This window comes from Bradyrhizobium sp. UFLA05-109 (assembly GCF_054185165.1).
This window is the reverse complement of sequence record NZ_JBBIAR010000040.1, coordinates 1-57671: the sequence shown is the minus strand read 5'-3', so window position 1 is coordinate 57671 and position 57671 is coordinate 1. Positions and strand designations below refer to the sequence as shown.

At 61.9% G+C, this 57671-nt stretch carries 46 protein-coding genes and 2 pseudogenes (1 of these 48 running past the window's edge); 20 read left to right on the top strand and 28 right to left on the bottom strand.

The window, feature by feature from the left end; translation table 11 throughout:
* Window positions 1-411, top strand: partial view of a caspase family protein gene (locus tag Q3C01_RS26990; protein ID WP_458148328.1) — the 3' portion only. Its footprint begins 1368 nt before the window's first position; 411 of the gene's 1779 nt are visible here — the last part of the coding sequence; its start codon lies off the left edge, out of view; the stop codon is at window positions 409-411.
* Window positions 412-426: 15 nt separating this feature from the next.
* Here Q3C01_RS26990 and Q3C01_RS26985 read toward each other — a convergent pair whose 3' ends face one another.
* Both Q3C01_RS26985 and Q3C01_RS26980 read right to left on the bottom strand, forming a co-directional pair.
* Window positions 427-1107 (bottom strand): DUF1345 domain-containing protein, encoded by a 681-nt coding sequence (locus Q3C01_RS26985; RefSeq protein ID WP_458148327.1) that lies wholly within the window; start codon window positions 1105-1107, stop codon window positions 427-429.
* Window positions 1108-1236: 129 nt separating this feature from the next.
* Window positions 1237-2160: a polyprenyl synthetase family protein gene (locus tag Q3C01_RS26980; protein WP_458148326.1), complete on the bottom strand. Its 924-nt coding sequence runs from the start codon at window positions 2158-2160 to the stop codon at window positions 1237-1239.
* A 161-nt stretch (window positions 2161-2321) separates the two neighbouring features.
* Here Q3C01_RS26980 and mtgA point away from each other — a divergent pair, with 161 nt between their 5' ends.
* From mtgA to Q3C01_RS26965, 3 genes are all read left to right on the top strand, one after another.
* Window positions 2322-2999, top strand: coding sequence for a monofunctional biosynthetic peptidoglycan transglycosylase (gene mtgA / locus Q3C01_RS26975; protein WP_458148352.1), 678 nt, complete (start codon window positions 2322-2324; stop codon window positions 2997-2999).
* 164 nt (window positions 3000-3163) lie between these two features.
* Window positions 3164-3346: a 50S ribosomal protein L32 gene (gene rpmF, locus Q3C01_RS26970; protein ID WP_024509484.1), complete on the top strand. Its 183-nt coding sequence runs from the start codon at window positions 3164-3166 to the stop codon at window positions 3344-3346.
* Window positions 3347-3489: 143 nt separating this feature from the next.
* Complete coding sequence (locus tag Q3C01_RS26965) at window positions 3490-4137, top strand: hypothetical protein (protein WP_458148351.1); 648 nt, start codon at window positions 3490-3492, stop codon at window positions 4135-4137.
* 81 nt (window positions 4138-4218) lie between these two features.
* Here the strand turns inward: Q3C01_RS26965 and Q3C01_RS26960 are convergent, their stop codons facing one another.
* Window positions 4219-4479 (bottom strand): hypothetical protein, encoded by a 261-nt coding sequence (locus Q3C01_RS26960; protein WP_458148325.1) that lies wholly within the window; start codon window positions 4477-4479, stop codon window positions 4219-4221.
* A gap of 234 nt (window positions 4480-4713) precedes the next feature.
* Here Q3C01_RS26960 and Q3C01_RS26955 point away from each other — a divergent pair, with 234 nt between their 5' ends.
* Window positions 4714-6408, top strand: coding sequence for a putative bifunctional diguanylate cyclase/phosphodiesterase (locus Q3C01_RS26955; RefSeq protein WP_458148324.1), 1695 nt, complete (start codon window positions 4714-4716; stop codon window positions 6406-6408).
* Window positions 6409-6541: 133 nt separating this feature from the next.
* Here the strand turns inward: Q3C01_RS26955 and Q3C01_RS26950 are convergent, their stop codons facing one another.
* Window positions 6542-9409 carry a PAS-domain containing protein gene (locus tag Q3C01_RS26950; protein ID WP_458148323.1) on the bottom strand — a complete coding sequence of 956 codons (2868 nt, stop codon included), beginning with the start codon at window positions 9407-9409 and terminating at the stop codon, window positions 6542-6544.
* A gap of 543 nt (window positions 9410-9952) precedes the next feature.
* Complete coding sequence (gene phaR, locus Q3C01_RS26945; RefSeq protein WP_458148322.1) at window positions 9953-10543, bottom strand: polyhydroxyalkanoate synthesis repressor PhaR; 591 nt, start codon at window positions 10541-10543, stop codon at window positions 9953-9955.
* A gap of 316 nt (window positions 10544-10859) precedes the next feature.
* Here phaR and Q3C01_RS26940 point away from each other — a divergent pair, with 316 nt between their 5' ends.
* From Q3C01_RS26940 to yddG, 3 genes are all read left to right on the top strand, one after another.
* Complete coding sequence (locus Q3C01_RS26940) at window positions 10860-12038, top strand: acetyl-CoA C-acetyltransferase (protein WP_458148321.1); 1179 nt, start codon at window positions 10860-10862, stop codon at window positions 12036-12038.
* A 212-nt stretch (window positions 12039-12250) separates the two neighbouring features.
* On the top strand, window positions 12251-12976 hold the full coding sequence (gene phbB / locus Q3C01_RS26935) for an acetoacetyl-CoA reductase (protein WP_458148320.1): 726 nt from the start codon (window positions 12251-12253) through the stop codon (window positions 12974-12976).
* A gap of 176 nt (window positions 12977-13152) precedes the next feature.
* Window positions 13153-14034, top strand: a complete 882-nt coding sequence (yddG, locus tag Q3C01_RS26930) for an aromatic amino acid exporter YddG (RefSeq protein ID WP_458148319.1) — start codon at window positions 13153-13155, stop codon at window positions 14032-14034.
* On the opposite strand, the pseudogene Q3C01_RS26925 reads toward yddG, so the two are convergent.
* The 3 genes and pseudogenes from Q3C01_RS26925 to gloB form a co-directional block, all read right to left on the bottom strand.
* Window positions 14021-14706 (bottom strand): annotated as a pseudogene (locus tag Q3C01_RS26925) (flavin reductase family protein). The gene yddG and the pseudogene Q3C01_RS26925 sit on opposite strands and share 14 nt — an antisense overlap.
* Before the next feature lie 178 nt (window positions 14707-14884).
* Window positions 14885-15307, bottom strand: a complete 423-nt coding sequence (locus Q3C01_RS26920) for a cupin domain-containing protein (RefSeq protein ID WP_458148318.1) — start codon at window positions 15305-15307, stop codon at window positions 14885-14887.
* A 9-nt stretch (window positions 15308-15316) separates the two neighbouring features.
* On the bottom strand, window positions 15317-16084 hold the full coding sequence (gloB, locus tag Q3C01_RS26915) for a hydroxyacylglutathione hydrolase (RefSeq protein ID WP_458148317.1): 768 nt from the start codon (window positions 16082-16084) through the stop codon (window positions 15317-15319).
* Window positions 16085-16192: 108 nt separating this feature from the next.
* Between gloB and Q3C01_RS26910 the strand changes: the two genes are divergently transcribed.
* A complete protein-coding gene (locus Q3C01_RS26910; RefSeq protein ID WP_458148316.1) occupies window positions 16193-16936 on the top strand; it encodes a methyltransferase domain-containing protein in 744 nt (247 codons plus the stop codon).
* 67 nt (window positions 16937-17003) lie between these two features.
* Here Q3C01_RS26910 and Q3C01_RS26905 read toward each other — a convergent pair whose 3' ends face one another.
* Both Q3C01_RS26905 and prmC read right to left on the bottom strand, forming a co-directional pair.
* Window positions 17004-17759 (bottom strand): DUF4167 domain-containing protein, encoded by a 756-nt coding sequence (locus tag Q3C01_RS26905; RefSeq protein ID WP_458148315.1) that lies wholly within the window; start codon window positions 17757-17759, stop codon window positions 17004-17006.
* A gap of 484 nt (window positions 17760-18243) precedes the next feature.
* Window positions 18244-19128: a peptide chain release factor N(5)-glutamine methyltransferase gene (prmC, locus tag Q3C01_RS26900; protein ID WP_458148314.1), complete on the bottom strand. Its 885-nt coding sequence runs from the start codon at window positions 19126-19128 to the stop codon at window positions 18244-18246.
* 99 nt (window positions 19129-19227) lie between these two features.
* On the opposite strand from prmC, the gene Q3C01_RS26895 reads away from it, so the two are divergent.
* On the top strand, window positions 19228-19653 hold the full coding sequence (locus tag Q3C01_RS26895) for an HIT domain-containing protein (RefSeq protein ID WP_458148313.1): 426 nt from the start codon (window positions 19228-19230) through the stop codon (window positions 19651-19653).
* Window positions 19654-19667: 14 nt separating this feature from the next.
* Here Q3C01_RS26895 and Q3C01_RS26890 read toward each other — a convergent pair whose 3' ends face one another.
* The 4 genes from Q3C01_RS26890 to Q3C01_RS26875 form a co-directional block, all read right to left on the bottom strand.
* On the bottom strand, window positions 19668-20366 hold the full coding sequence (locus Q3C01_RS26890) for an ABC transporter ATP-binding protein (protein ID WP_458148312.1): 699 nt from the start codon (window positions 20364-20366) through the stop codon (window positions 19668-19670).
* Window positions 20363-22225: a branched-chain amino acid ABC transporter ATP-binding protein/permease gene (locus Q3C01_RS26885; RefSeq protein ID WP_458148311.1), complete on the bottom strand. Its 1863-nt coding sequence runs from the start codon at window positions 22223-22225 to the stop codon at window positions 20363-20365. The genes Q3C01_RS26890 and Q3C01_RS26885 overlap by 4 nt, the downstream gene beginning before the upstream one ends.
* A gap of 11 nt (window positions 22226-22236) precedes the next feature.
* A complete protein-coding gene (locus Q3C01_RS26880; protein WP_458148310.1) occupies window positions 22237-23112 on the bottom strand; it encodes a branched-chain amino acid ABC transporter permease in 876 nt (291 codons plus the stop codon).
* 106 nt (window positions 23113-23218) lie between these two features.
* Window positions 23219-24565, bottom strand: coding sequence for a substrate-binding protein (locus Q3C01_RS26875; RefSeq protein ID WP_458148309.1), 1347 nt, complete (start codon window positions 24563-24565; stop codon window positions 23219-23221).
* Between the two features lie 242 nt (window positions 24566-24807).
* Between Q3C01_RS26875 and Q3C01_RS26870 the strand changes: the two genes are divergently transcribed.
* Both Q3C01_RS26870 and Q3C01_RS26865 read left to right on the top strand, forming a co-directional pair.
* A complete protein-coding gene (locus tag Q3C01_RS26870) occupies window positions 24808-25413 on the top strand; it encodes a hypothetical protein (protein WP_458148308.1) in 606 nt (201 codons plus the stop codon).
* A 215-nt stretch (window positions 25414-25628) separates the two neighbouring features.
* Complete coding sequence (locus Q3C01_RS26865) at window positions 25629-26081, top strand: MarR family winged helix-turn-helix transcriptional regulator (RefSeq protein WP_458148307.1); 453 nt, start codon at window positions 25629-25631, stop codon at window positions 26079-26081.
* Window positions 26082-26179: 98 nt separating this feature from the next.
* On the opposite strand, the gene prfA is transcribed toward Q3C01_RS26865, so the two are convergent.
* The 3 genes from prfA to Q3C01_RS26850 all read right to left on the bottom strand — a co-directional run bounded on the left by prfA (window position 26180) and on the right by Q3C01_RS26850 (window position 31133).
* On the bottom strand, window positions 26180-27265 hold the full coding sequence (gene prfA / locus Q3C01_RS26860) for a peptide chain release factor 1 (RefSeq protein WP_458148306.1): 1086 nt from the start codon (window positions 27263-27265) through the stop codon (window positions 26180-26182).
* A gap of 57 nt (window positions 27266-27322) precedes the next feature.
* On the bottom strand, window positions 27323-29590 hold the full coding sequence (gene ptsP / locus Q3C01_RS26855; RefSeq protein WP_458148305.1) for a phosphoenolpyruvate--protein phosphotransferase: 2268 nt from the start codon (window positions 29588-29590) through the stop codon (window positions 27323-27325).
* 286 nt (window positions 29591-29876) lie between these two features.
* The gene (locus tag Q3C01_RS26850) at window positions 29877-31133 is read right to left on the bottom strand and encodes an aspartate kinase (protein ID WP_458148304.1); all 1257 of its coding nucleotides are present in this window, start codon (window positions 31131-31133) and stop codon (window positions 29877-29879) included.
* Window positions 31134-31281: 148 nt separating this feature from the next.
* On the opposite strand from Q3C01_RS26850, the gene Q3C01_RS26845 reads away from it, so the two are divergent.
* The 4 genes from Q3C01_RS26845 to Q3C01_RS26830 all read left to right on the top strand — a co-directional run bounded on the left by Q3C01_RS26845 (window position 31282) and on the right by Q3C01_RS26830 (window position 34096).
* Window positions 31282-31749: a PH domain-containing protein gene (locus tag Q3C01_RS26845; RefSeq protein ID WP_458148303.1), complete on the top strand. Its 468-nt coding sequence runs from the start codon at window positions 31282-31284 to the stop codon at window positions 31747-31749.
* Between the two features lie 14 nt (window positions 31750-31763).
* The gene (gene ubiG / locus Q3C01_RS26840) at window positions 31764-32537 is read left to right on the top strand and encodes a bifunctional 2-polyprenyl-6-hydroxyphenol methylase/3-demethylubiquinol 3-O-methyltransferase UbiG (RefSeq protein WP_458148302.1); all 774 of its coding nucleotides are present in this window, start codon (window positions 31764-31766) and stop codon (window positions 32535-32537) included.
* Between the two features lie 112 nt (window positions 32538-32649).
* A complete protein-coding gene (locus Q3C01_RS26835) occupies window positions 32650-32931 on the top strand; it encodes a GIY-YIG nuclease family protein (protein WP_458148301.1) in 282 nt (93 codons plus the stop codon).
* A 265-nt stretch (window positions 32932-33196) separates the two neighbouring features.
* Entirely contained in the window at window positions 33197-34096 is a 900-nt protein-coding gene (locus Q3C01_RS26830) for an EamA family transporter (protein ID WP_458148300.1), read from the top strand.
* A gap of 108 nt (window positions 34097-34204) precedes the next feature.
* On the opposite strand, the gene Q3C01_RS26825 is transcribed toward Q3C01_RS26830, so the two are convergent.
* The 4 genes from Q3C01_RS26825 to Q3C01_RS26810 are packed head-to-tail and all read right to left on the bottom strand — an operon-like array spanning window position 34205 to window position 36688.
* Window positions 34205-34684 carry a DUF1178 family protein gene (locus tag Q3C01_RS26825; RefSeq protein ID WP_458148299.1) on the bottom strand — a complete coding sequence of 160 codons (480 nt, stop codon included), beginning with the start codon at window positions 34682-34684 and terminating at the stop codon, window positions 34205-34207.
* Window positions 34681-35577 carry a carbon-nitrogen hydrolase family protein gene (locus Q3C01_RS26820; protein ID WP_458148298.1) on the bottom strand — a complete coding sequence of 299 codons (897 nt, stop codon included), beginning with the start codon at window positions 35575-35577 and terminating at the stop codon, window positions 34681-34683. The genes Q3C01_RS26825 and Q3C01_RS26820 overlap by 4 nt, the downstream gene beginning before the upstream one ends.
* Entirely contained in the window at window positions 35574-35849 is a 276-nt protein-coding gene (grxC, locus tag Q3C01_RS26815) for a glutaredoxin 3 (protein WP_458148297.1), read from the bottom strand. The genes Q3C01_RS26820 and grxC overlap by 4 nt, the downstream gene beginning before the upstream one ends.
* A 35-nt stretch (window positions 35850-35884) precedes the next feature.
* Complete coding sequence (locus Q3C01_RS26810) at window positions 35885-36688, bottom strand: ComF family protein (protein WP_458148296.1); 804 nt, start codon at window positions 36686-36688, stop codon at window positions 35885-35887.
* 64 nt (window positions 36689-36752) lie between these two features.
* Here Q3C01_RS26810 and Q3C01_RS26805 point away from each other — a divergent pair, with 64 nt between their 5' ends.
* Window positions 36753-37601, top strand: a complete 849-nt coding sequence (locus Q3C01_RS26805; protein ID WP_458148295.1) for a methyltransferase domain-containing protein — start codon at window positions 36753-36755, stop codon at window positions 37599-37601.
* 117 nt (window positions 37602-37718) lie between these two features.
* On the opposite strand, the gene mutT is transcribed toward Q3C01_RS26805, so the two are convergent.
* From mutT to Q3C01_RS26790, 3 genes are all read right to left on the bottom strand, one after another.
* Window positions 37719-38129, bottom strand: coding sequence for an 8-oxo-dGTP diphosphatase MutT (gene mutT / locus Q3C01_RS26800; RefSeq protein WP_458148294.1), 411 nt, complete (start codon window positions 38127-38129; stop codon window positions 37719-37721).
* A 5-nt stretch (window positions 38130-38134) separates the two neighbouring features.
* A complete protein-coding gene (argJ, locus tag Q3C01_RS26795) occupies window positions 38135-39376 on the bottom strand; it encodes a bifunctional glutamate N-acetyltransferase/amino-acid acetyltransferase ArgJ (protein ID WP_458148293.1) in 1242 nt (413 codons plus the stop codon).
* 107 nt (window positions 39377-39483) lie between these two features.
* A complete protein-coding gene (locus Q3C01_RS26790; RefSeq protein ID WP_458148292.1) occupies window positions 39484-40410 on the bottom strand; it encodes a peptidylprolyl isomerase in 927 nt (308 codons plus the stop codon).
* Between the two features lie 342 nt (window positions 40411-40752).
* Between Q3C01_RS26790 and secA the strand changes: the two genes are divergently transcribed.
* On the top strand, window positions 40753-43593 hold the full coding sequence (gene secA / locus Q3C01_RS26785) for a preprotein translocase subunit SecA (RefSeq protein ID WP_458148291.1): 2841 nt from the start codon (window positions 40753-40755) through the stop codon (window positions 43591-43593).
* Window positions 43594-43709: 116 nt separating this feature from the next.
* Window positions 43710-44876 carry a tyrosine-type recombinase/integrase gene (locus tag Q3C01_RS26780; protein WP_458148290.1) on the top strand — a complete coding sequence of 389 codons (1167 nt, stop codon included), beginning with the start codon at window positions 43710-43712 and terminating at the stop codon, window positions 44874-44876.
* Here Q3C01_RS26780 and Q3C01_RS26775 read toward each other — a convergent pair.
* Both Q3C01_RS26775 and Q3C01_RS26770 read right to left on the bottom strand, forming a co-directional pair.
* A complete protein-coding gene (locus Q3C01_RS26775; RefSeq protein ID WP_458148289.1) occupies window positions 44873-49900 on the bottom strand; it encodes an HYR domain-containing protein in 5028 nt (1675 codons plus the stop codon). The two genes, Q3C01_RS26780 and Q3C01_RS26775, sit on opposite strands and share 4 nt — an antisense overlap.
* 1353 nt (window positions 49901-51253) lie before the next feature.
* Window positions 51254-54070 carry an Ig-like domain-containing protein gene (locus tag Q3C01_RS26770; RefSeq protein WP_458148288.1) on the bottom strand — a complete coding sequence of 939 codons (2817 nt, stop codon included), beginning with the start codon at window positions 54068-54070 and terminating at the stop codon, window positions 51254-51256.
* 527 nt (window positions 54071-54597) lie between these two features.
* Between Q3C01_RS26770 and Q3C01_RS26765 the strand changes: the two genes are divergently transcribed.
* The gene (locus tag Q3C01_RS26765) at window positions 54598-54909 is read left to right on the top strand and encodes a hypothetical protein (RefSeq protein ID WP_458148287.1); all 312 of its coding nucleotides are present in this window, start codon (window positions 54598-54600) and stop codon (window positions 54907-54909) included.
* Between the two features lie 20 nt (window positions 54910-54929).
* On the opposite strand, the pseudogene Q3C01_RS26760 reads toward Q3C01_RS26765, so the two are convergent.
* Together Q3C01_RS26760 and Q3C01_RS26755 are read right to left on the bottom strand one after the other, a co-directional pair.
* Window positions 54930-56111: pseudogene (locus Q3C01_RS26760) on the bottom strand (IS3 family transposase).
* A gap of 190 nt (window positions 56112-56301) precedes the next feature.
* Window positions 56302-57671, bottom strand: a 1370-nt coding sequence (locus Q3C01_RS26755) for a hypothetical protein (RefSeq protein WP_458148286.1), incomplete at its 5' end; no start/stop codon positions are given.

Genomic DNA, 57671 nt, shown 5'->3' with positions numbered 1-57671 from the left:
CTCGACGTGAAGGTGGCAAGCGCCGATGCGCTCGACGCGGTCAGGGCGAAGCCGTCGCGGGTCTGCCCGCTGATCTGCGACCACGGCTTCAAGGCTGACGGTGACAAGTGCACGAAAATCGTCTGCGGCGACGGCTTTGTGCTGAACGACGACAATGAATGCGAGAAGAAGCGCGGCAAGCAGCCCGCGAGCACCGCCAGGCGCGATGACGGCCAGCAGCAGGATCGCCCCGCAAAACAGCGTCCGCCGGCCGGTGCCGCCGCGGCGGCGGCCGGCCGACGCGCTTCGGGAGGCAGCGGTCAGATCTATTGCAATGACCTCATCTGCCGCCCGGTCAAGCGCGGCTGTCATCTCGGATATCGCGGTGGCGGCGGCTATGGCGCCGACCCCAATCCTGAGATTTGCGACTGATCCAGTCCTCGCGGATTAGGGCGCGATCGCGCTCGCCGCGATGTTCACCGTCAGCGCCAAGAGCGCCGTGTTGTAGATGAACGAGACGATGCCGTGCGCGGTCGCGGTGCGGCGGATGGTCTTGTCGGTGATGCCGACGTCCGAGACCTGTGCAGTCATGCCGATCACGAAGGAAAAATAGACGAAGTCCCAGTAGTCGGCGTGGTCGTGCTCGTCACCGCTCGGAAATTGCAGGCCACCCGGCTTGGCGTGGCGGTAATAGTCATGGGCGTAATGCAGCGCGAAGGTCGTGTGCACCGCGGCCCATGAGAGTCCGATCGTGGCAATCGCGAGCGAAAGCTCGGCGACGCCGCGATGGGTGCCGAGTTCGGCAACGATGACCGCGATGCTCGCGAAGGCGCCCACCGCTATCACCAGCAGCAGCACGAAGCGGCCGTCGTCTTGCATGATCGCGGCCCGGCGGATGTGGCTATGGTCCTGATTCAGCATCATGCTGTAGACCAGCACGAGATAGACCGTGATCAGCGCATCCCAGCCGATCAGAAGCCGCGTCACCAGCCGGAACGAGCCGGGCAGCAGCAGGCCGACCAGAATGCCGGCAGCGAGCGCGATGAAGGTCCGCGGCCGCGCATACACCACGCGCAGGGGCCGCGACATCTTGCGGAAGCGGATGAGGACGGGATCGTCTTTGTCCATCGCAGCTATCGCTCCCGAGACGGAAGGTTACCGTCGCAGCGGCGGCGGTGCGCTCCCTCGCCCCGCAAGCGGAACGAGGTGACGTGTTCGCCGCTGACGGACTGTCCCAATCAACTCGTGTCCTGCGGACTAGTTCTTCCGCTCGGCCACGAACCGCGCGGCAGCCTGCAGCACCGCGGCGCGATCACCGAAGATCGAGACGTCGGCGTCTGCGCGCGCGAGCAGGTCGCGCACGCGCTGCTTGGCACCCTCGATGCCGAGCTGGGTGACGAAAGTGGTCTTGCCGAGCGCCGCGTCCTGGCCGGACGGCTTGCCGAGAGCTACCGCATCGCCCTCGACGTCGAGCAGGTCGTCGGCGATCTGGAAGGCTTCGCCGAGCGCGCGGCCGTAATCGTCGAGCGCCTGGTACTCCTTCGCGGAGGCTTGTCCCAGGATCGCGCCGGCGATGCAGCCATAGCGCAGCAGCGCGCCGGTCTTCATCTGCTGGAGCCGCGCGACGTCGACCGGCTCGCGATCGCCGAAGCGTCCTTCGCCGGCGAGATCGAGCATCTGCCCGCCAACCATGCCGCCGATGCCGGCGCAGCGCGCCAGCGCCCGCGTGAGCAAGAGCCGGACCTTGGCGTCGCGATGGATCTCGTCGCGGGTGACGATGTCGAAGGCGAGTGTCAACAGCCCGTCGCCGGCGAGGATCGCGGTGGCGTCATCGGTCTGCTTGTGCAGCGTCGGGCGACCGCGACGCAGGTCGGAATTGTCCATCGACGGCAGATCGTCATGGATCAGCGAGTAGCAATGGATGCATTCGAGCGCGGCACCCACGAGCAGGGCAGCCTCGCGCGGCACGCCGAACACCGCGGCGCTCTCGACCACCAGGAACGGCCGCAGGCGTTTGCCCCCGCCGAGGCTCGAATAGCGCATCGCGTCCATCAGCCGCTTGGGGCGCGCGATCTCGTCTGGCAGGATGTCGTCCGACAACAGCCTGGCCAGCAGGGCCTCGGTATCGTCAGCGGTCTTGTCCAGGCGTTTGGCGAAATCGGACGGGGGCGTGCCGGTCATCAAGAAAGGCTCCAGAACTAAAATTCGGCCGGACAATCCTTTATGCGAGCCGCTTCGTCAATCACTTGGAACGCCTTAAAACTGCTGGAAAAGGCCCGAATTATCACAGGCTTAATCGCTGGACCCGTTCATCACTTCCATTGTGGCGCAGGACAAGGTCGATTTTTCGCATCGTCAAAACCCTGGCTCTGGTGCTTACGGTCACGGCACTCCTGCCCTACGCAATCGCGCCATTCTACCGCACCGGACACCCGGTCTCGACGCTGATGGCCTGGCGCAGCTTGCGTGGCGCGCCGATGCAGCGGCAATGGATCGATCTTTCGGCGATGTCGCCTTATTTGCCGCGCGCGGTGGTCGCGGCCGAAGATGCCCATTTCTGCAAGCACCACGGCATCGATTGGGGCGCGCTGCGCGAGGCGATCGACGGCGCGCAGGAGGACGGGACGCCGTTCCGCGGTGCCTCCACGATCACCCAGCAGGTGGCCAAGAACCTGTTCCTCTGGCAGGGGCGGGATCCGATCCGGAAAGTCCTGGAATTCCCGCTGGCGCTGTGGATCGATTTCGTCCTGTCCAAGCCGCGGATCCTGGAGATTTATCTCAATATCGCCGAGCTCGGGCCGCAGGGGCAGTTCGGGGTGGAAGCGGGCAGCGCCTATGCCTTCGGCAAGTCCGCCGCCAGCCTTTCGCCCCGGGAAGCCGGACTTTTGGCCTCGATCCTGCCAAATCCGGTCAAACGCAGCGCCCGCGCCCCGGGGCCGGGGGTGCGACGGCTGGCGGTGACCTATATGGCGCGGGCGCAGGCTGTTTCGACCTGCTGGCGGGAAAATCGCGGATTTTGAGCCCATTCCGGGCGCTTTTTCCGGTCCAAAACCCTAGCTTTACGAACAGCCTTCCTCTATAAGCCCGGCCTTGATCGGCATTCAGCTCGCCCCGTATTGCGGGTGCTGAGCCGTCCGGAAGGCCGGACGATGCCCCGAACACCAATCCCTAGAGGATATTGATAATGGCCGTTCCGAGAAGAAAAACCTCGCCGTCGCGCCGTGGCATGCGCCGCTCGGCTGACGCGCTGAAGAAGCCGACCTATGTCGAGGACAAGGACTCCGGCGAGCTCCGCCGCCCGCACCATCTTGATCTCAAGACCGGCATGTACAAGGGCCGGCAGGTCCTGAAGAAAAAAGAGTCCTGAGGCCGGCGTATCGACAGGCGGGGCGACTTTTCGTCTGCCTGGATTCGGCCAATCAGTGAGTTAAGACGGTGACGGCGGCGGAGCAAACGCTTCGCCGCCGCATTGTCCTGCCCGGACGTCACGATCAGGAAGGCGCACACGCGATGGTCGGTTTCCCGCTGCTTCTCATTCCGCTCGCGGTCTACAACATCATCGTTTTCCTGATGCCCACCGTGTCCTTCACGGATGTGCTGTTCAAGGTGCCGATGATCACCGGCGAACTGTGGCCGGTCACGCTGGGCGATCTCCTGCTCGCGCTCGGAATCGTGCTGCTGCTGCTCGAGGTCGTGAAGGGGGCGCGGCCCGGCGCAAAATTCCTGATGGATCATTTGCTGTCGCTGATCGTGTTCGGCGCGGCCGTGGCCGAATTCGTGATGTGGCCCAAATTCGGCAACTCCATCTTTTTCCTGCTGGTACTGCTCGCGATGGCCGATTTCATCGGCGGCGTCGCCCAGCGCACGCGTCGTCGCGCCTATGTCACCGAGGCCGCACCGGCACCGCGCAAGGCCCGCCGTCAGGTCGAGGAGCAGGCGGATGAACCGATCGTCGAGCCGCGCATGGCGCCCGCGCCGCAGCCCGTACCCGTAACGCCACCCGCGCCCGCGCCGTCGGCGCAGTCCGTCGCCGAATCCGTGCTGATGGATCCCCCCGCGCCGAAGGCACCGCAAGCCTCGCCCTCGCCGGAGATCCCTTCGCCGCATCTCCAGCCGAGCAACGGCACGCCGGGGTCGCCGGATACGCCACAGCGCTGATTTGAGATCTTGCGAGTTGCCTGAACCGCCGCCGCTTCGGCGGTGCGCTCCTCGCCCCGCTTGCGGGGAGAGGTAAGAGACTCACGCCACCTGGCGCGTCCTGGCGGTCACGCTTCCCAGCATCTGCCTGTGGCCATAGGCCAGCCTCGCATCCGCAGGACTCGCCCGACGCAACCGGCTTGTCTGCGGCAGGTGCTCGGCATTGGCGATGAGCTGGGTGACGAAGCTCGGGTCCGGGCGCGGCAGCACCACTTTATGCGTCCATTCGAGCGTTGGGGTCAGCGGGACCAGGGCGGTCTCTGTGCCGCCTTCCGCTTCCTCTGCTCGATCCGTACTCACCATCGCAAACACCGTTAATCCGGCTCAAAATCCGGCGAGACTGTCGCGTTTCGGGACGCGGGCCGCCGTGCGTGTGAGGTACTCGCAAGGTCTATGCCGGCCGGGCCGTTCTGGTTCCGGGCCAGCTTCGAAACGTGGTTTCCAAATTGTTTATGAACTTTGCCTAGGGTCAAAGCCGAATCTCGCTCTATCCTCAGGACCGTGAGTCCGTCTCCGCTGTCCCGAAACGAGGCGCCCTTGACCGCTGCCCTGCCGCAAGTCTCCGACATCCTGGCCTCCCTCGGCGAGGCCGTCTTCATCTGGGATATCGCGAGTGATGCTATTCAATGGGGTGAGCAGATCGGCTCCGTCTTCCCTGGCATCCCCGCCGAGCGGCTGGCGACCGGCGCCGAGTTCGCCCGCCTGATCGAGCCGTCGCAGTCGCTGCGCACGGCCGCGCTTGCCCAGTCGCCGGCCGTGCACGGCGCTGACGGCACGTCCTACCGAACTGAATACGGCGTGCGCATGAGCGCCTCCGATCCCGTGGTCTGGATCGAGGAGACCGGCCGCTGGTTCGCAGGTCCCGATGGCCGGCCGGTCCGTGCGGTCGGCGCGGTACGCATCAACAATGAGCGGCACGCCCGCGACGAGGAGCTTGCGAAGCTCGCCCGGCTCGATCCCTTGACCGGCGAGCTCAACCGCACCCATCTGATCGCGGCGCTCGCCGAGGCGATCGAAGAGTCCCTGCGCTTCCGTTCGGCCTCGGCGTTCATGCTGGTCGGCATCGATCGTCTCGCCCGCGTCAACGACGCCTTCGGCTTCGATGTTGCGGACGCCGTGATCCTCGACGTGGCAAAACGCCTTCGCGCGCGGCTTCGCGGCGGTGACGTGCTCGGACGCTTCTCGGGCAACAAGTTCGGCCTGATCCTGAAGAACTGCACGGTCGACGACATGAACGTCGCCGCCGAGCGCTTCCTCGCCGGCATTCGCGACGAGGTGGTGCCGACCAAGTCGGGCCCGGTTTCGATCACCGCATCGATCGGCGCGGTCAGCGTTCCCCGCCATGCACGCAATACCGACGAAGCGATCAACCGCGCGCACGAGACTCTCGACGCCGCCAAACGCCGCCGCGCCGGCTCGTTCGGCACCTGGCGGCCGAATGCCGAGCGCGACGCACAGCGTCGCGTCAACATCCGCGTCACCGACGAGATCGTCACCGCCTTGAACGATCGCCGCATCGTGCTCGCCTATGAGCCGGTGGTCTCGGCCGCGACCCGCGACGGCGCATTCTATGAGTGTCTGGTGCGGATGGAGCAGGGCGACGGGCGGACGCTGCTCGCGCCCGACATCGTGCCGGTGGCCGAGCGGCTCGGCCTCATCCGCCTTGTCGACCACCGCGTGCTCGAGCTCGTGGTCGCCGAGCTTGCCGCCTCGCCCGAGGTCCGGCTCAGCCTCAACATCTCGCCTGATACCACCATGGATCCCGACTGGTGGGCGTCGATCGAATCGCTGATGCAGGCCCATCCGGGCGTTGCCGAGCGGTTGATCGTCGAGATTACCGAGACGGTGGCGATCCAGGATATCGACGACGTCCGCGCCTTCGTCGGTCGTCTCAAGCATTTCGGCAGCCACATCGCCATCGACGATTTCGGCGCCGGCTACACCTCGTTCCGCAATCTGCGCAAGCTCGGCGTCGACATCGTCAAGATCGACGGCGCCTTCGTCCAGAACATCACCCGTTCCGCCGACGACCGGGCCTTCGTGCAGACCCTGATCGATCTCGCGCGCCGCCTCGACATCAAGACCGTCGCCGAATGGGTGCAGGACGAGGAAGCAGCAAGCATGCTGCGTGACTGGGGCTGCGACTACATCCAGGGAAGGCTGATCGGGCTAGCGTCAGCCGCCCGCTCGTGGGGCACGTCGCAGGACAGCGCAGTACCCGTGGCCGGGTAGCAGCCTTACGATTTGGCGCCGAAGGCAACCACAGCGTCATGGCCGGGCGTGTCGCGGCCATCCACGCGCCACCGTGGTGTGAGGAGTGGCGTGGATGCCCGGGACAAGCCCGGGCATGGCGGCGGAGTGCTTGTCACGCCACTTGCCTGATCGCGCTCAGACGCTCGATCGTACGGCCGACCTCTGCGGCCGGGCATGGCTTGCCGAAATAAAATCCCTGCACGGCGGTGCAGCCGCAAGCGCGGACGAAGTCGAGTTGCTCTTCGGTTTCCACGCCTTCCGCCGTGGTCTCGACGCCGAGCACCGAGCCGAGGCTGGCGATGGTGCGGACGATGGCGATGCTTTCCGGGCTTTCGCCGAGGGTGCCGACGAAGGAACGGTCGATCTTGATGCGGTCGAACGGAAACTTGCGCAAATAGCTGAGCGAGGAATAGCCGACGCCGAAATCATCGAGGCTGACGCGCACCCCCAACGCGCGGAGCTGATGCAGGATCTCGATCGTCGCCTCGCTGTCATCGAGCAGGGCCGTCTCGGTGACCTCGAGCTCGAGCCGATGCGGCGCAAGGCCCGCCTCCGCAAGCGCACTCGCGACCATTGCGACGAGGCCGTGCGAACGGAACTGCACCGGCGACAGGTTCACCGCGATGCTCATGTCCGGCCAGCCCGCCGCCGTCGTGCACGCCGTGCGCAAAACCCATTCGCCGATTGGAACGATCAGCCCGGTCTCCTCCGCGATCGGAATGAACTCCGCTGGCGAGACCATGCCGCGCGAAGGATGTTTCCAGCGCAGCAGCGCCTCGAAGCCGGTCAGCTCGGATGTGTCGAGGCGAACCTGCGGCTGGAACATCAGTTGAAATTCGCGCCCCCCGAGCGCGCCGCGCAAATCTGCCTCCAGCGCATGCCGCGCGCGGGCCTCTTCCTCCATCGCAGGCTCGAAGATCTGATAGGCGCCGCGTCCCTTGGCCTTCGCGCCATAGAGCGCGAGGTCGGCGCACTTCATCAGCTCGTCAACGTCCAGCCCGTGATCGGGCGCGAGTGCGATGCCGATGCTGACGCCGACATGGACCGACTGATTTTCGAGCGGTGGGGGATGGCCGATGATCTCGATCAGGCGGCGCGCCAGCTTTTCGGCCGCTTCCGGCTGCGGCCCGCGCTGGATCAGCGCGAATTCGTCGCCGCCGAGCCGCGCCACGGTGGCGTGCTGGCCGGCCTGCTCCTTCAGCCGCGCAGCGACCCAGCACAGCAGCTGGTCGCCGGCGGCGTGACCGAGGCGATCGTTGACGGTCTTGAAATTGTCGAGGTCGAGGTACAGCACGGCGATCGCGCCGCCGGCGGTCGCGACCTCGTTCAGGCCCTCGCTCATCTGCTCACGGAACAGCACACGGTTGGGCAGGTCAGTCAGCGAATCGTGCCGCGCCATATGCGCAACGCGAGCCTGCGTCTTGTGGCGCTCGGTGACGTCCTCGTAGGTCACGACCCAGCCGCCATGTGACATGCGGGTGTGGTTGAGCTTGATGATGCGACCGTCGCTCAAATGGCGGTGCAGCGTGTGCGCGCCCTCGCGCAGCCGCTCGAGATAGTCGGCATAGAGTGCGGCCGCCGTCGTGTTCGGGTTGATACCGATCGCACAACTATGCTCCATGATCTCTCGCATCGAGACACCGGGCTTCACGATCTCGGGCGACAGGCCGAACATCTCGATGTAACGCGTGTTGCAGACGATGACCCGCAGATGGCTGTCGAACATGCACAGCCCCTGGCTCATGTTGTTCAGCGCCGCGTCGAACCGGCGGTACTGCTCACCGAGCTCCTCGACCGCGCGCTCGCGCTCGGTGATGTCCTCGTAGGTCGCGACGAAGCCGCCCTCGGGCAGCGCGCAGTAGCGTACCGAGACGACGGTGTCGTTGGCCATGCTCCGCCGCATCGACGAGTCGTCGCGGCTCGCGATGCGCGCGCGGGCGGCTTCCAGGATCTGCTGGGGACTGTACTCGGATGCGAAGGCGCCATTCGCCATCGACCGCTCGATCAGCTCGGCCAGATGCGTGCCGGGCCTGGTTTCCTCGACCGACAGCCGGTAGATCTCGCGGTAGCGGTTGTTGCAGACCTTGAGCCGCATGTCGCCGTCGTAGAAGGCGAGCCCGTGCGCCATGTTCTCCAGCGCCGCGTCGAGCATGAAGTTCTGCTGCTTCAGCGCCTCCTCGTACCGCAGCCGCTCGGTGACGTCTTCGTGCACCGTCACCCAGCCGCCGTCTGGCAGAAACCGTGATATCGCCTGCAACATTCGACCGTCGCAGCGCATCACGAGCACGGCGTCCGAATTCTTGGCGCGCACATCGCTCATCCGCCTGTCGTGGAATTCCTCCGCGGACATTCCGGGCAGATTGCCGCGCGACATCCAGTGCGCGATTACCGCGCTGTGTGACACGCCGGGTTTCACGATGTCGGGGTCGAGGTCGTAGAGGCGCAGAAACCGCTCGTTGCAGACGACGACGCGGCCTTGCGCGTCGTACATGATGAGACCGTGCGACATATTGGTGAGTGCATGCTGGCTGCGCTCGGTCTGCACGCGCAGTTCCGCCTCGAGTCGGTCGAGACGGGTGACGTCGTCGCAGATCGTCATCCAGCCCCCCTCGGGGAGCGGCTTCAGATCGAGCGCCAGAACCAGTCCGCTGGACGATCGTTGCTCCGTCCGGAAGGCCTTGCCGCTCGCGATCAGGGCCACGCGCTCCTGATAGAGCTTGTCGATCTCGCTCGTTGGAAAGTTGCCGCGCGAAGCGCTGTGGGCGAGCACCTCGCGATAGCTCGTCCCGGGACGCACCACCTCGGGCGACATGTCGAAGAGGTCGACGTAGCGGCGGTTGAACAACACGATCCGGTTGTCGGAATCGTAGACGCAGACACCCTGCTCCATGCGGTCGAGCGCAAGCTGGCTCAGCGCGAGCAAGGCTTCGGGCCCGTGCTGGACGCTCGCGCGCGGCTCTGTCGTGCTGGGCGTCGTCATCGGCAAGGGCGCTTCGTCGGGAGCGGGACAATGAACGGGCGTAGTCGGCGAGGCGGAGCTTAAGCGGCCATCCGGGAAGATTGTCTTAAACGCCTTAGTTTACGGACCGTGACCGCGGGTGCGAATTTTGCAACTGATCGTCGGGCAAATGACTGCGGGGAAAGACTCTGGATTGCTTCGCTGCGCTCGCAATGACGAGATCGAGGCACGCGTGTGCCATACCCACGGTGTCATCGCCCGACTTGCCGCCTACGCTGAAGCTTCGGCGAGCCGAGTTCGCGAGCTTCGTCGGAGCCTTGGCGGAGACGGGATCAGGCGATCCAGTATTCCAGATGCGGTGACTAATACGGAGAAGCCGCAGCGTACTGGATTCCCCGCTTTCGCGGGGAATGACAGCGGTGGCCGGGAAAGCATGGCCCGCAGCAATAATGGTCGGGGGTAATAGGTCCTGGCTTTCGCCAGGACGACATTGTGGGTGCATCAAGCGTGAAACGACGCTTGGCGTGCCTGCGGGACCTCCGCGGACACGCGCCTCGAAGGCGCCTACTCCTCCTTCTTCGACATCCGCTCGAGGCGCTCCTGCATGTCCTTCATCTGCTGGCGCAGTTCGTCGATGTTGTCGCTCTTCGGTGCCTCGCCGTTGGTCTCGGGCTCAGGCTCCGGCGTCGCGGAGCGCTGCGGGGTCGCGAACGGCTTGAACATCGAGAAGGTCTGCTGGAAAAGCTCCATGTTGCGGCGGACCTGCTCCTCCAGCGGCGCAAAGGGCGTGCCAGACAGGGTGTTGGCAAGCTGCTTGCGGAATTTCTCCTGCTCCTGGGTCAGCGTCGCGAGCGATTGCTCCAGATATTTCGGCACCACCATCTGCATGCTGTCGCCGTAGAAGCGGATCAGCTGTCGCAGGAAGGTGGTCGGCAGGAGGTTCTGGCCGGCCTTGTTCTCCTGCTCGAAGATGATCTGGGCGAGCACCGAGCGGGTGATGTCGTCGCCCGTCTTGGCGTCATACACCAGGAAATCCTCGCCTTCCTTCACCATGGCGGCGAGGTCTTCCAGCGTCACATAGGTGCTCGTTCCGGTGTTGTAGAGCCGGCGGTTCGCGTATTTTTTGATTGTGGTGGGTTGGTCTGATTTCGCCATGGGCTCTCACTTGCAAACGCTGAGAACGGGAACCCGGCGGGCTATGCCGCAGGGCGGGAAGAGTACGCAACGCAACAAAATAAGCATTTTCAAAGGGCTCACGCTACCGTTTTGTGCGCCACGGTTAATTGCAGAGCAAAAACTTGCGTGCGAAAGCGACAGATGCGCTATTCTGAGTGCGCTGCGGCATGAATCTGCTCCTCGGCCGATTGACATGCCGCAACGACGTTAACAGGATGCCGGGTGAGACTGGCGAGCCTTTTATCGTCGCCTGCCTGCCCCCATTTCAAAAGAACTCAAGCCCCAGGAGATGCCCATGTCAGACGATGTCGTCATCGTCAGCGCCGCCCGCACCCCGGTCGGAAGCTTCAACGGAGCCTTCGCGACCCTTCCCGCCCACGACCTCGGCGCGATTGCCATCAAGGCCGCGCTGGAGCGCGGTGGCATCGAGCCCGGCCGGGTCTCCGAAGTCATCATGGGCCAGATCCTGACTGCAGGTCAGGGCCAGAACCCGGCCCGCCAGGCTTCGATCATGGCCGGCATCCCCGTGGATAGCCCGGCTTGGGGTGTCAACCAGCTCTGCGGCTCGGGCCTGCGCTCGGTCGCGCTCGGCTATCAGGCGCTGGTCAACGGTGATTCCGACATCGTGGTCGCCGGCGGGCAGGAGTCCATGAGCATGGCCCAGCACGCCCAGCACCTGCGCGGCGGCGTCAAGATGGGCGCCCTCGAATTCGTCGACACCATGATCAAGGACGGCCTGTGGGATGCCTTCAACGGCTACCACATGGGCAACACCGCCGAGAACGTGGCCAAGCAATTCCAGATCACCCGCGCTCAGCAGGACGAGTTCGCGGTCGCTTCGCAGAACAAGGCCGAGGCCGCGCAGAAGGCCGGCAAGTTCAAGGACGAGATCGTTCCGGTCACCATCAAGACCCGCAAGGGTGACGTGGTGGTCGACAGCGACGAATATCCGCGCCACGGCGCAACCCTCGATGCGATGGGCAAGCTGCGGCCGGCCTTCGAAAAGGACGGCACGGTGACGGCCGGCAACGCATCGGGCATCAATGACGGCGCCGCTGCCGTCGTGCTGATGACCGCGAAGCAGGCGGCCAAGGAAGGCAAGAAGCCGATCGCCCGAATCGTCTCCTGGGCGCATGCCGGCGTCGATCCGAAGATCATGGGCACCGGCCCAATTCCGGCCTCGCGTTTGGCGCTGAAGAAGGCTGGTTGGAACGTCGGCGATCTCGATCTGATCGAAGCCAACGAAGCCTTCGCCGCGCAGGCCTGCGCCGTCAACAAGGACCTCGGCTGGGATACCTCCAAGGTCAATGTCAATGGCGGCGCGATCGCGATCGGCCATCCGATCGGCGCGTCCGGCGCGCGCGTGCTGGTGACGCTGCTGCACGAGATGCAGAAGCGCGACGCCAAGAAGGGCCTCGCCACGCTGTGCATCGGCGGCGGCATGGGTATCGCCATGTGCGTGGCACGCGACTGAGAACGGGTGCATTGCACGCGGCTAAAAAGGGTAGCGGTTGCAACTCAAATATTCTTCGCAACCGCGTTAGCCTCGACTAAAGACAAACGCCCGGCGTACTGCCGGGCGTTTTGTTCTTGATGTCCGTCAATCCACCCGCATAATCCGTCAGTAAAAACGATCACTCAAATCTCTAGAAGCGCCCAAGGAAACGTCGAGGGAAGGAATACAATATGGCACGTGTTGCATTGGTCACGGGTGGTACGCGCGGTATCGGTGCTGCGATCAGCAAGGCGCTGAAGGCGGCCGGCTACAAGGTTGCGGCGAGTTATGCCGGCAATGATGCGGCGGCGGAGAAGTTCAAGGCCGAGACCGGGATCAACGTCTACAAGTGGGACGTCAGTTCCTTCGACGGCTGCGCCGAGGGTGTGAAGAAGGTCGAGGCCGAGGTCGGCCCGGTCGACGTGCTCGTCAACAATGCCGGCATCACCAAGGACGGCGCGTTCCACAAGATGAGCCTCGAGCAATGGAATGCCGTGATCGGCACCAATCTCGGCTCGCTGTTCAACATGTCGCGCCAGGTGATCGAGGGCATGCGTGCGCGTAAATTCGGCCGCATCATCAACATCTCCTCGATCAATGGCCAGAAGGGTCAGTTCGGCCAGGTGAACTATTCCGCGGCGAAGGCCGGTGAGATCGGCTTCACCAAGGCGCTCGCGATCGAGAACGCCAAGGGCGGCGTCACCGTGAATGCGATCTGCCCTGGCTACATCAACACCGAGATGGTGCAGGCGGTGCCGAAGGACGTATTGGAAAAGGCGATCCTGCCGCTGATCCCGATCGGACGCCTGGGCGAGCCCGAAGAGATCGCCCGCGCGGTGGTGTTCCTCGCGGCCGATGAGGCCGGCGCCATCACAGGTTCGACACTGTCGGTCAACGGTGGCCAGTACATGGTGTGATACGCAAGCATCACACGCGGCCATACCAATAATATCGTCATGCCCGGGCTTGTCCCGGGCATCCACGGCCTTAAAACCATCGGCCTCCAACCCACGTGGCTGGCCGGGCATAGGCGAGCGGAAGCGACGCCGTCCTTCAGATGGCTAAGCCCGGCCATGACGAGAGTATGTGGCTGATGACTCCCCGCACCGCGACGCTGATCGGATTGACAGCAATCCTGATGTGGTCCCTGCTCGCGGTGATGACGGTCGCGACCGGCAAGATCCCCGCGTTCCAGCTCGCTGCGATGACATTCGCGATCGGCGGCCTCGTCGGTCTCCTGACTTGGATCGGCCGCAGCGGAGTGGCAGCGAGTCTGCGCCAGCCGCCGGTCGTGTGGGCCGTCGGCGTCGGTGGCCTGTTCGGCTATCACGCGCTCTATTTCCTGGCGCTGCGCTTCGCGCCGCCGGCCGAAGCGGGCCTGCTCAATTATCTATGGCCGCTGCTGATCGTGCTGTTTTCGTCCTTCTTGCCGGGCGAACGTCTCGCCGTGCATCACGTCGTCGGTGCCGTGCTCGGCCTTGTCGGCACCGTGTTGCTGTTCGCCGGCAACTCGTCTGGCTTTGCGCAGGGCCAGTTGCCGGGGCTGATCGCCGCCTTCATTGCGGCGTTCGTTTGGGCCAGCTATTCGGTGCTGTCGCGCCGATTGAAAGCCGTGCCGACCGATGCGGTCGCCGGCTTCTGCCTTGCCACTTCGCTGCTTGCCGCATTGATGCATGCCACGCTCGAGACCACGGTGTGGCCGGAGACCACGCTGCAATGGCTCTCGGTGATCGCACTCGGTGTCGGCCCCGTGGGCGCGGCATTCTACGCCTGGGACATCGGCATGAAGCGCGGTGACATCCGCGTGCTCGGCGCGGCGTCCTACGCAACACCGCTGCTCTCGACCGCCTTCCTGATCGCTGCCGGCTTCGCCAAAGCCAGCGCCAGCATCGCCATCGCCGCGATCCTGATCGCCGGTGGCGGCCTGATCGCGGCGAAGGACTTGCTGTTGTGGAAGCCGGTCAAGCCGCGCTAGGCCGCCAGCCCGGCGGCCGGTACATCGCTTCCGGAATCTGTCCAAGCTCGGAGCGCTGCAGCCGCTCCGGCGTCAGGCCATAAAACTGCTGGAGCTCATGATCAGCGGTCGCCACTTGTCGGGATCGATGCGGTGATTCTCGCCCTCCATCATGATGGCGGGATGCGCATGCACGCGCGTGATGCGCACCTCGATTGCGGTCAGATGGCCGCGAAAGATCTCGTCGTCCTGCGCCATGTCGTGGACATGCGCGAGCTTCGCCTCCATCTGCACCGGACATTCGGCGACGCGCGGCGCCGCGACCGTCTCCGCCGCCAATGCGGTCAATCCGCTGACGCCGAACTTGCCTCGCACGTAGCGGTAGCCGCGCCAAGCCTTGGCCGGCGGCACCGGATCAGAGCCGGTGGTCCGCGCCAGACGATCGACGGAGCCGACGAGACCGGCGGACGGCAGATTGAGCACGCACTCTCCGGTGCGAATCATGTTGGCGGTCGTCTGCGATTCCCGCGCGAGCCCGAGCATGCAGCGCCAACCCACCCACCAGGCCGAGGACATCGGCGCGAGATTGTAGGACCCGTCCGCATTGGTCGTGCCGATCAGCACAACAGGCGTTCCGAAATAGAGAATGGCCGGTTCGATCTGAATGTGTGAAGTGTCGAAAGTGCCGTGCATCGGTCGCTCCTGTTGTGAGGAGCGACGTGATAGGGCGTGCGACCGGCGGTTCCCACCCGATTTCCGATCGATCGCGTCTAAAGCGCGATGAGATTAGGATAAATCGTCATCGCGCTTTAGGTTGTAGTTTGAGCATGATCTTTTCGGAAAACCGCTTCACACTTTTCCGGATCATGCTCTACGGCTCCCAGCCCTTCGGCGCGAGCTCGAATTTTGCGAACTCGAAGGCCGGTGCCACGGTGCAGCCGACCAGCGTCCATTCGCCTGATGTCTCGGCCATCTGCCAGGCATCTGCCGGCACGATCGCCTGCGGACGTTCGCCGTGCGCGAGATCGGTGCCGAGCCGCACCTCGTGCTGCGAGCAGCCCTCATGCGCAATGCGCAGCGTCAAGGGGCTGCCGGCGTAATAGTGCCAGACCTCGACCGCATCGATGCGATGCCAGTGCGAGCGCTCGCCGCGCGCCAGCAGGAAGTAGATCGAGGTCGAGCGCGAGCGTCCCTGCGCGTCGGTCGTCTGGTCGCGAAACGTCTCACGGTAATGCCCGCCCTCGGGATGCGGTCTCAGCTCCAGGCGCGCGATGATCTCGGCTGCGGTCGGCATCGATCCCCGTCAGGACTTGTTCTTGCGTTCGCGCAATTCGCCGAACACCGTGGCGCCATCGGCACCCTTCATGTGTAGCTTGGCAGCAACCGAGGGGTCATCGGCGCGCAGGAACACATTTGCTCGCTTCTCATCACCAAGCAGTGAGGGGATCGTGGGCTTGTTCTCGGCGCGGAGCCTGGTCACCTCTGCCGCGCGGGCCTGCAGTGCGGGATTGTCAGGCTCGATGGTGAGCGCGAACTTGACGTTGGAGGCGGTGTATTCGTGGCCGCAATAGAGCTTGAAGTCGTCGGGCAGCGCCCGCAGCTTCAGGAGCGAATCCCACATCATCGGGTAGTTGCCCTCGAACACGCGACCGCAGCCGATCGAGAACAGCGTGTCGGCGGCGAACACCGTCTTCTCCGCGTCGAACACGTAGGAGATATGGTCGAGTGTATGACCGGGGGTCTCCAGCACGCGCGCAAGCAGGCTGCCGACCTTGATGACATCGGCATTGCCGACGCGCAAATCGACATTGGCAATTTTCGTCGTCTTGTCATGCGGCGCGACGACGCGGCAGTTATATTTCTGCTTCAGCTCGGCGACGCCGCCGACATGATCGCCGTGGTGATGGGTGATCAGGATGTCGGTGAGCGTCCAGCCCTCGCGCTCCAGCGCCTGCAGGATCGGCCCGGCTTCCGGCGCATCGATCGAGGCGGTTGCCTTGGTTTCCGCATCGTGGATCAGATAACCGAAATTGTCGTTTAAACAGTTGAAAGTACGAATTTCGGTGGCCATGACATCTCCCTCGCGCTCAGCCCCGGCAAACAGATATGGCGTTAACGGTACGCAGGCAACGCAATATTCCGCGCGCCCTGGCCGCCGGGCGCATGTTACATTGCGGCCATGAGCATCGATGTCATTGATCTGCGTGACTTCTATTCGCGCCGCCTCGGGATCGTGGCGCGGCAATTGATCAATCGTGGAATCAGGGAACGTTGGCCGAAGGCGGAGGGGCAGCGGGTGCTCGGCATCGGCTATCCCACCCCCTATCTCGGCCTGTTCCGCGAGGACGCGGAGCGCTGCATCGCCTTCATGCCGGCCGCTCAGGGCGTCCTGAAATGGCCGACGGGGCGGCCTGCGCTGGCCTCTCTGGTCGATGAGTTCTCGCTGCCGTTGCCGGATGCCGCGGTTGACCGCATCCTGCTCGTCCATGCGCTCGAAATCTGCGACGATCCGGCGGCGCTGCTGCGCGAGGTGTGGCGGGTGCTGGCGCCGTCGGGCCGCGTCATTGCGATCATTCCGAACCGGCGCGGGGTGTGGACTCGCACCGAGAACACGCCATTCGGCCATGGCCGGCCGTATTCGCGCGCACAGATCACCGACCTGTTGCGCCAGACCTGGTTCACGCCGACGGCATGGGGCGAGGCGCTGTTCATGCCGCCCTATGCCGGCGGCTGGCTGTTGAAATCGGCACTGATGTGGGAGCGCGCGGGTGCCGCGCTGTCGCTGCCGTTTGCAGGCGTGCACATCGTGGAAGCGACCAAGCAGGTCTATCGCGTGATCCCGGCGAAGCGCGAACGCGCCCGGCTAATTCCATCGCTCAAACCCGTGCTGGTGCCGTCCTCGACGACGGTGACGCGGAGCTGACAGCAAAACGCCCCGGCGAACCGGGGCGTTTTTTCAGTCTCGGATAAATCGAAGCGCACTTTACGGCTTACTCGCCGGGCGCGAGATCGTCGCTCGAGGCGGCGGCCGGCGCTGCCTCGCGGTCGGGGCGCGGACCATGCGGCCGGCGGCGCCGCCGCGGATAGCGTTCACCGCCACCGCTGCCTTCGAATCCGCCCTGACCGCCATTGACCTGCGGCTGCGCGCCGGTGATGAAGGAGGGCAGGCGATCGACGCTGCCGGCATCGGCAATCACCGGCTGCGGCTGGTTCTGCGGTTGCGGCTGGGCCTGATATTGCGGCTGCGGACGGTCGCGATCGCGATGCTCGCGCGGCTGCTGCTGGTCGCGCTGATAGGGCTGGCCCTCGCCACGCTGGTGGTCACGCTGATGGTCGCGGTCGCGCACATAGGGCTGTTGCTGCTGGGGCTGCGGCACGAAGCCGGGCTCCTGGCCGAAATTGGAGAAGGTCTCGCCATCGTCATCACTGTCGTCGCTGACGACGACCTCTTCACCGCCGCGCGGCTGCTGCTGGTTCTGGCGGAATTGCTCCTGCGCTGCGGCAATCAGGCGGAAATAATGTTCGGCATGCTGATAGTAGTTCTCGGCCGCAACCGGATCGCCGGAGGAGCGCGCGTCGCGCGCGAGCTGGAGATATTTCTCGGCGATGTGCGAGGCGGTGCCGCGGATCTTGATGTCGGGTCCGTTGGACTCGTAAACCCGGGTCATCGGGTTCTGGCCGCGCCGGTTATTGTTGTTGTTGTTGTTCCGGTTGCGCATCCGCTGCTTGTTCTGACCGTTTCTCATGTCCTGCCTTTAATTCCAGCCCTTGAAAAGTTCGTACGCGTTACTGCTGTTGAGAGTGACCTAAATTGCTGCGGCGCAGGTTTGGCACACGCACCGCGCGCGGCTCGAATCCCTGCCGACGTCCCGACCAAGGTCCCTGCCGATGTCGTTGACCTTCGCGTTCAACAAAGACGCGTTCCCCACCCGCCGGCGCCCGTCGCCAGCGAACCCATTCATTCTGCCTGCCGAAACAAGCCCTGGTTTCTTGCGTAAATCTTCAAGCGCAATATCAGGCTTTCGTTCACTTTGCGGTCGGAAAGCAGCGCAGCTCAACGGGCCATCGCGCTTAACAGGACCTGCGGCTTGGAACCTTCAATCCAGTGCAGCTCTCGCCTTGAGAGCCCGGCTCTCGCCCGTTGGTCTACGGGGCCGGCACCGATGTTTGACCGGAACGTAGTCGTTCCCACGGGATATTCCAAGAGGTTTTTGCAGCCCAATCCGGCTTTTATGGGGGCATTTTTCGGGCCGACACGGCCCTTAAGACGCCTGCCAGATCAGCCTTGGGCGGCCTCTCCACCTCTAACGCCGCAGCCACCATCAAGGTTTCAATGCCGCGTGTCTGACCTTGTCCGGCCTCCACAACCAAAGCTCCGCCGGGAGCCAGAAGCTGGGCGGCTTGCGGTATCAGGGCGCGGTAGGCATCGAAGCCGTCATTGCCGCCGTCGAGTGCGAGGCGCGGATCGTAGTCGCGGACCTCGACGCTCAAATTCGCGATGTCGCCCGAGGGAATGTAGGGTGGGTTCGATACGATCAGGTCGAAGGGACCCGTGAGCGCGGCCGCGTAGTAGCAGGCGATGAAGGCGGAACGGTCGGCGAGACCAAGTGCTGCGGAGTTACTCTTTGCGGTGCCGAGCGCGGTCAGGCTGACATCGGTGCCGACGCCGAACGCATCCGGAATCTCGTGCAACAGCGCAAGCAGGATCGCACCTGAACCTACGCCGATATCGGCGATCCGCGGCGGCCTTCCGGAGACGGGACTTTCGCGAAAAATCTCTAGCGCCAACTCGACGACGGTCTCTGTGTCGGGCCGCGGCACCAGCGTTGCGTCCGAGAGCTGAAAGGTGAGGCCCCAAAATTCCTTGGCCCCGAGAATGCGCGCGACCGGTTCGCCCACGAGGCGCCGCTGCGCGTAGCGTTCGAGTTGCGAGACCTCGGTCGCCGTCAGCGGGCGGTCCGCCTGCGTGATCAGCCCGGTCAGATCGAGGCCCAGCACAGCCCCGACGAGCAGACGCGCCTCGATCTCGGCCTCGTCGATGGCGGCCGATCTCAGCCGCGCCGCCAAAATGCGCCGCGTGCTCTCGATGCTGTTTCCGGGAACGAAATCTGCCACCGCTGGACCTGTCCTGCCTGGCACGTGGATAGGACGATGGCCATGCTTGCGTCAACGGAAGCGGTCGCGTTTGATCGGCGAAAACGCACGGTGACAGCCATGACGACCTATGACGATCAGAATGTGTTCGCAAAGATATTGCGCGGCGAAATTCCCTGCCTCAAGGTCTACGAGAACGATCGTGTGCTGGCCTTTCTCGACATCATGCCGCGCTCGCCCGGCCATACCCTGGTGATCCCCAAGGCGCCCGCGCGCGGTATCCTGGACATCGCCGAGGACGACCTTGCCGAGGTGGCACGTGCGGCCAGGCGGATCGCGATCGCGGCGATGAAGGCGTTCGCCGCCGAGGGCATCATTATCCAGCAATTCAGTGAGCCCGCCAGCGGGCAGGTGGTCATGCATCTGCACATGCACGTCATGCCGGTCAGGGCAGGCGTCGAATTGCTGCCGCCGCAGACGCGACAGGAGGATCCCGCGGTGCTGGCCGACCACGCCAGGCGGCTGATGGCCGCGCTCGGCGGTTGATCCGGTACGGCGGATCATACGCCGAGCCAGCGTTGCAGGAGTTGCGGCTGCGCCTTCAATTCCTGGGCCGGCCCCTCGTGCACGATGTGGCCGTTGTTGATGATGTAGATGCGCTTGGCGAGTGCCAGCGTTGCCGCAAGATTCTGTTCGACCAGCACGATGGTCTGGCCGGCTGCGGCGAGATCGCCGCATGCTTTGACGAGATCTCGGACGATCACGGGGGCAAGCCCTTCGAACGGCTCGTCCAGCAGGATGATCTTGGGATCGCGCACCAGCGCGCGCGCGATCGCCAGCATCTGCTGTTCGCCGCCCGAGAGCTCGTTGCCGCGATTGCCGCGCCGCTCTTTCAGCCGCGGAAACATCTCGTAGATACGATCGAGCGGCCAGCGATTCTCCGCGGTGAAGCCGGCAATGACGATGTTCTCCTCGACGCTGAGGCTGCCGAAGATACGGCGCTCCTCGTGGACGAGCTGCATGCCGGCCCGAGCAATCCTGTGGCTGCGGCGCCCGGCGATGTCGGTGCCGTCGAAGATCACGGTGCCGCTGCGCGGCGTCACCACGCCCATCAGGCTCTTCAACGTGGTGCTCTTGCCGGCGCCGTTACGGCCGAGCAGGGCGACGACCTCGTGCCGCTCGACGCGCATGGCGACGTCGAACAGGATGTGGGAGTCCCCGTAATAGCTGTTCAGGCCATTGACCTCGATCAGGCTCATGCGGCGATCTCTCCATGCACGCCGCCGAGATAGGCTTCCTGCACGGCAGCGTTGGTCCTGATCTCCTCCGGCGTGCCCTCGAGCAGCACACGGCCCTCCTGGAGCACGGTAACGCGCTCGACCAGCTCGAACAGCGAATCCATGTCGTGGTCGATGATGATCATGGTGCGGTCGCGCGCGATGGCCTTGAGCAGGCGGACGGTCTCGACCCTCTCGCGCGGGCTCATGCCCGCAAGCGGCTCGTCGAGCAGCAACAGGCGAGGCGAGGTTGCGAGCGCGAGCCCGATCTCCAGCCGGCGCTTTTCGCCATAGGCGAGCTCGGCAACCGGCGTGTCGGCCCGCGCGGCCAGATTGACCAGCGCGAGCGTGTGCTCCACCTGCTCGGACAGGCCTTTCACGCTGGAGGGCTTGCGGAACAGGTCGAGGCGGAACTTGCCGCGCAATTTGGCGAGCGCCGCGATCGTCAAGTTCTGCCGCACCGTCAGGCCGGCGAAGAGCTGGTTGACCTGATAGCTCTTGGTGAGCCCAAGCTGGCAGACGTCGGCGATGCGCTGTCCGGTGATGTCGCGGCCTTCGAAGATGATGCGGCCCGAGGTCGGTGCAATCTCGCAGGTCAGCATCTTGAAGAAGGTCGACTTGCCGGCCCCGTTGGGGCCGATGATGCCGCGCAGCTCGCCGTGATTGACGCTGAAGTCGATATCGCTGTTGGCGACGAGGCCGCCATAGCGCTTGGTCAGGCCGGTGGCTTGAAGGATTGGACCCGAATGGCGGCCCGCCGGTGCAGGAACGACAGGCGCTCGTTCCGCTATTTCGGCCTCCGCGGCCTGCGGGTCCACGACTGCCGGCGCTTCCTCGGCCGGAGCGGCGGCGCGCTTGCCCGTGACGAAGCGGTAGAGATCGATGAGGCCGCCGACGATGCCGCCACGCAGAAAGCAGACCAAAGCCACGAAGACGACGCCCAGCACGAGCTTCCAGGCGGCGCCTAATCCCATCGCGGCCTGCAGGAAATCCTGGAGGAACAGCCAGACGGCGGCGCCGACCAGTGGGCCGAACAGCGTGCCGCGGCCGCCGATCGCGGTCTGCATCACGAGCTGCCCGGAGGTGTCGAACGTGAACGCGTCCGGCGGCATGAAGGCTTGCAGCACGCCGAGCAGCCCGCCGGCGAAGCCGGCATAGGCGGCGGCAATCACGAAGGCGGTCAGCTTGTAGCCGTGGATGTTGTGGCCAACCGCGGTGGCACGCAGCGGATTGTCGCGGATCGCGCTGAAGATCGCGCCGACCGGCGAGCGCACGATCCTGAGCGCGATCACGATGCCGATGAAGTAGCAGAGCGCGATGAACTGGTAGAGCGACCAACCGTCGGCGAAGTGCAGCGTGGTGAAGCCGAGATTGAAGCTCGGTGTTGGCACGCCCGGCAGGCCGTTCTCGCCGCCGGTGAAGTCGGCCAGCGGATTGAACTCGACGAAGAAGAACACTTCGGCGATCGCCACCGTGATCATGGCGAAGTAGATGCCGGTGCGGCGCAAGGCGATCAATCCGACGAGGTAGCCGGTCGCTGCCGCGGCGATCATGCCAATGATCAGCGCGCCCAGCACGTTGCCGAAGCCGGCGCGGGTCAGAAGCCAGGCGGCGACGAAGCCTCCGGTGCCGTAGAAGGCGGATTGACCGAATGACAAAAGGCCAGTGAAGCCGAACAGGATGTCGAAGCCGAGGCCGAACAGACCCCAGACCAGGATCCGGTTCACCGTGTTCGGCGCAAAGCCAAGATGAGGCAGCACGACGGGCGCGACGATCAGGCCGGCCGCCGTCAGGATCTCGATCAGATAGGGAAGCTGCCTGGACTTCGCTTGCTTGGACATCAGAGCGTTTCTCATTCGCGCCCCTGCACGCCGAGCAAGCCATGCGGTCGCACCACGAGCACGAGCGTCATCGCAGCAAACAGCATCACATAGGCATAGCCGGGGTTGAACATGGAGGTGACGCTGATGATCTCGCCGGCGATCAGGCCGCCCAGAATGGCGCCCGGGAACGAGCCGACGCCGCCGATCACCACCACCACGAAGGTCTCGACCAGAATGTCGTCGCCAACGCCAGGTGTCAGCGACACCACCGGCGCGTTGATGATGCCGGCAAAGCCGGCGGCCATCGCGCCGATGCCGAACACGACCATGAAGACGCGATAGACATCGATGCCGAGCGAATCCACCATCACGGAATCCTCGATGCCGGCACGCACGATCATGCCGAGCCGGGTCCGGTAGAGCACGAGGAACAGCGCGCCGAGCGCGATCGCGACGATGCCGACCACGGCGAGGCGATAGGTCGGATAGTACATGAAGCCGAGATTGGTGATGCCCTGGAACAGGGGTGGCGGTGGGACGATCTGCGACTGGCTGGAAAAGATCAGCCGCACGATCTCGACGAAGCAGATGCCAAGGCCAAAGGTGACGAGAAGCTGGTCTTCATGCGGACGCCGGTAGAAATGGCGGATGATCACCCGCTCCATCGCGACCCCGAGCAGCATCACGAACAGCGAGCCCGCGATGACGGCGAGGATGAACGAGTGGGTGTACTGAAAGGCGACGAAGCCGGCGTAGCCGCCGATCATGAACATCGCACCATGCGCGAGGTTCAATACGCCGAGAGTGCCGTAGATGATGGTCAGGCCCGAGCTGATCAGTGCGAGCAGCGCGCCGAGCGCGAGCCCGTTGAAGAGCTGGGAGATGAGATTGGGCCAACTGATCATGAATGCGTCTTGATTCCGAGCCGCGCGGACCGACGCGCCGATCCGCAAAAGGCTGACGCCGCAGGCGTGGCAACTGCCTGCGGCGTCACAGGGGTCAACCCAAGGTTCACGAGTATTCGCCGAGATGGCAGCCGAACGCGTCCGGCTTCTGCATCAGGCCCTCACCGGGCACGATCTCGACGACGTCGTAGTAGTCCTCCTTGTTCTTCATGTCCTTTTCCATCTTGCCCTTGACGATGATGACAGGGCGGACGCACTGATGATCTTCCGCGCGGTAGTGGACGTCGCCGACGAAGGAGGGGAGGGTTTCGCCCTTCTCATAGGCCTTGATGACGTCAGGCGGATAGAAGCTGCCGGCTTCCTCGCACATGTGGGCCCAGTGCGCGAAGCTGATATAGGCGTTCTCCGCGCCCCATTCCGGCTTGTAGCCGTACTTCGCCGCGAAGGCGTCGTTGAACATCTTGGCGAGCGGGAACTTGTCCTCGATCGTCCACCAATAGTCGGTCGCGGCGTAGACGCCCTGCATCAGGCCGCCGGTTTCGCGCGCGATGAACGGCACCTGGTAGGGAATCACGAGCTTCATCTTGTCGAGCACGCCGAACTGCTTGGCCTGCTGGGTCGAGAGCACGGCATCGTGTCCCCAGTTGACGTTGATGAGCACGTCGGCGCCGGAGTTCGCGACGTTGAGCAGGTATGAGGAATAGTCGGGAGCGCCCAGCGGCGCGACCTGGTTCGTCGCGGTGGTCCAGCCGGCGCCCGCGAGAAAGTCCTGCATCGACTTGGTCACGGTGTGACCATACGTGTAGTCCGGCGTGAGGTAAGCCGCTTTCTTATTCTTGCCGAAGGCCTTGACCATTACAGGTCCAATTGCCGCGGCGGCCGTCTGGCCGAAGAAGTCCTGACGGAAGCCGTAGCGGACGCAATCCTTGCCGGTGGTATCGTTGGAGCCGGAGATGCCGCAGACGAAGATCACCTTCTCACGCTGCGCGAGCTTGTTCAGTGCGACCGCGACCGCGCTCGACGTGCCGCCGGTGATCATGATTGCCTTGTTCTCGCTGATGAAGCGCTGCTGCGCCTGCACCGCCTCGTTGGGCTTGGCGGCAGAATCGGCGACGCCGAATTTCAGTTCCTTGCCCAGCACGCCCTTGGTCGTCTTGGGCGAGATCTTCTTGATCAGATCATGCCCGCTGTTGATGTGCTCGATCGCGAGCTGATAGCCCTTGAGCTCGTCCTCGCCCTGCACCGCATAGGTGCCGGTGCGCGGCACGGAGATGCCGATGAAGACAGACGAGCCGGAGGCGCCCGCCGGATAGGTGCCCAGCGCGGGCTTGTCGTCGGCGAGGGCGGGCATCGCCGGCAGCAGCGAGCCGCCGATGATGCCGGCACTGCCTTGCAGCAAGCGCCGGCGCGAAAGTCTGGAATTCAAGCCGCGGCTGATGAAGCTGTTCGTCATGATCAAGTTCCTCCCGAGCATGTTTGTTGGGGGGACGTGACCGTTTGCCGCGCTCATCCGGTCTCACCAGCCGAACGCGTCGTGTCACATCCCCGTGTAGCTCTTGCCGCAAGCATTGCTTGTGATGGCTCGCTGTCAATTTCGCCTTTCGTAGGACGACGAAAATTGTCTCGCAAAAACATATCGCATAACGATATATATTAGTCTTTATGAGTATGTGACTTCTGGGTTTGGCAGGCGAGATGACGCGGCAAACGAGAACGGCGAGGGCCAGGAAGCGGCGATCCTGGCCGCGGGAATCGGGCCGGACTGCGGGCGACGGCGAGGGCCAGCGGATGATGCCGCAGGCGCTCGACGCGCTACGCAACCCGGACGCGCGCAATCGGCCGGACGGCCGGCGCAGCACGCCGGCCGGTCAGTCGAACCCTGCGCCCGGTCCGATGAAGACGCTGAGCGTGCGTGCCCAGAACGTGCTCAAGGAGCTTGCAGTCGAGCTGACGGGTGAGCAGCCGCCGAAGGGCAGCTGGTCGCCGTCACGCGAGCTGCTGCTCGCGCTGACCGCCGAGCGTCTTGCGACCGCGCGCAATTGCGGCCCTCACACGACACGCGAGATCATCGCCTGGGCGCAGGGCTGTGGCGTCACGATCAAGCCGACGATCCGGCCCGGCGGATCACTGTCGGAGATGTGGACGCGGCTGATCGCCAACGCCGCCTCCGGCGCTCTCTCCAGCACCGAGATTGCGGGCGCGTTGCAGCGGTCGATCCGGCGAAGAAGCGTGCGTATCCCGATCGCGTTCCAGATCATCCTGGTGAAGATCCTGCTCTCGAACTTCTCCAACTTCGAATAGAGCATGATCCGGAAAAGTGTGGAGCGGTTTTCCGAAAAGATCATGCTCACACAACAACCTAAAGCGCGATGACGGTTCATCCTAATCTCATCGCGCTTAGGCCGGCGGATAGCTGTGCATCCACGGTGTCGCCCGGTTGGTCTGGAGCTGGCCGCTTGCTAGCCTTGACGCCCCGCTCCTGTCGGCGGTGGTGAGATCGAGGCGGACGGCACGGCATGGTCCAACCGAAGAAGACGCCGGCGCGGCGCGAGAGTGCGGCGATGCGCGAGGCCGACTATCAGGCGCTGGCGCAATTCCGCTACCAGCTGCGAACCTTCCTGGCTTTCAGCGAGGCCGCAGCCCAGCGCGCGGGGCTGACGCCCCAGCAGCATCAGGCACTGCTCGCGATCAAGGGCTATGCCGGACCGGACGCTGCAAGCATCGGCGACGTCGCGCGGTTCCTTTTAATCCGGCATCACACCGCGGTCGAGCTGATGGACCGGATGACGAAGCTCAAGCTGGTCAGCCGGGTTGCCGATCCGAAGGATGCCAGGAAGGTCCGTCTCAGGCTGACGGCCGTCGGCGAACAGAAGCTGCGGGCGCTCTCAAAAATCCATCTTGAAGAGCTGCGCGCGGCAAGCCCGGCCCTGAGCAAGATCCTGCGGTCGTTCCGTACGAAGGGGCGTTAGAGCATGATCCGGAAAAAGTGTGGAGCGGTTTTCCGAAAAGATCATGCTCAAACAACAACCTAAAGCGCGATGACGATTCATGCTAATCTCATCGCGCTTTAGGCCGCAGCACCCTGCGCCGCGAGCTGGGCGGCCTGGTGCTCCGTGGTCAGCGCATCGATCAGCTCGCCAAGCGATTCGCCCGCGATCACCTGCGGCAGCTTGTAAAGCGTCAGATTGATGCGGTGGTCGGTGACGCGCCCCTGCGGAAAGTTGTAGGTGCGGATGCGCTCGCTGCGGTCGCCGGAGCCGACCTTCTCCTTGCGGTCGGCCGAGCGCGCCGCCTCGACGCGCTGGCGCTCGGCGTCGTAGATGCGCGAGCGCAGGATGTTCATCGCCGAGGCGCGGTTCTTGTGCTGCGATCGGCTGTCCTGCATCATCACGACGATGCTGGTCGGAATGTGGGTGATGCGGATCGCCGATTCCGTCTTGTTGACGTGCTGGCCGCCGGCGCCGCCCGCGCGCATGGTCTCGATGCGCAGATCCTCGTTCTTGATGTCGACATCGACATCCTCGACCTCGGGCAGCACGGCGACCGTTGCGGCGGAGGTGTGGATGCGGCCTTGCGTCTCGGTGTCGGGCACGCGCTGCACGCGGTGCACGCCGGATTCGAACTTCAGCTTCGAGAATGCGCCGCGGCCCTGCACCTCGGCGATGATTTCCTTGTAGCCGCCGACCGTGCCCTCGCTCGCCGAGATCACCTCGACCTTCCAGCCCTGCAAACCGGCAAAACGCTCATACATCCGGAACAGGTCGCCGGCGAATAGCGAGGCCTCGTCGCCGCCGGTGCCGGCGCGGATTTCCAGCATCACGTTGCGGTCGTCCATGGCGTCCTTGGGCAGCAGTGCCACGCGGATCTTCTGCACGAGATCCTCGATTCTGGACGAGAGCTCGTCGCGCTCGGCCTCGGCCATGCCGCGCATCTCGGCATCGGTCGCGGGATCGGCGATCAGCGCCTCGGTGTCGGCGAGCTCCTTCACCGCAGACCGATAAGTCTTCACCGCGTCGATGAGCGGGCCGATCTCGGCGAGCTCGCGCGTGATCTGCACATAACGCTCCGAGGAGAGCTGGCCGAGCGATTCGGCCTCGAGAGAGGCGTGATGTGCAAGGAGGACGTCCAGTTTGGCTTCGGGGAGTGACGACATCGATCAAGTCTCAGGTGCAAAAAGGGGACGAGTCGGGACGGCTTTCGGACCGGCCCGCTACAACGACAGCCCTTCGGCCTCGGCAAATTGCGTCAGCTTCTGCCGGATCGAGACGGTGCCGGTCGGCGCGTCCAGGAGCGGATCGAGCATCGCGCCGGCCTTCTTGGCATCGAGGTCGAGGACCATCGCCTTCACCGGCCCGAGCGCGGTCGCCGACAGTGACAGCGAGCGGTAACCCATCGCGATCAGCGCCAGCGCGCCGATCGGCTTGGACGCCATCTCGCCGCACAGCGAGACGGATTTCTTCGCGGCATTGGACTTGCGCACGATCTCGCGCAGCACGCGCAGGATCGGTGCCGACATGGTGTCGAACCGCTCCGAGACCTTGGCGTTGCCGCGATCGACCGCGAACAGGAACTGGAACAAATCGTTGGAGCCGACAGAGATGAAGTCGACCTTCTTCAGGAGCTCGTCGAGCTGGTAGAGCAGCGCCGGCACCTCGACCATGGTGCCGATGTCGATGCGCTCCGGCAGCGTATGGCCGTGCTGGCGCAAATAGGTCAGCTCGCGCTCGACCAGCGCCTTCGCCGAATCGAATTCGCCGACCTCCGAGATCATCGGGAACATCACACGGATCGCGCGGCCGCCGCCGGCGCGCAACAGTGCGCGGATCTGGCCGCGCAGCAGGCCGGGGCGGTCCAGGCCAAGCCGGATCGCGCGCCAGCCGAGCGCGGGATTTTCCTCGATCACCGCCTCCATATAGGGCAGCGCCTTGTCGCCGCCGATATCGAGGGTGCGGAAGGTGACCGGCTTGGTGCCGGCGGCATCGAGCACGGTGCGGTAGAGCGCGAGCTGGTCGCTGGTGCGCGGCAGGCTCTGGCCGACCATGAATTGCAGCTCGGTGCGGAACAGGCCGATGCCGGCACTGCCGGTGTCGTCGATATGGGGCAGGTCGATCGCAAGGCCCGCGTTGATCATCAACTCGACCGCCTCGCCGTCCTTGGTGACGCAGGGACGGTCGCGCAGCGCCAGATACTGCGCCTGGCGGCGCGCGCGGAAACGGACGCGCTCCGCATAGGCGGCCTCGATCTCCTGCGAGGGCCGCACATAGATCGAGCCGGAGGTGCCGTCGACGATGATGGCATCACCGGGATCGGCGATACCCGGCGCGTTCGGCACCTCGCCGACCGCGGGGATGCCGAGCGCGCGCGCCACGATCGAGACATGCGAGTTGGCGGTGCCTTCCTCCAGCACGATGCCGCGCAGCCGCTTGCGGTCGTAGTCGAGCAGCGCCGCCGGGCCCATTGCGCGGGCGATGACGATGGCGTTGTCGGGCAGTTGCTCGCGGGACGGCGCGTGGTCCTGGCCGACGAGCTGCCGCATCAGGCGGTAGCCGAGGTCTTCGAGATCGTGCAGGCGGTCGCGCAAATAGGGATCGGTGGAGCGCAGCATGCGCGCGCGGGTGTCGGACTGCACGCGCTCGACCGCGGCTTCCGCGGTGAGGCCGGTCGCGACCGCCTCGTGCAGCTTGTGCGACCAGCCCTGGTCGTTTGCGAACATGCGGTAGGCTTCGAGCACGTCGCGGTGCTCGCCGCCCTCGGCGACGTCGCCGCGCTCCAGCATGCGGTCGAGGTCGGAGCGCAGCTTGGCGAGAGCGGTGTCGAGCCGCTTGATTTCCCTCGGCAGGTCCTCGGCGATGTAGTCCTTGATGACGACGCGCGGCTCGTGCAGCACGACATGGCCGAGCGCGATGCCTTCCGACAGGATCGCGCCGACCTTTTGCGCGGAATGGCGCGCGGCCGGCTCGAGGCCGGGCTGGGCCAGCGCGGACAATTCGCCCGAGGCGATCAGCTCCGCCAGCACCATCGCGGTGGTCTGCAGTGCCTCCAGCTCCTCCTCGACATAATTGCGCTTGGCGCGGTTCTGCACCACCAGCACGCCGAGCGTATTGCCGGCGCGCAGGATCGGCACGCCGAGGAAGGAGTGGTAGATCTCTTCGCCGGTCTCGGGACGGAACGAAAAGGCGGGATGGCTCTGGGCGTCGCTGAGGTTGAGCGGGGTCGCCTCGCTGGCGACGAGGCCGACCAGGCCCTCATGGGCGCTCAGCACCGTATGGTGCACGGCCTCGCGGTTGAGGCCTTCGGTGGCGTAGAGCTCGAGGGTGTTGTCGACGCGCAGCACATAGACCGAGCACACTTCGGCCACCATGTTGGCGGCGATCAGCACCACGATCTTGTCCAGCCGCTCCTGGGCCGAGACCTGCTCCGCCATGGTTTCGCGGAGCCGTCTCAACAAGACGCGGGGACCTCCCGATGCACTCCGCATGTGCCGTCAATCTCCTTCATCTGCCTGGCCCGGCGGGGTAGCCGGCGGCTGGCCCAAAACTCCAGAAAAACAACAAATTTGCTCGTCCGGCGCCGGCACGAGCCCAAATCCTCCGGGATCTGGCGCTTGTGCCGAATCGGCACCGCCTGAACTGGGGCACAGTCTGCGGCAGCCCACCCTGTTCGCCGTATAGCGAATTGAGGCTTGTTTTGCCAAGCAAAACGCCTGCCAAACGCGAAGGTGTGTACACCTTCGCGTTTGCTGCGGCCGCTAACAGAAAATTCGTCTAAACCTGATCGAGACCGTAGAGCGTGTGCAGGGTCCGCACCGCAAGCTCGGTATAGGCGGTGTCGATCAAAACCGAGAATTTGATCTCGGAGGTTGTGATGGCGCGGATGTTGATATTCCGCGCCGCGAGGGCCGAGAACGCCTGGGCAGCGACGCCGGCATGGCTGCGCATGCCGCTGCCGATCACGGAAATTTTGGCGACGTCGGTGGCGCTGTCGAGCCGCGCATAGCCGATCTTGGCCTTGGCAGCGGTGATCGTATCCCTGGCGCGGGCGTAGTCGGTCGCCGGCACCGTGAAGGTCAGGTCGGTGGTCTTGCCGTCCTCGGAGACGTTCTGCACGATCATGTCGACGTTGATGTTGGCGTCCGCGAGCGGCCCGAAGATCGAGGCGGCGACACCCGGCTTGTCCTCGATCTGGCGCACCGAGATCTGGGCCTCGTCCTTGGAGAAGGCGATGCCGGTGACGACGTGGTTTTCCATGATCTCCTCCTCGCTGCAGATCAGCGTGCCGGGCGGCTGGTTGGCATGCGGGTCGATGTCCTCGGGCTTGTCGAAGCTCGAGCGGACGAAGATCGGCATGTTGTGGACCATGCCGAGTTCCACCGAGCGGACCTGGAGCACCTTGGCGCCCTGGGAGGCCAGTTCCAGCATGTCCTCGAACGCGATCTTGTCGAGCCGGCGCGCCTTCGGCACGATCCGCGGGTCGGTGGTGTAGACGCCATCGACATCCGTGTAGATGTCGCAGCGATCCGCCTTGACGGCGGCGGCAATCGCAACCGCCGAGGTGTCGGAGCCGCCGCGGCCGAGCGTGGTGATTCGCCCGGTCTCGGGATTGATGCCCTGGAAGCCGGCGATGACCGCGACCTCTTTGCGCTCCTTGAAGCGGTTGATGATCTCGGTGCCGTCGATGTCCTCGATGCGGGCCGAGGCATGGGCGTCGCTGGTCTTGATCGGGATCTGCCAGCCCTGCCAGGAGCGGGCCTGGATGCCCAGGCTCTGCAGCACGATGGCCAGCAAGCCCGACGTCACCTGCTCGCCGGAGGCGACGACGGCGTCGTATTCGCGCGCATCGTGCATCGGAGAAGCTTCGGTGCACCAGGCGACCAGTTCGTTGGTCTTGCCGGACATCGCCGAGACCACCACGGCAACCTCATGCCCGGCGTCGACCTCGCGCTTCACATGTCGTGCGACGTTGCGGATACGTTCGATATTGGCGACGGACGTGCCGCCGAATTTCATCACGAGGCGGCTCATGACGACGCGTGCATTCCCTCTTGAGGATCAGTATGGTGGCCCGCGCTGGGCGGGGTAGCTACCGACCGCGCGTATACAGAGCGGCGGGGCCGGGGGCAAGCCGGTTCCTGATGGACCCGTTGGGGCGGGGAATGGGTTGATCGAGGTTATGGCGCGTTATATCGACGAGATCCTGCAGCCCGGCGAGAAGGTGCTGTATTCGACCAATGCGCACTGGATCTTCTATTTCCCGGCGATTCTGGCCTGGATCGTGGCCCTGGTCCTGCTTCTGATGTCCCGGCAGACGGCCACGGAGGCTCTCGTGTTGCTCTGCCTCACGGCCTCCGGCCTGGTGGCGCTGGTCGCTCTCTATTGGATGCTGAAGGGCTGGTTCCACCGCTTCACGACCGAAACCGACGTGACCAATTTCAGGGTTGTGCATAAGGCCGGGTTCATCACCCGGAAGACCTTTGAAATGAGCCTCGACAAGGTTGAAAGTGTGGATGTCGACCAGAGCATTCTGGGCCGCATCTTCAACTACGGCGATGTGACGATCCGCGGCGTGGGCGAGGGGATCGAGAAGATCGAGACCATCGCGTCCCCACTCGCCTTCCGCAATTCCATCACCGTGCGGTAGGACGGCGCGTTGTCATGAGCATGCAGCAGAATAGTTCCACCGCCACAATGAGCAGCCAGGCCTCGACCGTCGACGCCGGCGAGGTCGCGAAGTTCTCGAAACTTTCCGCCGAGTGGTGGGACCCCAACGGCAAGATGGCCCCGCTGCACAAGATCAATCCGCTGCGGCTCGGCTACATCCGCGACGCCGCCTGCCGCAAGTTCGAGCGCAATGTGCGCAGCCTCAACTGCCTCGGAAGCCTGCGCGTGCTCGACATCGGTTGCGGCGCGGGCCTGCTCTGCGAGCCGCTGTCGCGGCTCGGGGCGCAGGTCATCGGCATCGATCCCTCGGCAAGCAACATCGCGGCCGCAAAGCTGCATGCCGACAAGGGCCACCTGTCGATCGACTACCGCTGCACAACGGTCGAGGAGGTCGATCCGCGCGAGCGCTTCGACATCGTGCTGGCGATGGAGGTGGTGGAGCACGTCACCGACGTCGGCGTCTTCTTAAGCCGCTGCGCCGCGATGCTGAAGCCGAACGGGCTGATGGTGGTCTCGACGCTGAACCGCAACTGGAAGAGCTTTGCGCTCGCCATCGTCGGCGCAGAATACGTGCTGCGCTGGCTGCCGCGCGGCACCCATGAGTGGAACAAGTTCGTCACCCCCGACGAACTCGCCAAATATCTGCTCGACAACCGCCTCGTCATCACCGAGCAAACCGGTGTCGTCTACTCGCCCTTCGCCGACAAATGGAGCCTCTCCCCCGACATGGACGTGAACTACATGGTCGTGGCGGAAGGGATGGTGTGAGGCTGGCTGTGAATAGGACACGAGCATCCGCCCCACGGTCGACGTCGTCCCTGCGAACGCAGGGACCCATAACCACAGGCCCAAGTCGTTAGCCGAGACAGGCGTTCCGAGCATGTATTACGTCTACATCCTCGCGAGCCGCCATCACGGAACACTTAATATCGGGGTCACCAACTCGCTTCGGAAACGCTTGCAAGAGCACCGGAGCGGCAAGGGTTCGGAATTCGTTAAACGCTACGGAGTGCATCGGCTTGTCTACACCGAGGCCTTTGAGCAGGCGGAAGTCGCGATTGCCCGCGAAAAGCAGCTGAAGCGCTGGAAGCGCGACTGGAAGATCGACCTGATCGAGCGCGAAAACCCGGAATGGCGTGACCTCAGCGACTTACTGGTTTGAGGCAGCGGTCGGGACCACCTAGCCCCAACTGTCGTCCCTGTGAACGCAGGAACCCATCCTGCGGAATCTATCGGTGGCGAACGGTGTTGGATGCGCGGGTTGGCAGCCTTCGCATAGCTACTCCCTGGGGTATGGGTCCCTGCGTTTCGCAGGGACGACAGGGAGTTTGTGGCGCGGGCATCGCTCCCATGACGTCGCCGCGGTTGACCGCGCAGGCCTCAGCTTGCAGGTTGGCCGCAATCGATTCCTGTTCTAGCTCCCGCCCATGCTCACCGTTACCAGCCTCTGGATTCCCTTCACCGTCATCGCTGCGCTCGGGCAGGTGGCTCGCAATGCGATGCAGCGGTCGCTGACGAAGCCGCTGGGCACCTGGGGCGCGACCAACATTCGCTTCCTGTTCGGCTTCCCGTTCTCGGTGCTGTTCCTCGCCGTGGTGCTGGTCGCCTCCGGCGATCATCTCAGCATGCCGCCGTCGGTGTTCTGGCCGTGGCTGCTGCTCGGTGCGCTCAGCCAGATCGTCGCCACCGGACTGATGCTGCTCGCCATGAACGATCGCTCCTTCGTGGTGACGACGGCTTACCTGAAGACCGAAGCGATCCAGACCGCGATCTTCGGCTTCGTCTTTCTCGGCGATCACCTGACCTGGCTCAAGGTGCTGGCGATCGTGATCGCGACCGTTGGTGTCGTCACCACCGCGCTGCGTCCCGGTGGCGAGAAAAGCTTCGCCGAATTGAAGCCGACCATCACCGGCCTCGTCGCCGCCGCAGCGTTCGCACTGTCAGCCGTCGGCTTCCGCGGCGCGATCATCACGGTGCCCGGGGTCACCTTCGTGACGGCGTCCTCGTTCACGCTGGTGCTGGGCTTGTTCGTGCAGACGCTGATCCTGACGATCTACCTGCTGTGGCGCGCGCCAAAGGTCTTGCACGCGATCCTTGGCCTCTGGAAACCGTCGCTGCTCGCCGGCTTCATGGGCGCGTTCGCCTCGCAATTCTGGTTCCTGTCGTTCGCGCTGACTGCCGCGGCCAATGTCCGCACGCTCGCACTGATCGAGGTGCTGTTCGCGCAAGCCGTGGCGTATTACTCGTTCAAGCAGCCGGTCTCGCCGCGCGAGATTTTCGGCATCGTGCTCATCGTGATCGGCGTCGCGGTGCTGGTCGGCGCCTAACCCAAGCTGTCATTCCGGGGCGATGCGCAGCATCGAACCCGGAATCCAGAAGTTGCGGCGCGAGATTCCGGGTTCACGCTGCGCGTGCCCCGGAATGACACCGAGGCGTCAGTTCCTGTCTTCCGGCAGCGTCGGCAGCGGCGACACCTCGATGCCTTCGTCGATCAGCGCCTTGGCCTCGTCCGGCGAAGCCTCGCCATAGATCGGGCGGTGCTCCTTGTCGCCATAGTGCATGGCGCGGGCTTCATTCGGAAAGCGCTCGCCGACATTGTCGGCATGCTTCACGATGTGATCGCGGAGCTCCTTCAGCTTGGTGCGCAGCTCGCGCTCCTGCGCCAGCATCAGCGACGTCGGCGTCTGCTGTGCGACCTCGGTCGTCGGCGCGGGCGTGGTCGGCTCGGGCGCGGCGCGTTCGCGGCCCTTCTTGCCGACGATGCGCGGCGCCATGATCGCCTTGTCGACCTTGGCCGAACCGCAGATCGGGCAGGTCACGAGCTTGCGCTTGACCTGCTGGTCGTAAGCTGACGAGCTCTGGAACCAGCTTTCGAACTCGTGGTCCCGCTCGCAGCGGAGCGCATAGCGTATCATGCCGATCCCCGCACCAGGTGCAGATGGTCAGGGCCTGCCTTCGGATCGGCGACGCCGAAGCGGCGGCCATGTTGCAGCGAGGGAATCGCCCTGCGCGCGGTCTCGACCTTGCCCGGATCGATCTTGGCCATGATGACGCCCGGCTCGACATCGCCCTCGGCGAGGATCTCGCCCCAGGGATCGATGATCAGCGAGTGACCATAGGTCTCGCGCTTGTTCTCGTGCAGCCCGGCCTGCGCCGCGGCAAACACGAAGCACCCGGTCTCGATTGCGCGCGAGCGCAGCAGCACATGCCAATGCGCTTCGCCGGTCTTGCGGGTGAAGGCCGAGGGCACGGTGATGAACGACGCGCCAGCCTCTGCCAGCGCGCGATAGAGCGCGGGGAAGCGCACGTCGTAGCAGATCGTGAGCCCGACGCGGCCCCAGGGCAGGTCGGAGATCACAGCCGTCTCACCCGGCTGGTAGTTGGCGGATTCGCGATAGCTCTCGCCGTCCGGCAGCTCGATGTCGAACATGTGGATCTTGTCGTAGCTCGCCAGCACATTGCCGTCGGGCCCGATCAGGAAGGAGCGGTTGACCGCCTTTTCCGGCGAATGGCGCAGCGCCAGCGAGCCGATATGCAGATGGATATTCAATTCGGCCGCGAGTGCGCGATAGGCTTTCAGCGACTTGTCGTCCTCTTCGCTGGCGAGGTGATCGAACAGCGCCTTGCGGTTCAGCTGCATCATGTTGCTGACTTCGGGCGTCTGCACGTAATTCGCGCCGTTCGCCGCCGCCTTTCGAATCAGCTTGTTCGCCTGCTCGAAACTCGGTTCAGGCAGAAGACCGGTGCGCATCTGCACCATGGCGGCGGTGAAGGTACGATCCTGCGCTTGAGCTTGATTCTGGCTCATGAGACCGCCTTGACGCTTTCGAGCAGTGCATCGAGCTTGCCTTCGCGATCGAGCGAATAGAGCTCGTCGCAGCCACCAACATGCGTCTCGCCGATCCAGATCTGCGGGAATGTCGAGCCCTCGCCGGCGCGGTCATACATCTCCTGGCGCCACGACGGGTTCTTGGCGATGTCGAACTCGGTGAAGGCGGCTTTCTTGCGGGTCAACAGCGACCTGGCGGCGGAACAATAGCCGCAGCCTGGCCGGGTGTAGATCTCGACAGCAGCAGTCATGTCGGGTGGCGCTCTCGTTTCATGAATTGATTGAATTATATGGGACGGGACCCGGTCTCCACAACCCGGGCAAAGACCAGTGCGTCGACCTGCGTCGCCTTGGCGCGGAGCAAGGCCCGGGCGCAGGCATCCAGTGTCGCACCGGAGGTCAGGACGTCATCTATGAGGACAATGCGCCGGCCCTGTACCTCGGCTTGGTGGTCGGCAGATACCTGGAATGCGCCCTGCACGTTGGTAGTGCGCTGGGCGCGCGACAGCCCGATCTGCTGCTCGGTGGCGCGGACCCGGCGCAAGACGTCGCCTTTCACCTTGACTCCGCTCTGGCGCTCGATCACGCGCGCCAGAGCGCCCGACTGGTTGTAGCGGCGGCGCCAGGCCCGCCGCCAATGCAGGGGCACTGGCACCAGCATGTCGGCCTCGCTGAGCAACTCGCGCCCTGCGCGCGCCATCCAGCGGCCCATGGCCGGCGCAAGATCGGTGCGGTCCTGGTACTTCAGCGAATGCACCAGCGTGCGTGCGACGTCGTCATAGCGCACCGCGGCGCGCGCCCGATGGTAGGCGGGCGGGCTGGCAATGGCCTCCATCGACAGCATCTCGGGGCCGGGATCATAGACGAAGGGAATGCCAAGTCGCGGGCAGTAGGGCGGGGCGATGAACGACAGCTTTGCCCAACAGGCCGCACACACGCCCTCGCCATCGACCGGTTCGCGGCAAGACACGCACAGGGTCGGCAGCGCGATGTCGAGTGCGAGCCTTGCCACGCGTGACAGCATGCGCTGGCCGACCGAGAGCGCCCCACGCCAATGGGCGGAGATGGAACGGGACGGGACGGTTTCCATGAACGAAGGCTAGCGCCGCTCACAACGGATTGCCAGACCCGTCGAGATCGGCGTAACCAGCAGCATGGCGCAAACCCCGCAAATCCCGCCCGCCCTGTTCGATCGTGCGCTGCTGCATGTGCGGCAGTCCCGTGCGCGCGTGCGGGGGCCTGTCAGCTTCCTGCTCGATCGCGTCGACGAGGACATGGCCGATCGGCTTGCCGCAGTGATGCGCGAATTTGGCGCCGTTGCCGATCTCTGGACCCCCGGCGACGGCCTGTCGGCGCTGCGCACGCGCTTTGGCAACGTGCAACGGATCGAGCTCGATGCTGCGGGCGAGGAGAAGCTGCCGCTGGCGCCGGAAAGCCTCGATCTCGTGGCGTCTGCGCTGGCGCTGCAATTCGTCAACGATTTGCCGGGTGTGCTCGCGCAGATCCGTCGCGCGCTGAGGCCCGACGGCCTGCTGCTCGCCGCGATGATCGGCGGCGACAGTCTCACCGAGCTCAGGCAGGCCTTTGCCGCGGCCGAAGCCGAATGCGAGGGCGGGGTATCGCCGCGCGTCGCGCCGTTCGCTGACCTGCGCGACATCGGTGCGCTGTTGCAGCGGGCTGGCTTTGCGCTGCCGGTCACCGACGTCGACCGCATCGTCGTGCGTTACGCGAATGCCTTCGCGCTGATGCAGGATTTGCGGCGCATGGGCGCAGCCAACGTGCTGATCGAGCGGCGGCGCACGCCGACGCGGCGCGCGACGATGCTGCGGATGGCCGAGGTCTATGCCGAGCGCTTTGCGGATTCCGACGGCCGTATCCGCGCGACGTTCGACATCATCTGGCTCTCCGGCTGGGCGCCGCATGCCAGCCAGCAGCAGCCGCTCAAGCCCGGCTCGGCCAAGGCGAGTCTTGCGGAGGCGGTGAAGAAGGCGGGGAAGACGTAAGCCACACACCGTCATTCCGGGGCGGTCCGCAGGACCGAACCCGGAATCCGGAAGTTGTGGCGCGAGATTCCGGGTTCGCGCTTGCGCGCGCCCCGGAATGACGATGCAAGAGCATCGTCACATCAGCAGATCGATCAAATGCGGGATCAGCGGGATGTCCGCCGGCGGCATCGGATAGTCGCGCAGCTTGTTGGCGCGGACCCAGGCGAGGGTCTGGCCTTCGCGTGCCGCCACCGTCCCTTCCCAGCGGCGGCAGATGTAGAGCGGCATCAACAAATGGAACGTCTCGTAGGCGTGGCTTGCGAAGGTGAGCGGTGCCAGGCACGGCTCGCTGACGGTGATGCCGAGCTCCTCGTGCAGCTCGCGAATGAGGCTCTGCTCCGGCCGCTCGCCCGGCTCGAGCTTGCCGCCGGGAAACTCCCAGAGGCCGGCAAGTGCCTTGCCCGCGGGGCGCTGCGCGATCAGGACGCGCTTGTCGGCGTCGATGAGCGCGCAGGCCACCACCAATGTCAGCTTGAGTTCGGCCATGACGCCTATGAGCGATAATCGCCGTTGATCGCGACATATTCCTTGGTGAGGTCGCAGGTCAGCACGCGGTCGCGGCCCTTGCCGAGGCCGAGCGAGACCTTGATCGCGATCTCCGGTGCCTTCATCGCCTCCGACACCTGCGCTTCATCATAGGACGGATCGCGCGCGCCGCTCTTGGCGACGCGGATGCCGTTGAAGGAGATCGACAGCTTGTCGCGATCGGCGGGCTCGCCGGCCTTGCCCACCGCCATGACTACGCGGCCCCAATTGGCGTCCTCGCCGGCGATCGCGGTCTTCACCAGCGGCGAGTTCGCAATCGACATCGCGATCTTGCGCGCCGACGCCTTGGTCTTGGCGCCTTCCACGGTGATCTCGACCAGCTTGCGCGCGCCTTCGCCGTCGCGGGCGACCTGCTCGGCGAGATTGGCGAGCACCTCGTTGAACGCCTTGACGAAGGCCTTCAGGCGCGGGTCGCTGGCGCGGCTGATCTTTGGTGCGCCGTGCTCGGCTGCCGCTCCGGTCGCGAAGGCCAGCAGCGTGTCCGAAGTCGAGGTATCGCCGTCGATCGTCACCGCGTTGAACGTGTCCTCGACGCCGCTCTTGAGCAGCGCCTGCAGCGCGGCTGGTGCGATCGGCGCGTCGGTGAAAATGAACGACAGCATCGTCGCCATGTCAGGCGCGATCATGCCGGCTCCCTTGGCCATGCCGTTGATGGTGACCTTGGCCTTGCCGAGCTTCACAGTTCTGGTTGCGACCTTCGGGAAGGTGTCGGTGGTCATGATCGCCTTCGCCGCTGCGAGATAATCGCCGCACTCGGCGGTCTCCGCGAGACGGCCCAGCACGCCGTCGAACTTGGTCGCATCCAGGGGCTCGCCGATCACGCCGGTCGATGCGAGAAAAATCTCGCCCTCGCTGCAGCCGACGGCCTTGGCCGCGATCTTCGCGGTCAGCGCGGTCGATGCCCGGCCGGTCTTGCCGGTAAAGGCATTGGCATTGCCGGAATTGACGACCAGCGCGCGCGCCTTGCCGCCCTTCAGCTTGGCGCGGCACCATTCCACCGGTGCAGAGGGGCATTTCGACCTGGTGAAGACGCCGGCGACCGCGGTACCCTTGTCCAGAAGGGCGAGCAGCACGTCGGTGCGGTTCTTGTAGCGGATGCCGGCCTCGGCCGTTGCCAACCTGACGCCCGCGATGACGGGCATGTCGGGAACATGTTTCGGGGCAAGCGGGGAGACGGAGGAGGACATCGCGGGGCGCCTTTTGGGAATCAAATCCAGATAAGCAGATGCCCGGCACGAGGCCGGGCATCACGATGCTTAGATACTATTGGCGTCAGCGAAGTGACAGCGAATTCTTACTTCTTCGCGGGGGGCGCCATCTTGTTATCGGCGGCCGGCTTGTCAGCCGGCTTCGCCGCGTCGGCCGGCTTGGCCGCGTCGGCAGCCGGCTGGTCGAGCCTCTCGACCTTGGCCTCCGCGCGCAGCTTGGCGACATAGTCGGCCTGCGCCTTGCGGGTGACGTAGTTCTCGATCTGGCCCTTGACCTGGTCGAAATCCGGCGCCTTGCGGCTGCGCTTTTCCTCGACCTTGATGATGTGCCAGCCGAACTGCGACTTCACGGGGTCGGAGATCTTGCCCGGCTCGAGCGCGAACGCGACGGCCGAGAATTCCGGCACCATCTGCTCCTTGGTGAAGAAGCCGAGGTCGCCGCCGTCGGCGGAGCCCGGATCCTTGGACTTCTTCTTGGCGAGCTCGGCGAAATCGGCACCCTTGTCGAGCTCGGCCTTCACGGCCTTGGCCTCGTCCTCGGTCTCGACCAGGATGTGGCGGGCGCGCACTTCCTGCTCGCCGGTGATCTGCTTGGAGGCCTCCTCATAGACCTTCTTCATGGCGTCAGGGGTGGTCGCCGTCTTGCCTTCCTGAGCGAGCAGGCTGTCCATCAGGAGCCGGTTGCGCGCGAACGCCAGGCGCTTCTTGAACTCGTCGCCGTCGGCGATCTTCTTGTCCTCGGCGGCCTTGGCGACGATCTTCATGTCGATCAGGAAGGCCAGCACGTTCTCGTCCTTGGTCGCCGGGTCCATCTGCGCGAGCGAGGGCCCCAATTCCTCCTCGGCGAGCGCGACGTCGCTCTTCTTGATCTCCGCGCCATTGACCTTGGCAAGGACCGGGTCGTCGGCGGCCCGGCCGGGACCTGCGATCAGCGCCAGTGCAAGGCAGCCCGCAAGGGCGGTGGCAAGGCCGAAGCGCAGGCCGGTTTTCGTTACCGGGAACGAGGTGGTCATGGAAAATCCTTATCCTGAAGGGGGTATTTGGGCGGGGCGGACACTCGCCCAATCGGGGTGCCTTGGCAACGCGAAAAACCTGTCAAAATGATGAATTAGCGGAAAGCCGGTCGCCGTTGACAAGGCTCAGGGTGGGCCATATCTCTGGCCGGTCGCGTCCATGGCGATAGCGTTTATTTTGCTGCGTTTTTGGCCGTTGAACCCAGATTTGCTCAATTCCCACCTATATGGCGGATGACCCCGGAACGGGGTCTTGGCCGCGAGGCGTCACGGTGAGTTGATAGGCAAGTTGGTGACAACCTCTTGGCTGCAACGCGGTAATCGCGAACACAGGAATTTGGCATGATCGGCGCGCTCGCCCGCAAGTTTTTCGGCTCCGCCAACGACCGGCGGGTGAAGGGATACCAATCCCGGGTCAGCGCGATCAACGCGCTCGAGCCGGAACTCTCAAAACTCTCCGACGAAGCCCTCAAGGCCCGCACCGCCGAATTCAAGCAACAGCTCGCATCGGGCAAGTCGCTGGACGACCTCCTGGTGCCGGCCTTCGCCACGGTGCGCGAGGCCGCCAAGCGCACGCTCGGCCAGCGCCATTTCGACGTCCAGCTCATCGGCGGCATGGTGCTGCACGAGGGCGACATCGCCGAGATGAAGACCGGCGAAGGCAAGACGCTGGTCGCAACGCTCGCGGTCTATCTCAACGCGCTCGCCGGCAAGGGCGTCCACGTCGTCACCGTCAACGACTACCTCGCCCGTCGCGACTCCGGCTGGATGGGCCAGATCTACGGCTTCCTCGGCATGACCACCGGCGTGATCGTGCACGGGCTCGACGATGCCGAGCGCAAGACGGCCTATGCCTGTGACATCACCTACGGCACCAACAACGAATATGGCTTCGACTATCTGCGCGACAACATGAAGTACCGGCTCGAGGACATGGTCCAGCGGCCGCACTACTACGCGATCGTCGACGAAGTGGACTCCATTCTCATCGATGAAGCCCGCACCCCGCTGATCATCTCCGGCCCGCTCGACGACCGTTCGGACTTCTACAACACCATCGACACCTTCATGCCGAGACTGGAGAAGGTCACGGACTACGAGGTCGACGAGAAGCAGCGCACGGTGACCTTGACCGAAGGCGGCATGGAGAAGCTCGAGACGCTGCTCCGCGACGCGGGCCAACTCAAGGGCGAGTCGCTCTACGACGTCGAGAACGTCTCGGTCGTGCACCACGTCAACCAGGCGCTGCGCGCCCACACGCTGTTCACGCGCGACAAGGACTACATCGTTCGCGACGGCGAGGTCGTGATCATCGACGAATTCACCGGACGTATGATGCCGGGCCGGCGCTATTCGGAAGGCCTGCACCAGGCACTCGAAGCCAAGGAGCACGTCGCGGTTCAACCCGAGAACCAGACGCTCGCTTCGATCACCTTCCAGAACTACTTCCGCATGTACGAGAAGCTGGCGGGCATGACCGGCACGGCGGCGACCGAAGCCGACGAATTGTTCGACATCTACAAGCTCGAGGTCTTGGAGATCCCGACCAACCTGCCGGTCGCGCGTCTGGACGAAGACGACGAGGTCTACCGCACCCAGAAGGAAAAATACGTCGCCATCCTCGCCGAGATCGAGCGCGCCAATGCGCGCCTCCAGCCGGTGCTGGTCGGCACGGCGTCGATCGAGAAGTCGGAAGTGCTCGCCGAGTTCTTGAAGCAGAACGGCTACAAGCAGATCGATTTCGGTAAGGAAAGCGCGCTGGAAAAGCTCTACACGGCTGCCCGCGCCGGCAAGCCCGCAAAGCTTTTCGCGGTGCTGAACGCACGCTTCCACGAGCAGGAAGCCTATATCGTGGCGGAAGCCGGCGTTCCCGGCGCGATCACGATCGCGACCAACATGGCCGGCCGCGGCACCGACATCAAGCTCGGTGGCTCCCTGGAGATGCGTATCCAGCAGGAGACCGCAGGGATCGAGGACGAAGCCGAGAAGGCCAAAAAGATCGAGCAGATCAAGGCCGACATCGAGCATTTCCGCGACATCGTGCTGAAAGCCGAGGAGACCGTCGAGATCGAGCCGGCCAAGGGCTCAAAGCCCGCCAAGACCGTGAAGAAGCCCGGCGGCCTCTACATCATCGGCTCCGAGCGTCACGAGTCCCGCCGCATCGACAACCAGCTCCGCGGCCGTTCGGGTCGTCAGGGCGACCCCGGTCGCTCGAAATTCTTCCTGTCGCTGGAAGACGATCTGATGCGCATCTTCGGCTCGGATCGTCTTGACAGCATGTTGCAGCGGCTCGGCCTGAAAGAGGGCGAGGCCATCATCCATCCCTGGATCAACAAGGCACTCGAGAAGGCGCAGCAGAAGGTCGAGGCGCGCAACTTCGACATCCGCAAGAACCTCCTGAAGTTCGACAACGTCCAGAACGACCAGCGCAAGGTGATCTTCGACCAGCGCGTCGATCTGATGAAGGACGAGAACGTCGCCGAGACCATCGCCGACATGCGCCACGCCTTCATCGAGGACCTCGTCGCCAAGCACGTGCCCGAGCATGCCTATGCCGAGCAGTGGGACGTCGCGGGGCTCAAGGAAGAGCTGAAGCGCGTGCTCGATCTCGACTTGCCGGTCGATGACTGGGCCAAGGAAGAGGGCATCGCGGACGAGGAATTGCTCACCCGCATCGAGACCCGCGCCGACGAGCACATGGCGGCCAAGGTCGCGCAGTGGGGTCCCGACGTGATGCGTTACGTCGAGAAGACCATCTTGCTGCAGACGCTCGATCACCTCTGGCGCGAGCACCTCATCATGCTCGACCATCTGCGCCAGGTCATCGGCCTGCGCGGTTACGGCCAGCGCGATCCGTTGCAGGAGTACAAGACCGAGGCCTTCAATCTCTTCCAGGAGATGAGCGCGCATCTGCGCGAGGCCGTCACCGCGCAGCTCATGCGCGTCGAGATCATCCCGCCGGAGCAGGAAGCGCCCATCCTGCCCGCGATGGAAGTGCACAAGCTCAATCCGGATACCGGCGAGGACGAGATGGCCTTCGCCAACGTGACGCTGGCCCCGCAGGCCAACGCCGCGCAGCGCGATCCGAAGAACCCGGCATCCTGGGGCAAGGTCGGCCGCAACGAAGACTGCCCCTGCGGCAGCGGCAAGAAGTACAAGCACTGCCATGGGCGATATGCCTAATGCAACTTATCGTTGCGATTTCAATGAGTTAGCGGATCGCCTCGGCTAGGCCGTCCGCCTTCAATTGAAATGCTGTCGACCATGGTGGTGCTTGCTGATCTTCAGGGGCACCACGAATGGACGGCGCTCGCTATCTTGAGGATGGCAAGCTCACGATTTTCCGCCGAGCCGGCACCTACTACGCCCGCCTGCGACTTTCATCGGGCAAATACGTAACTCGGTCTTTGAAGACGGCGGTCGACGAGACCGCCGTGCAGCTCGGCCGCAGGTTGCTGTTCCAAATAGAACACAGAGCCGCGCAGGGCCTGCCGCCAAAATCCACATTATTTTCGACCGTCATTGACGACTACATCCGCTTCCGCGAGCGGGATCATGCGCACGGAAAGACTTCGGCTGGCATGCTGAGGCAGATCAGACGGGTTTCGAAGTTCTGGCGGGAGTACGCTGGGCACATGGCCGTTGAGGACATCAACGACAAGGTGATGCGGGAGTTCATTCCCTGGCGCCGGGATTACTACGCTTCGTTCGAAGTGCTGCCGAAGAACGCCAAGCGGCATCCCACAGATAAGACTCTCCAGTGGGACATGATGCTCGGGAAGGCCATCGTGAAATGGGCTGCCGAGCAGGGGCTCCGAGGAAACAAACAGCCAATCACAGCAACCTACACACCCAAGAAGAAGCGGGTACGGCCTGCATTCGAGCAATGGGAATTTCGCCAGCTTTGGCGGACGATGTGCCAGCGCATCAACATCGCTAGAGACACTCGCACTAAGGCGAGTCGAGAGTTGCTACAGATATATGTCTTGGTCGTCGCTTGCACCGGTTTTCGGCCTGGAGAGGCGAACAACCTAAAAGTTCGAGACGTTCACGCATTTAAAGACGAGAAAGGGCGCAGCAATTATCGTTTCGTTGTGCGAGGCAAAACTGGCGAGCGGGATGCGATCGTTAGGTCGGTCGCTGTCAAACGGTTAGACAAATTCTTGACAAAACGACGGGCCGAAGATCCCGCAGGTCTGCTGTTCGTTATGCCTGGCGGGTCGAAGATCACCACTCTCATCGATCAGCTCAATACTGCGCTTGAGGAGGCCGGGATCCAGCGAAGCACGTTTGGCGAGAAGTACTCCATCTACAGTCTGCGACACTTCTATGCCGTCAATGCGCTCAGGAATGGCGTGGGCGTGTTCGAGGTCGCCCGCAACATGGGTACCTCTGTACAAATGATCCAAGAATATTACGGCAAGCAGGCTACTGCCTCCGTGTTTGCGACGAGGTTGGGTGACTAAGCGATCAACAGGTCACTGCTGTGTGCCAACAATTGGGATTTGCTGACCCCAAGCAGCAATACAGAATCTCCATGCCCGTCAGAGATCACGGCGCCCAAGGCCGTGTTGGTCGTATGATCTAAGATGCTCTTAATCGAGTTGAAAATGGAATCGTCGAACTGCAGATGATCGTTCTTCACATCGAAGTCGAGGATGGTGTTAGCACCAAACTCAGGCCGGAAAACAAATTGGTCAGGCCCCTTACCTCCGGCTAGGATGTCGCCTTTACCGCCGATCAGCACATCGGCGCCTTTGCCGCCGTACGCCACGGCGTGGCCTCCTGATCCGTCGAGTACGCTCTTCCCATTATCGCCCCACACGATGGTGTTTGAGCCAGCTTTATAGGTGAATGAAGGATCAAAAACAGAAAACGTCAACGTAGAGGTGTCGCTTCCGCCATGTCCGTCGGCGGACGTGTAAGTGAAGGTATCCTGAGCAAAGATCTGTGATGGAAGGGCTTTAGCTGAAGCGGCATACGAGTAGCTGCCATCAGCGTTCAACGTCAGAGTTCCGTAGTCGCCTTTGATGTCATGGCCCAGGTTTGTTACGGACCCGTTTACAGAACCGACCGAGAGATGGTCGTGATCAGCGTCACGATCATTAGCGAGCACGCCCTTATTGGCAGATACCGAAAGGATCTTTCCCTTCGCAACACCATTGCTGTCGGACCGTGCAATCGGGTCATGATTATTACTGGCCGCTCCGAGCACATTTATCTCGAAGATGTCTGTGGCGGAGTTGCCAGCGGCATCGACAGCGCTGGCTGTGATGGTATGGACACCAACGCCGAAGAGGTCGCCAGAATGGACGACCTTGTTGCCTTCCATAAAGCTCACAGCATCAGTGCCGTCCACTAGGTCGCTTGCCGTCGTCGTAAAGAAGGCTGCTGCCCCAGCGGCAGTGGTTGCTTGCAACGTTTGGTCAGCGATAAGCGTTAGCGTTGGAGCTGTCGTATCCTTCACATTGATGGTGAAGGTCTCCGAAGAAAGATTACCCGCCGCATCGGTCGTGCTTGTTGTGATGATGTGGTTGCCTAGGCCGAATGTGTCGCCAGAATGGACGACCGTATTACCTTCTTTGAAGACAACAGTGGCGGCCCCATCAACTAGATCGCTAGCGCTAGCTGCGAAGAAGGCTGCGGCACCAGCGGCGCTAGTGGCCTCCCTTGCTTGGTTGGCAACCGGCGTCAGCGTTGGAGCCGTAGTGTCAACCACGTTGAATTTGAAATTCTGCGAGGTCTGGTTACCAGCGGCATCGACAGCGGTTGCTGTGATCGTATGTGTCCCGATGCCAAAGACGTCACCGGAATGGACGACCGTGTTGCCCTCCTTAAAGACAACGGGAAGAGTACCGTCCACCGCATCGCTAGCGGATGCTGTGAAAAAGGCCGTTGCTCCGGCCGCACTGGTCGCTTCATTTGTCTGATCAGTTACCGGCGTGAGCGTGGGTGCCGTCGAATCCACCACACTAATCGAAAAAGACTCTGAAGAGGCGTTCCCGGCTGCATCGACAGCGCTTGCGGTGATCGTATGGATACCGACACTAAAGATGTCACCAGAATGAACGACGGTGTTGTCTTCCTTAAAGACGACAGGAAGAGTTCCGTCCACCAGGTCGGTCGCCGCAGCCGAAAAGGATGCTGCGACCCCGGCAGCCGTGGCTGCTTCTAATGTCTGATCGCTAACGGGGGTCAGCGTCGGCGGCGTCGTGTCATCACTCCCCAAATGGTGCAGTGCCGCCGAGATTGCGTCGTCGAGCTGGCTTCCAGTAAACGCATCGACTAGGGATTGTAGTTCGCTCGGATCGTTGTCGGCCTGCTGGATAGCATTCGAAGCCGTGCCCTGAATCACCCATTCGATGGCTGCGACGCCCTTAAGCAGTTCATCGCCAGTGGCACCACTCTGAGCCTTCTGATCCAACAGAACGTTGCTCGCCACAATGATAGCAGCCAGGCTATCGGCAACGCCTTGGCCGAGAGTTAGGCCGTCAGTTTGCGCAGCAGCCGCAACGAGAGCGCTGACCTGGGCTTCGTTGGTAAGGCTAATGCCCGATCCATCGATGGCTGCCGCAATAGCCGCAAATGCTTCCTTCACACCGCTCGAAAACTCTCCCCCCGCTGCCACGAGCGTCGAAGCAATCAAGCTGACCGTGTCATAGACCTTGGCAACCGCGGCTGTCGTCGTTGCTCCATCCGCTGAGCCAGCTTTTGTCGCTGCAATAGGATCGAAGGTGTTAAGGTCAATGCTTGAAGAGAGACCAAACGACGAGAGCACCTTCTGTTCGGCTGAAGCATCTGAGGCAAGCAACGCCATGAGCGTCGTGAGCGGCGTGATTACTGATGAGCCCGATGGTGCCGACAGCTGGCCTTTGAACTGCAGCCCGGTAGATGTGTCGGTGCCGCCAAAGGCGACTAGAGGGCCGGTGGCTTCGGAAAGGAAAAACGACCCGGTTGCATCGCTGGTCGTCAAAGCTTCAGTGGAATCGAGCAGACCGTTTTGGTTATCGTCCGAGAAAACCGTGGCGCCAGAGATGTAGCCGTCAGACACAGCAGGGGCATACTGACCATTCTGCAACACGAAGACGCCGTGTGAATCGACCACCGGAAATAAGTTGTTTAGGAAGAGGTCGAACTCCTTAGATATTTGCAGGTATAATTCTTTCGTGAGTAGTTCCCCTAGTTTGAACCCCCATTTGTATTCCTGGTAAATGGGCGTGAGTTTGACTGCGATCTTTGCTATATCTGCCGGACTCAATATTGGATTGTCGAAAACGAGATTTGTCGCTCCTGTCTTAATGACTTCGGCGCCGGCCTTCTCGGCAAATTCCTTGAACGAATCTATGATCGCATCGGACGCACCGGATTTAACGAGTATAGGTACAATTGCGCTAACGGCTTTCGCCGAAATGGATGTGGCAGCTCCTCCGACAAGTTCTTTGAAGAGGAACTTTTTAACCTCAGTAAACTGAGCAGCGGTGTATTTTTGCCAAATTAGATCAGCGTTTTCCGCCTTGATTATTGGAGCAGAATCGATTTGCCGATTGATCTGAACTGCCGCAATGTCGGCGATGCTAGCATCAACGAACGTCAGGTCAGTGGCCAAGACAACATTATCGACTTTCAACTCGCCAACCACCGTGGCTTGAAGAGATGCATCACTAAAAAAACGAATTGTTGTGCCGAATCCAGAAGAATCGACTGTTATAAGGCCGGCCTTAGCTAGAGTTCGGTAATAGGCAATTTCGCCGATTTCGAAGGTTGAGATCTCGTCTTTCCCGTCGGCACAATAGGTATCTGAGTCCTCGCCACCGTCGAGCAGGTCGGACAGGTTGTCTTGGAATGTCCAGGCGTACAGTTCATCACTTCCCGATCCGCCATGGAGCTCGTTTGCGGAATCATCCGGCGTAGGGACGCCGAAAGGGCCGGGTAATCCGGCAAATAATCGATCACTCCCGGGACCTCCGAAGAGCTTATCGCTTCCGTAATATCCGTAGATCGCATCATTGCCAGGAGCGCCATCAATCCCGAGCTTATCTCGGGAAACACCTACCTGAGACAGAAAAGCAATTTCAGATGCGAGGTCACCAAGGGGATTTGTATCGTAGAGATAATCCCCGTAGATGATGTCATTCTGAGCGGAGCCGAGGACCAGGTCAGAACCTCCGCTTCCGAACACTAGTTGTGGGCTTTCCGCACCAAGAGAAATCTGGTCATCAAATTGAGATCCGATTAGAACCTCGAATTGAGTAATGATATCGCCCTGAGCTTCGCCGAAAGCTGTGCCGTCTGCACCAAGCTTCAGCCCAACACTCGATTTCGCAAAACCATACGTAACAACATCGAAGCCATTGCCTCCGGTCATTGTATCGGACCCGGAACCTCCATCGAAAATATCAGTACCATCCCCGCCAATGATGATATCGTTTCCGTCACCTCCGTGTACGATATAGTGGTCGCCCTGTTTCGAATCTGTATGAAAGGATCTACTAGCGCTCCACCCAAGCGTCTTTCCGTTCCCAACGTTTTCATTGTAATTCGCTAGGTCTGGAAGAGTAACGACGTCGTTGTCGCCTAAGCCATTATATAGATCGGCGCCGCTTGAGATGGCGGCTTGTTGATCGGTCGACAGACTGTTGAAGTTGACGGTCTCGGCGCCCGTCGTGAAGAGCGATGCCGAGAGCGGTGTTGCAATGAACCCTTCCAATCTGAAATCACTATACACGCCCACTATTTGGCCGGAGTCATTGATGTCGTAGGGCGTAATGTTTGGAAAGTAGTCAAAGTTCGTATAGCTACCGTTGCTGTATACCCAGCCATGAGAGACGCCGTTCGCATCTATATAGGAACCAACGATCTGACCGAGGTTATTTATACCTAGCGCATAAACATCTACGCTATCCACACCTTGTGGGCCATCAAGCGTAGTGAAACCGCCTCCGCTGTACAAAAACCCATGACTGTGTCCGGCTGTGTCGCCGTAGAATCCGACGATTTGACCCGCGTTGTTGATGTCTGTTGCTGCGCTTAGAACGGCCGATACGTTTAGATGGGTGAAGTTGCCGCCGCTGTCCAGAAACGCATAATAGGTTTGACCTGAATTACCGTTTTGATCGGTATAAACATCATAATAATGACCGACAATCTGACCGAAGTCATTGATGCCGCTTGTTGCGGTATTTGCTGGTTCTACATAAGTTCCTTGATCATAAACCGATGGGTCATCGATTCTTGTATAGGTGCCGCTGTTATAAACGAAGCCCTCGATGCCACCGATGCCATTGACGAGGGTAACATAGCCGACGATCTGACCCAGGTTGTTAATATTGTTCGCTTCTGTGAAAGATACCGAAGGATCAGAGGTCTCCGCCTTCAATGTAGTATAGACGCCGTTGCTGTACAGAAAGGATGGATAGTTACCAACTACCTGGCCAGAGTCATTGATGCCGGTAAGAGATACCCCGGGCAAGGTCATGAAGCTGTACGCCATTCCCGCCCCCTATTGTCAGTTCAAAGAGAACAATAGAAGCCACATCATTCAAGCAAGGTCGGCCGCTGTAGCAATTGGTGCCAGCAAAGTTTTAATGGCTGGCCGCTCGTCCGCAGATAAACAGTCTCATTTCGGCACTCCGAATTTTCGGCGCTCCGAATTAAAGAACTTCAGCTACGTTGGGGCATCGGACGGCTCGTCATGTTGGAGGCAATGCAAATCCGCCCTGCGACCAAGGCGGCAGGTGTATTGATTCACTGAAGCGAATAATGCGAGGTGCTCCTAAGCGTGGAGCGCTGCCTTCCCGACAAGCTTCATGCGTGCCTGCGAAAAATAATGTCAGCGAAGGTTCAATCTTAGTTTATGGCCGAGCTAGGATTAGAGTCAAATGAGTCAGGCAGGACGAACTGTCGCAGCGCCGCAAACAGATGATAGCTGCTTTGCTACTCGCTGCGACTCTCCATAACGGAGTTGGCGTTTTTGAAATTGCCCGAAACATGGGGACCTCGGTTGAGATCATCCAAGAGTACTACGGCAAGCAGGCCACGGCGACAGTCTTTGCGACGAGGCTCGGAGATTAGCAGCAACACCGGTCGCACAGGCTAGGTCTTGTTTAGCTCGCAGCCCCTCGCCAGAATGACAGGAGGCCGTGCAGCCCAGCCAATCTCGAAACGTCACGGGCTGAGCGCCGGAAGACATATCTGCCGAGTGACAGAGGTTTTCCATGGCGAGCTCGCATATTCGGATTCACAAGCCACTAGCAGGCTGCGTAATAGTCTTGGCAGGCCTGCCTCTCAGTTCAATGGCTATTGCCGACGTATATCCAGTGACCGGGATTTGGGTCACTTTCGATTCCAACTTTCCTATCGGAGCCGATGAAGCATGCTTCGCAGTTAGAGTGTCCGGCATGGAAGCGGTGGTTCGAAATTCCATTGCAGAGATGCTCATTTTCAACAGGGATAAGCGGTACGACATCAAACCGAGTACGCAGCTGACCAGCACGCTTTCCACTGCGAAGGCTACAGCGGAAGGCTATTGGATTACAGAATCGCCCGATGTACGGAGACGATCCTGGTTTAGACAAAAGATCACCTACCTTCTAACGATCGTTGATCACACGGCTATTGAAATTAGAGAACATTCACACAGAAGAAAATTTGTGAAATGCGGCCCACTAGGTAAGTTGCCAATTTAAAATGCGCCCAAGGCTCTGCGCAATCTAGGGGTGTTTTGCAGGCCGCCCGCAAAATGGATACGTCAGTGCAGATGATCCAAGAATACTATGGCAAGCTGGCGACAGCTGCATCCAAGCTCACATCCGACAAAGGGCACGAACTCTGTCGCCTTGCTCAGCTAAACCAAATCAAAATCGTGGAAGTGCAGTTGACCGGCTTTTACTCCGAGCAGCGTAACCATGTCCCCATGCCCGTCTGAGATCACGGCTCCAAGAGCAGTATCAGCGGTGTGGGCTAGGATATCTCGCACGCTGGAGAAGGTGGTGCGATCAACCTGCAAGGTGTCCTCGTGCAGGTCGAAGTTCTTGATCGAGTTGGTGCCAAAGTCCGATCGGAACAAGAAAGTGTCGTTACCCTTTCCCGCAATTAGCGTGTCGCCAGACCCTCCAATCAGAACACTGTTACCCCTTCCGGCAATGAGAGTATCGCCGCCCGCCGAGCCATCCAGAATGTACGGCCCTTTCCCAGCCGTCAACGTCGTGTTCACGCCGGACAGATAGGTCGTGCCTTTATCGAAAACCACAAAACTAAGGGTGGACGTGGAAAGGCCACCGTGGCCATCGGAAACAGTGTACTCGAACACATCCTGCTTTATGCCGTGATGGTCTGACTGGGCATCATGATCGGTTATATAAGCCAGGCGCCCACCGGGCCCATGATAATGGTCGTCTTCATGGGCATGATGATTCGCTACATAGACGTAGCTACCGTCAGTGTTGACGGTGAGCGACCCGTGTTCGCCTTTGATCGCATGACCAACAGATGACGTCTGACCATCCAGCGCTACGACGGCTAGATGATCGTGAATGTCGGGATCGCTGTCGTTAGCAAGTAAGCCATGTGACGCATCTGCTGAAACGATTTTTCCTTTTGCCACACCGTTGCTATCGGGCACGGCGATCGGGTTGTCATTCAGCCCATTGATTGTGATCGTCTCTGTAGCCGTGCCGTCTGTGCCCTGTCCATCGCTCGCCGTGAACTGGAAGGACAGCTTCGTACTCTCACCAACTCCCAGGTACTTGTATGCACTCCCAGGATCAAAGGTGAAGGTACCATCGGATTTGAAGGTCAGTCCTGCTGGCATCGTGCCATCGATAGAGTAAGTGATGCCGTGACCCGCTAAATCGACCGCTGAGACCGTTCCATTTAGAACGGTGTTTTGGTCGGTCGTCGCAGAGCCATCAAAGGCGATTGGTCCTAAATCTTGACCTGGGTTCTGCGTCTCTGTCTGCGCTTGTGTGATCAAGTGATCGAGGTTGGCGCCTGTGAACAGGTTCGCTACGGCCTGAAGCTGCGACGGGCTATCTGCAGCGTTGGTGATCGCAGTCGATGCTGCGCCTTGCTCGACCAGCTCCACACCGGCGGCATCCCTCAACAATGTGGTGCCGGGTTGGTCTACCTGGAGAACATGGTCCAGTGCCGTATTGCCAGCTGCGATGATCGAGGCAACTGCATCCGCAACGCCCGATGCGAGACTGACGTTTTCAGTATGGGCGACTTGGGTAATCAATCCGCTGAGAGCCGTCTTGTCGCTGAGATTGATCCCCGAACCTTCAAGTGTAGTTGCCAGGGAAGCGAACGCCGCCTGAAGAGCGTGGCCGAATGTGCCACCTGGTCCCGCTAGTGCTGCGGCGATCATCTCGACCGTATCGTAGACCTTGGCGCCAGCAAGTTCCGTCGCAGCACCATCAGCACTACCGGCTTTTGCCGCTGCGATCGGATCGAAGGTGGTGAGGTCTATTCCTGCAGGAAGCCCGAGGCTTGCTAATACCTCGCCCTGATTGCCAACTACAGTGACCAGGGTGGTTAGCGGTGTGATAACGGTTGAACCCTCTGGGGCAGTCAGTTCACCTTTGAATGGGAGGCCAGTCGAAACGTCACTTCCCCCCGTCGCGATCATTGGCCCAGTCCCGTCAAAGCCAACCCAGGGGCCAGTGCCGATGTCAAGCGTGAAATTGCCATTAGTGCCAGTGGTGGCAGATACTTCACCGAAGTCTAAGCTTCCATTTCCATTTGCGTCGGCAAAAACAGTTGCGCCAGAAACATAACCTTCTATCTCAAAGCCGAGAAGTCCATGCCCCGACAATGCAATTTGATTTGCAGCAGCAGTCACGTATTGGTGCATGCTTTGCAGGGTTAACCCGTTGGATTGTAGCTGTTGCGCATCAAACACCGTTGGTGCGATTTGGTTTATTTGTTGAATAAAAGCTATCATCGTTAGGCCGGCGTATTGGTGGCCATTCGCATCTAATTCACTAGGAGCAATTTGGGATATTCCAGAAAGAAGAGTCAGGTCAGCTAGTATTTTGGCTTGTGTCTGAGCCGTTTCATTAGGCGCACTTCCGGCCTCACTGTATGCGAGATCGTGAGCCTGAAAAAGTTGATCAAGGGCGTCGACCGGTGGAACGTCAAAATTGTTTCCTCCAATCGCTCCGCCGGTATAGCCCGGTCCTCCATAGTTCCCGTACGTTGGGATTTGTGGGCCATTCGGATAAAGAGGAACCGTTAGGTCAAAATTTACGTGGGAGGTTGTTGTTGGAGGAGCATTAGCGACGTTGAAGGTTGCGGGGAGCTCGCCCAAGAAGCCGGGACCAGAAACTGGGGCGTTACTAATAATGTCGTAACCGAAGTTATAGGGAATGGTGATCGACCGGCCTTGGTAGTTGGGGCTTATGGTTATGGTACCTGCAAAAAAGTCGCCGTGAGGAACACTCGTATCGTTGCCCAACATCTCGTAATCGTAATACGGATCGGGAGGAAAATTTACGAGGGGCGCACCTGCGAAGGTCGCATTTGAGGTTAGCTGGTCAAACTCAACAAATGTATACCCTACGTTAGAATCTGTGCCAAAGTCATAAGTAAAAAGATCCGAGAGATTGTAAGTTTGACCTGGAGTTAGCGTAATATTGCTTGGAGTAAGGGTTGGCTCTGGCATTTCTCCTGCTCCCTGCCCATGGTGGTGAGGAATTCCGAGAAACGTACAATGCGACCGGATAGCCCAGCGTGTTGATGTAGGTCGATTGATCTTCTAACAATCAGACGCAGACTGTCGCCCTGCTCCGCACAAGCCGAGCGATCACGAGCAATGCCGCTGGCGAGTTGCGCTTTGCGTAGCAGTCACGAAGCAGAAGGGTAGCTACTCCAGGGGTGTGCCCATTCCCTCGCTCGGAAAAGAGCGGACGAGCTTCCTTAGAGCTCGCTGACCGGTTGAACAACTCTATTGTTATTGTGGGCTGACCAAAATTCCATCGCTCGATTTGGTAGTACTCCTGAATAGTTTTGGTGGAGGTGCGGGCTCACTTCCGATCGATGTCGAGAATCTTGTTGCAGCGAGCACGACTTAGCACGACTTGGAAGTCGTGCGGCCTGTCACCCGAACACCGTCTCCAATTCTGCTCTTTTGAGTCCATGTGATCGAGGCGCATCTTCTTCGAAACTCGAACGATCTGTTTCAGCATTACCATGTTGAGGGGCGAGACGGGGGAGCGGGTTGCCATCGGCGGCACGGTCGCAGCTAAGCGACTTGACAAATTCCTGACAAAACGGCGAGCGGAAGATCCCGACGGATTGCTGTTCGTCATGCCAGACGGATCGAAGATCGTCACACTCATCGATCAGTTGAATGCAACTCTACGAGAGGCCGGGATCGAGCGGAGCAGCTTCGGTGAGAAGTACACGGTGTACAGCCTGCGGCACTTCTATGCGGTCAACGAACTCCGAAATGGTATCGGCGTGTTCGAGGTTGCCCGCAACATGGGACTTCGGTCCAGATGATCTGACCTTGCCCCCAAGTTTTATCCAGTCCTTAGTTCGCTCTGGCTGGTGGATTTACCCGAATGGGTGGTGGGGAGCTGGTGCGGAGCCATCGGCATAGCGCAGCGCCAGATCCCGTCGCGGGTTGCAGGTGAAGGCGAACTCGGATGGTGTTTTCCACCCGAGTTGCGAGTGGGGTCGCGTATCGTTGTAGTCGGCCCGCCAATGTCCGAGTTCGACCCTGGCCTGGGCCAGCGAAGTGAACAGCGTCTCGTTCAACAATTCGTCTCGGAGGCGGCCATTGAAGCTTTCGATGAAGGCATTCTGCGTCGGCTTGCCGGGTGCGATGTAATGCCAGGCGACGCGGCTCTGATCGGCCCATGTCAGGATGGCGTTGCTGGTCAATTCGGTGCCGTTGTCGCTGACCACCATTTTGGGCTTGCCGCGCTCGATGATCAGCCGGTCAAGCTCCCGAGCCACCCGGGAGCCCGACAGCGAGGTGTCGGCCACCAACGCCAGGCACTCGCGCGTGCACTCGTCGACCATGGTCAGGATGCGGAAGCGGCGGCCATCGGTAAGCTGATCCGAGACGAAGTCGAGCGACCAGCGGTCATTCGGCACTATCGGCACCACCATCGGCGCCCTGGTCCCGAGCGCCCGCTTGCGGCCACCACGGCGACGGACCACGAGCCTCTCTTCCCGATAGAGCCGGAACAGCTTCTTGTGGTTGACCAGATAGCCCTCCCGCTTGAGCAGAACATGCAGGCGCCGATAGCCGAAGCGACGGCGCACCTCGGCGATCGCTCTCATGCGTTGGCGTAGGGCAGCGTCATCCGCCCGGGTTGTCCGATATCTGATGGTCATGCGGCAACAGCCGATGGCTTTACACGCCCGCCGCTCGCTCATCCCGTGGGCGTCCACGAGATGGGCGACAGCTTTCCTCTTCCCCGCGGGCGTCACCACTTCTTTCCCAGGAGGTCCTTCAACGCCGCATTGTCCAGCATGGCGTCGGCCAAAAGCCGCTTCAGCCGCGTGTTCTCGTCCTCCAGCGTCCTCAGCCGCTTGGCCTCCGAGACCTCCATCCCGCCAAACTTGGCTTTCCATTTGTAGATGCTGGCATCGCTGACGCCGTGCTTCCGGCACAGATCGGCAACCGACACGCCAGCCTCGTGCTCCTTCAAAATCCCGATGATCTGCTCTTCCGTAAAGCGGCTGCGCTTCATGCTCTGGTCCTCATATGGGCCAGAGCGAACTTCAATCTGGATTAAGTCCAGGGGGCAAGGTCAGATCCAAGAATACTACGGCAAGCAGGCCACGTCGGCTGTTTTTGCCACAAGGTTAGGAGACTAAAACGCCGGAGTGCTCAATCATCTCTAATTAGCCGAAGTGGTGGAGGTGCCCATAGGAGGTTTGTCACTTGTTCTCCTGCATCCCAATCTCCTTCTTCAGAGCCTCACGCACGAGGCTTTTGAAGTGCTCATGCTTGCCATACTTTTCATTGGTCCCGGCGCTTTGTCGAAACTCTACCAAGGCATCGAAAGCAAGATGTAAGTGGCGATAAAGGTCCATCTCTTCAGTTGAAGCCCGTTCTCGGTTCGGGAAACTATTAGAGAAGACCTCGTCAGCGTAATGGTACTCACGCTCGAGCATGCATCTAAGATGGTATAGGCCTTTCGCAACTTCAGACTTCAGCAAGCGATGAACGTGTCGGTGTAATTCGTCGAGTATCGGAGTAAACCTTGCGTCCTGAGCTGCTTCGCTTAGGTAAAAATAGAGAAGTTCAGCGTCCTGGTCTCCTTTGTTACCGTTGTTGTCGAAACGTCCATCTCTTATCCATTCTCTCCAACGGAGCACGAAGGAGGACGGGTCTTTCAGGTCTTTGATAGCTAAGTACAACGAATCAATATTGTGGTGTGCAGGACCACGATCTGGATGGAGGAGATACGCGACTATCGTTTGAAGATCCTTCTCCGCTAACTTCGAGATGTGTTTGTCGAGAAAAAGATAATAATCTGTATCGTGGTATTTGAGTCTTGTCGTCAGCTGTTTGTGGCACCAAAGAACTGCTGGTTCACTTCTCATATGAACCATATTTTTGGCAATCTGGTTTTTCCAATTCGGCTCTCGCTCTAAGCAGTATTCGACCACCGAATGACCGATGTTGAATTTGTCTATCAGTTCTAGAGCAGAGTAGGCCAAGCCGTACAACTTCTGTCCAGACACCCGGCGGGCCATGATGAGATAGAAATCAGCCAAATCAATTGGTGAAATCTCAGAACAAAGAATCGAAGCGGCTAAAGCGTTGGAAAGGCCCGTGCTTTCGATCTCGGATTGAGCAGCGGCGAGAATTGGATGCTGTGCGACGAGAGCTGCCAGCGTATCTACTTCGGGCGGCTCACGGACTTTAGAACCAACTGACGCCGCAATTTCCATTTCGTCAATGAAACGACGGAGCAACTGATGTTGCAGTGCGTCTTTGCTGCCAGGCTTCGCGATGGTGATATGATCTGATCCTTCAATTTTCAAAGCTTTCCCAAAGTATCGTGCTGCTGCAAAAGGTTCGACAAGTTGACTTCGCCAGCCGAACCAACGCTTCACCGGCAGTGGTCTATCCTCGACCAGTTCTCTTCCAGAGATGTTGGGCTTGCCCGACTCTTTGAGGGTCATGAATGCGGTGTCAAGGTCATTCAACCAAGTGTTGTCTTGAGTCGCCCGTGAAGAACTGACGCGCCGCCCCGGCCCAAGCGATGTGTTGAGCCGGGACGGTCTCGATAAAGGCTCGG

What these genes read in the sequence shown, in the direction of transcription:
- Q3C01_RS26985 (WP_458148327.1), bottom strand. Translation starts at nt 1,107, where the DNA reads ATGGACAAAGACGATCCCGTCCTCATCCGCTTCCGCAAGATGTCGCGG.
- Q3C01_RS26980 (WP_458148326.1), bottom strand. Translation starts at nt 2,160, where the DNA reads ATGACCGGCACGCCCCCGTCCGATTTCGCCAAACGCCTGGACAAGACC.
- rpmF (WP_024509484.1), top strand. Translation starts at nt 3,164, where the DNA reads ATGGCCGTTCCGAGAAGAAAAACCTCGCCGTCGCGCCGTGGCATGCGC.
- Q3C01_RS26965 (WP_458148351.1), top strand. Translation starts at nt 3,490, where the DNA reads ATGGTCGGTTTCCCGCTGCTTCTCATTCCGCTCGCGGTCTACAACATC.
- Q3C01_RS26960 (WP_458148325.1), bottom strand. Translation starts at nt 4,479, where the DNA reads ATGGTGAGTACGGATCGAGCAGAGGAAGCGGAAGGCGGCACAGAGACC.
- Q3C01_RS26950 (WP_458148323.1), bottom strand. Translation starts at nt 9,409, where the DNA reads ATGACGACGCCCAGCACGACAGAGCCGCGCGCGAGCGTCCAGCACGGG.
- phaR (WP_458148322.1), bottom strand. Translation starts at nt 10,543, where the DNA reads ATGGCGAAATCAGACCAACCCACCACAATCAAAAAATACGCGAACCGC.
- Q3C01_RS26940 (WP_458148321.1), top strand. Translation starts at nt 10,860, where the DNA reads ATGTCAGACGATGTCGTCATCGTCAGCGCCGCCCGCACCCCGGTCGGA.
- phbB (WP_458148320.1), top strand. Translation starts at nt 12,251, where the DNA reads ATGGCACGTGTTGCATTGGTCACGGGTGGTACGCGCGGTATCGGTGCT.
- yddG (WP_458148319.1), top strand. Translation starts at nt 13,153, where the DNA reads ATGACTCCCCGCACCGCGACGCTGATCGGATTGACAGCAATCCTGATG.
- Q3C01_RS26920 (WP_458148318.1), bottom strand. Translation starts at nt 15,307, where the DNA reads ATGCCGACCGCAGCCGAGATCATCGCGCGCCTGGAGCTGAGACCGCAT.
- gloB (WP_458148317.1), bottom strand. Translation starts at nt 16,084, where the DNA reads ATGGCCACCGAAATTCGTACTTTCAACTGTTTAAACGACAATTTCGGT.
- Q3C01_RS26910 (WP_458148316.1), top strand. Translation starts at nt 16,193, where the DNA reads ATGAGCATCGATGTCATTGATCTGCGTGACTTCTATTCGCGCCGCCTC.
- Q3C01_RS26905 (WP_458148315.1), bottom strand. Translation starts at nt 17,759, where the DNA reads ATGAGAAACGGTCAGAACAAGCAGCGGATGCGCAACCGGAACAACAAC.
- Q3C01_RS26895 (WP_458148313.1), top strand. Translation starts at nt 19,228, where the DNA reads ATGACGACCTATGACGATCAGAATGTGTTCGCAAAGATATTGCGCGGC.
- Q3C01_RS26890 (WP_458148312.1), bottom strand. Translation starts at nt 20,366, where the DNA reads ATGAGCCTGATCGAGGTCAATGGCCTGAACAGCTATTACGGGGACTCC.
- Q3C01_RS26885 (WP_458148311.1), bottom strand. Translation starts at nt 22,225, where the DNA reads ATGTCCAAGCAAGCGAAGTCCAGGCAGCTTCCCTATCTGATCGAGATC.
- Q3C01_RS26880 (WP_458148310.1), bottom strand. Translation starts at nt 23,112, where the DNA reads ATGATCAGTTGGCCCAATCTCATCTCCCAGCTCTTCAACGGGCTCGCG.
- Q3C01_RS26875 (WP_458148309.1), bottom strand. Translation starts at nt 24,565, where the DNA reads ATGACGAACAGCTTCATCAGCCGCGGCTTGAATTCCAGACTTTCGCGC.
- Q3C01_RS26870 (WP_458148308.1), top strand. Translation starts at nt 24,808, where the DNA reads ATGACGCGGCAAACGAGAACGGCGAGGGCCAGGAAGCGGCGATCCTGG.
- Q3C01_RS26865 (WP_458148307.1), top strand. Translation starts at nt 25,629, where the DNA reads ATGGTCCAACCGAAGAAGACGCCGGCGCGGCGCGAGAGTGCGGCGATG.
- prfA (WP_458148306.1), bottom strand. Translation starts at nt 27,265, where the DNA reads ATGTCGTCACTCCCCGAAGCCAAACTGGACGTCCTCCTTGCACATCAC.
- ptsP (WP_458148305.1), bottom strand. Translation starts at nt 29,590, where the DNA reads ATGCGGAGTGCATCGGGAGGTCCCCGCGTCTTGTTGAGACGGCTCCGC.
- Q3C01_RS26850 (WP_458148304.1), bottom strand. Translation starts at nt 31,133, where the DNA reads ATGAGCCGCCTCGTGATGAAATTCGGCGGCACGTCCGTCGCCAATATC.
- Q3C01_RS26845 (WP_458148303.1), top strand. Translation starts at nt 31,282, where the DNA reads ATGGCGCGTTATATCGACGAGATCCTGCAGCCCGGCGAGAAGGTGCTG.
- ubiG (WP_458148302.1), top strand. Translation starts at nt 31,764, where the DNA reads ATGAGCATGCAGCAGAATAGTTCCACCGCCACAATGAGCAGCCAGGCC.
- Q3C01_RS26835 (WP_458148301.1), top strand. Translation starts at nt 32,650, where the DNA reads ATGTATTACGTCTACATCCTCGCGAGCCGCCATCACGGAACACTTAAT.
- Q3C01_RS26830 (WP_458148300.1), top strand. Translation starts at nt 33,197, where the DNA reads ATGCTCACCGTTACCAGCCTCTGGATTCCCTTCACCGTCATCGCTGCG.
- Q3C01_RS26825 (WP_458148299.1), bottom strand. Translation starts at nt 34,684, where the DNA reads ATGATACGCTATGCGCTCCGCTGCGAGCGGGACCACGAGTTCGAAAGC.
- Q3C01_RS26820 (WP_458148298.1), bottom strand. Translation starts at nt 35,577, where the DNA reads ATGAGCCAGAATCAAGCTCAAGCGCAGGATCGTACCTTCACCGCCGCC.
- grxC (WP_458148297.1), bottom strand. Translation starts at nt 35,849, where the DNA reads ATGACTGCTGCTGTCGAGATCTACACCCGGCCAGGCTGCGGCTATTGT.
- Q3C01_RS26810 (WP_458148296.1), bottom strand. Translation starts at nt 36,688, where the DNA reads ATGGAAACCGTCCCGTCCCGTTCCATCTCCGCCCATTGGCGTGGGGCG.
- Q3C01_RS26805 (WP_458148295.1), top strand. Translation starts at nt 36,753, where the DNA reads ATGGCGCAAACCCCGCAAATCCCGCCCGCCCTGTTCGATCGTGCGCTG.
- mutT (WP_458148294.1), bottom strand. Translation starts at nt 38,129, where the DNA reads ATGGCCGAACTCAAGCTGACATTGGTGGTGGCCTGCGCGCTCATCGAC.
- argJ (WP_458148293.1), bottom strand. Translation starts at nt 39,376, where the DNA reads ATGTCCTCCTCCGTCTCCCCGCTTGCCCCGAAACATGTTCCCGACATG.
- Q3C01_RS26790 (WP_458148292.1), bottom strand. Translation starts at nt 40,410, where the DNA reads ATGACCACCTCGTTCCCGGTAACGAAAACCGGCCTGCGCTTCGGCCTT.
- secA (WP_458148291.1), top strand. Translation starts at nt 40,753, where the DNA reads ATGATCGGCGCGCTCGCCCGCAAGTTTTTCGGCTCCGCCAACGACCGG.
- Q3C01_RS26780 (WP_458148290.1), top strand. Translation starts at nt 43,710, where the DNA reads ATGGACGGCGCTCGCTATCTTGAGGATGGCAAGCTCACGATTTTCCGC.
- Q3C01_RS26775 (WP_458148289.1), bottom strand. Translation starts at nt 49,900, where the DNA reads ATGGCGTACAGCTTCATGACCTTGCCCGGGGTATCTCTTACCGGCATC.
- Q3C01_RS26770 (WP_458148288.1), bottom strand. Translation starts at nt 54,070, where the DNA reads ATGCCAGAGCCAACCCTTACTCCAAGCAATATTACGCTAACTCCAGGT.
- Q3C01_RS26765 (WP_458148287.1), top strand. Translation starts at nt 54,598, where the DNA reads ATGTTGAGGGGCGAGACGGGGGAGCGGGTTGCCATCGGCGGCACGGTC.